At 49.2% G+C, this 57,671-nt stretch carries 50 protein-coding genes (1 of these 50 running past the window's edge); 21 read left to right on the top strand and 29 right to left on the bottom strand.

Annotated features, from left to right (window positions below):
* Window positions 1-34 precede the first annotated feature (34 nt).
* On the top strand, window positions 35-1,603 hold the full coding sequence (locus ACN4EK_RS02015; RefSeq protein ID WP_431655709.1) for a cation:proton antiporter: 1,569 nt from the start codon (window positions 35-37) through the stop codon (window positions 1,601-1,603).
* 29 nt (window positions 1,604-1,632) lie between these two features.
* On the opposite strand, the gene petC is transcribed toward ACN4EK_RS02015, so the two are convergent.
* Both petC and ACN4EK_RS02005 read right to left on the bottom strand, forming a co-directional pair.
* The gene (petC, locus tag ACN4EK_RS02010) at window positions 1,633-2,169 is read right to left on the bottom strand and encodes a cytochrome b6-f complex iron-sulfur subunit (protein WP_431655708.1); all 537 of its coding nucleotides are present in this window, start codon (window positions 2,167-2,169) and stop codon (window positions 1,633-1,635) included.
* 36 nt (window positions 2,170-2,205) lie between these two features.
* Window positions 2,206-2,412 (bottom strand): YgaP family membrane protein, encoded by a 207-nt coding sequence (locus ACN4EK_RS02005; RefSeq protein ID WP_431655707.1) that lies wholly within the window; start codon window positions 2,410-2,412, stop codon window positions 2,206-2,208.
* A 429-nt stretch (window positions 2,413-2,841) separates the two neighbouring features.
* Here ACN4EK_RS02005 and ACN4EK_RS02000 point away from each other — a divergent pair, with 429 nt between their 5' ends.
* A complete protein-coding gene (locus ACN4EK_RS02000; RefSeq protein ID WP_431655705.1) occupies window positions 2,842-3,318 on the top strand; it encodes a Dps family protein in 477 nt (158 codons plus the stop codon).
* A 903-nt stretch (window positions 3,319-4,221) separates the two neighbouring features.
* Window positions 4,222-6,381 (top strand): FG-GAP-like repeat-containing protein, encoded by a 2,160-nt coding sequence (locus tag ACN4EK_RS01995; protein WP_431655703.1) that lies wholly within the window; start codon window positions 4,222-4,224, stop codon window positions 6,379-6,381.
* Between the two features lie 80 nt (window positions 6,382-6,461).
* On the opposite strand, the gene ACN4EK_RS01990 is transcribed toward ACN4EK_RS01995, so the two are convergent.
* Window positions 6,462-7,355 (bottom strand): DNA adenine methylase, encoded by an 894-nt coding sequence (locus ACN4EK_RS01990; RefSeq protein ID WP_431655701.1) that lies wholly within the window; start codon window positions 7,353-7,355, stop codon window positions 6,462-6,464.
* A gap of 122 nt (window positions 7,356-7,477) precedes the next feature.
* Here ACN4EK_RS01990 and topA point away from each other — a divergent pair, with 122 nt between their 5' ends.
* A complete protein-coding gene (gene topA, locus ACN4EK_RS01985) occupies window positions 7,478-9,739 on the top strand; it encodes a type I DNA topoisomerase (RefSeq protein ID WP_431655700.1) in 2,262 nt (753 codons plus the stop codon).
* A 24-nt stretch (window positions 9,740-9,763) separates the two neighbouring features.
* On the opposite strand, the gene ACN4EK_RS01980 is transcribed toward topA, so the two are convergent.
* Together ACN4EK_RS01980 and ACN4EK_RS01975 are read right to left on the bottom strand one after the other, a co-directional pair.
* On the bottom strand, window positions 9,764-10,564 hold the full coding sequence (locus tag ACN4EK_RS01980; protein ID WP_431655699.1) for an endonuclease/exonuclease/phosphatase family protein: 801 nt from the start codon (window positions 10,562-10,564) through the stop codon (window positions 9,764-9,766).
* 13 nt (window positions 10,565-10,577) lie between these two features.
* Window positions 10,578-11,096 carry a hypothetical protein gene (locus ACN4EK_RS01975; protein WP_431655697.1) on the bottom strand — a complete coding sequence of 173 codons (519 nt, stop codon included), beginning with the start codon at window positions 11,094-11,096 and terminating at the stop codon, window positions 10,578-10,580.
* A gap of 346 nt (window positions 11,097-11,442) precedes the next feature.
* On the opposite strand from ACN4EK_RS01975, the gene ACN4EK_RS01970 reads away from it, so the two are divergent.
* Window positions 11,443-11,997, top strand: a complete 555-nt coding sequence (locus tag ACN4EK_RS01970) for a hypothetical protein (RefSeq protein ID WP_431655696.1) — start codon at window positions 11,443-11,445, stop codon at window positions 11,995-11,997.
* A 39-nt stretch (window positions 11,998-12,036) separates the two neighbouring features.
* On the opposite strand, the gene ACN4EK_RS01965 is transcribed toward ACN4EK_RS01970, so the two are convergent.
* On the bottom strand, window positions 12,037-12,969 hold the full coding sequence (locus ACN4EK_RS01965) for an SGNH/GDSL hydrolase family protein (protein WP_431655694.1): 933 nt from the start codon (window positions 12,967-12,969) through the stop codon (window positions 12,037-12,039).
* A 374-nt stretch (window positions 12,970-13,343) separates the two neighbouring features.
* Here ACN4EK_RS01965 and ACN4EK_RS01960 point away from each other — a divergent pair, with 374 nt between their 5' ends.
* Window positions 13,344-13,535: a hypothetical protein gene (locus ACN4EK_RS01960; protein ID WP_431655693.1), complete on the top strand. Its 192-nt coding sequence runs from the start codon at window positions 13,344-13,346 to the stop codon at window positions 13,533-13,535.
* 73 nt (window positions 13,536-13,608) lie between these two features.
* Here ACN4EK_RS01960 and ACN4EK_RS01955 read toward each other — a convergent pair whose 3' ends face one another.
* Window positions 13,609-14,070, bottom strand: coding sequence for a response regulator (locus ACN4EK_RS01955; RefSeq protein WP_431655692.1), 462 nt, complete (start codon window positions 14,068-14,070; stop codon window positions 13,609-13,611).
* Between the two features lie 159 nt (window positions 14,071-14,229).
* Here ACN4EK_RS01955 and ACN4EK_RS01950 point away from each other — a divergent pair, with 159 nt between their 5' ends.
* Both ACN4EK_RS01950 and ACN4EK_RS01945 read left to right on the top strand, forming a co-directional pair.
* Window positions 14,230-14,376, top strand: coding sequence for a hypothetical protein (locus ACN4EK_RS01950; RefSeq protein WP_431655691.1), 147 nt, complete (start codon window positions 14,230-14,232; stop codon window positions 14,374-14,376).
* 159 nt (window positions 14,377-14,535) lie between these two features.
* Complete coding sequence (locus tag ACN4EK_RS01945; RefSeq protein ID WP_431655690.1) at window positions 14,536-14,778, top strand: hypothetical protein; 243 nt, start codon at window positions 14,536-14,538, stop codon at window positions 14,776-14,778.
* A gap of 109 nt (window positions 14,779-14,887) precedes the next feature.
* Here the strand turns inward: ACN4EK_RS01945 and ACN4EK_RS01940 are convergent, their stop codons facing one another.
* Window positions 14,888-16,075 (bottom strand): phosphoserine transaminase, encoded by a 1,188-nt coding sequence (locus ACN4EK_RS01940; RefSeq protein ID WP_431655689.1) that lies wholly within the window; start codon window positions 16,073-16,075, stop codon window positions 14,888-14,890.
* Between the two features lie 321 nt (window positions 16,076-16,396).
* On the opposite strand from ACN4EK_RS01940, the gene ACN4EK_RS01935 reads away from it, so the two are divergent.
* Complete coding sequence (locus ACN4EK_RS01935) at window positions 16,397-17,113, top strand: hypothetical protein (RefSeq protein ID WP_431655688.1); 717 nt, start codon at window positions 16,397-16,399, stop codon at window positions 17,111-17,113.
* A gap of 38 nt (window positions 17,114-17,151) precedes the next feature.
* Window positions 17,152-17,823, top strand: a complete 672-nt coding sequence (locus ACN4EK_RS01930) for a hypothetical protein (RefSeq protein WP_431655687.1) — start codon at window positions 17,152-17,154, stop codon at window positions 17,821-17,823.
* On the opposite strand, the gene ACN4EK_RS01925 is transcribed toward ACN4EK_RS01930, so the two are convergent.
* Together ACN4EK_RS01925 and ACN4EK_RS01920 are read right to left on the bottom strand one after the other, a co-directional pair.
* Window positions 17,824-18,075, bottom strand: coding sequence for a hypothetical protein (locus ACN4EK_RS01925; RefSeq protein WP_431655685.1), 252 nt, complete (start codon window positions 18,073-18,075; stop codon window positions 17,824-17,826).
* 118 nt (window positions 18,076-18,193) lie between these two features.
* Complete coding sequence (locus ACN4EK_RS01920) at window positions 18,194-18,964, bottom strand: metallophosphoesterase family protein (RefSeq protein ID WP_431655684.1); 771 nt, start codon at window positions 18,962-18,964, stop codon at window positions 18,194-18,196.
* Between the two features lie 244 nt (window positions 18,965-19,208).
* Between ACN4EK_RS01920 and ACN4EK_RS01915 the strand changes: the two genes are divergently transcribed.
* The 4 genes from ACN4EK_RS01915 to nrtS all read left to right on the top strand — a co-directional run bounded on the left by ACN4EK_RS01915 (window position 19,209) and on the right by nrtS (window position 21,769).
* Window positions 19,209-20,039, top strand: a complete 831-nt coding sequence (locus ACN4EK_RS01915) for a nucleotidyltransferase family protein (RefSeq protein WP_431655683.1) — start codon at window positions 19,209-19,211, stop codon at window positions 20,037-20,039.
* A gap of 202 nt (window positions 20,040-20,241) precedes the next feature.
* Complete coding sequence (locus tag ACN4EK_RS01910; protein WP_431655682.1) at window positions 20,242-20,817, top strand: hypothetical protein; 576 nt, start codon at window positions 20,242-20,244, stop codon at window positions 20,815-20,817.
* 255 nt (window positions 20,818-21,072) lie between these two features.
* Window positions 21,073-21,342 carry a hypothetical protein gene (locus ACN4EK_RS01905; protein ID WP_431655681.1) on the top strand — a complete coding sequence of 90 codons (270 nt, stop codon included), beginning with the start codon at window positions 21,073-21,075 and terminating at the stop codon, window positions 21,340-21,342.
* A gap of 91 nt (window positions 21,343-21,433) precedes the next feature.
* Complete coding sequence (nrtS, locus tag ACN4EK_RS01900) at window positions 21,434-21,769, top strand: nitrate/nitrite transporter NrtS (RefSeq protein ID WP_431655680.1); 336 nt, start codon at window positions 21,434-21,436, stop codon at window positions 21,767-21,769.
* Between the two features lie 39 nt (window positions 21,770-21,808).
* Here the strand turns inward: nrtS and ACN4EK_RS01895 are convergent, their stop codons facing one another.
* Window positions 21,809-22,597: a hypothetical protein gene (locus ACN4EK_RS01895; RefSeq protein WP_431655679.1), complete on the bottom strand. Its 789-nt coding sequence runs from the start codon at window positions 22,595-22,597 to the stop codon at window positions 21,809-21,811.
* 157 nt (window positions 22,598-22,754) lie between these two features.
* The gene (locus ACN4EK_RS01890; RefSeq protein WP_431655678.1) at window positions 22,755-23,726 is read right to left on the bottom strand and encodes a 2-hydroxyacid dehydrogenase; all 972 of its coding nucleotides are present in this window, start codon (window positions 23,724-23,726) and stop codon (window positions 22,755-22,757) included.
* A 243-nt stretch (window positions 23,727-23,969) separates the two neighbouring features.
* Here ACN4EK_RS01890 and ACN4EK_RS01885 point away from each other — a divergent pair, with 243 nt between their 5' ends.
* Together ACN4EK_RS01885 and ACN4EK_RS01880 are read left to right on the top strand one after the other, a co-directional pair.
* Window positions 23,970-26,804, top strand: a complete 2,835-nt coding sequence (locus tag ACN4EK_RS01885) for a CHAT domain-containing protein (protein WP_431655677.1) — start codon at window positions 23,970-23,972, stop codon at window positions 26,802-26,804.
* Between the two features lie 118 nt (window positions 26,805-26,922).
* Entirely contained in the window at window positions 26,923-35,913 is an 8,991-nt protein-coding gene (locus ACN4EK_RS01880) for an amino acid adenylation domain-containing protein (protein ID WP_431655676.1), read from the top strand.
* A gap of 18 nt (window positions 35,914-35,931) precedes the next feature.
* Here ACN4EK_RS01880 and ACN4EK_RS01875 read toward each other — a convergent pair whose 3' ends face one another.
* From ACN4EK_RS01875 to bicA, 9 genes are all read right to left on the bottom strand, one after another.
* On the bottom strand, window positions 35,932-36,594 hold the full coding sequence (locus ACN4EK_RS01875) for a Na(+)/H(+) antiporter subunit B (RefSeq protein ID WP_431655675.1): 663 nt from the start codon (window positions 36,592-36,594) through the stop codon (window positions 35,932-35,934).
* Window positions 36,594-37,172, bottom strand: a complete 579-nt coding sequence (locus ACN4EK_RS01870; protein ID WP_431655674.1) for a DUF4040 domain-containing protein — start codon at window positions 37,170-37,172, stop codon at window positions 36,594-36,596. Before ACN4EK_RS01870 ends, ACN4EK_RS01875 begins: the two co-directional genes overlap by 1 nt.
* Window positions 37,162-37,443 (bottom strand): monovalent cation/H(+) antiporter subunit G, encoded by a 282-nt coding sequence (locus ACN4EK_RS01865; RefSeq protein WP_431655673.1) that lies wholly within the window; start codon window positions 37,441-37,443, stop codon window positions 37,162-37,164. Before ACN4EK_RS01865 ends, ACN4EK_RS01870 begins: the two co-directional genes overlap by 11 nt.
* On the bottom strand, window positions 37,440-37,694 hold the full coding sequence (locus tag ACN4EK_RS01860) for a hypothetical protein (RefSeq protein WP_431655672.1): 255 nt from the start codon (window positions 37,692-37,694) through the stop codon (window positions 37,440-37,442). Before ACN4EK_RS01860 ends, ACN4EK_RS01865 begins: the two co-directional genes overlap by 4 nt.
* A complete protein-coding gene (locus ACN4EK_RS01855; RefSeq protein WP_431655671.1) occupies window positions 37,691-38,113 on the bottom strand; it encodes a Na+/H+ antiporter subunit E in 423 nt (140 codons plus the stop codon). The genes ACN4EK_RS01860 and ACN4EK_RS01855 overlap by 4 nt, the downstream gene beginning before the upstream one ends.
* Window positions 38,110-39,543, bottom strand: coding sequence for a cation:proton antiporter (locus ACN4EK_RS01850; RefSeq protein WP_431655670.1), 1,434 nt, complete (start codon window positions 39,541-39,543; stop codon window positions 38,110-38,112). Before ACN4EK_RS01850 ends, ACN4EK_RS01855 begins: the two co-directional genes overlap by 4 nt.
* Complete coding sequence (locus ACN4EK_RS01845) at window positions 39,540-39,875, bottom strand: NADH-quinone oxidoreductase subunit K (protein ID WP_431655668.1); 336 nt, start codon at window positions 39,873-39,875, stop codon at window positions 39,540-39,542. The genes ACN4EK_RS01850 and ACN4EK_RS01845 overlap by 4 nt, the downstream gene beginning before the upstream one ends.
* A gap of 67 nt (window positions 39,876-39,942) precedes the next feature.
* A complete protein-coding gene (locus tag ACN4EK_RS01840) occupies window positions 39,943-41,361 on the bottom strand; it encodes a cation:proton antiporter (protein ID WP_431655667.1) in 1,419 nt (472 codons plus the stop codon).
* Window positions 41,362-41,449: 88 nt separating this feature from the next.
* The gene (gene bicA, locus ACN4EK_RS01835) at window positions 41,450-43,126 is read right to left on the bottom strand and encodes a bicarbonate transporter BicA (protein WP_431655665.1); all 1,677 of its coding nucleotides are present in this window, start codon (window positions 43,124-43,126) and stop codon (window positions 41,450-41,452) included.
* A 485-nt stretch (window positions 43,127-43,611) separates the two neighbouring features.
* On the opposite strand from bicA, the gene ACN4EK_RS01830 reads away from it, so the two are divergent.
* Both ACN4EK_RS01830 and ACN4EK_RS01825 read left to right on the top strand, forming a co-directional pair.
* A complete protein-coding gene (locus ACN4EK_RS01830; protein WP_431655663.1) occupies window positions 43,612-45,096 on the top strand; it encodes a S10 family peptidase in 1,485 nt (494 codons plus the stop codon).
* Window positions 45,097-45,253: 157 nt separating this feature from the next.
* Window positions 45,254-45,610: a rhodanese-like domain-containing protein gene (locus ACN4EK_RS01825; protein ID WP_431655662.1), complete on the top strand. Its 357-nt coding sequence runs from the start codon at window positions 45,254-45,256 to the stop codon at window positions 45,608-45,610.
* Window positions 45,611-46,009: 399 nt separating this feature from the next.
* On the opposite strand, the gene ACN4EK_RS01820 is transcribed toward ACN4EK_RS01825, so the two are convergent.
* The 4 genes from ACN4EK_RS01820 to ACN4EK_RS01805 all read right to left on the bottom strand — a co-directional run bounded on the left by ACN4EK_RS01820 (window position 46,010) and on the right by ACN4EK_RS01805 (window position 50,159).
* Window positions 46,010-46,408 (bottom strand): NifB/NifX family molybdenum-iron cluster-binding protein, encoded by a 399-nt coding sequence (locus tag ACN4EK_RS01820; RefSeq protein WP_431655661.1) that lies wholly within the window; start codon window positions 46,406-46,408, stop codon window positions 46,010-46,012.
* Window positions 46,409-46,632: 224 nt separating this feature from the next.
* On the bottom strand, window positions 46,633-47,496 hold the full coding sequence (locus ACN4EK_RS01815) for an energy-coupling factor transporter transmembrane component T family protein (protein WP_431655659.1): 864 nt from the start codon (window positions 47,494-47,496) through the stop codon (window positions 46,633-46,635).
* Window positions 47,497-47,510: 14 nt separating this feature from the next.
* The gene (locus tag ACN4EK_RS01810; protein WP_431655657.1) at window positions 47,511-49,226 is read right to left on the bottom strand and encodes an ABC transporter ATP-binding protein; all 1,716 of its coding nucleotides are present in this window, start codon (window positions 49,224-49,226) and stop codon (window positions 47,511-47,513) included.
* Between the two features lie 144 nt (window positions 49,227-49,370).
* The gene (locus ACN4EK_RS01805) at window positions 49,371-50,159 is read right to left on the bottom strand and encodes a hypothetical protein (RefSeq protein WP_431655656.1); all 789 of its coding nucleotides are present in this window, start codon (window positions 50,157-50,159) and stop codon (window positions 49,371-49,373) included.
* Between the two features lie 491 nt (window positions 50,160-50,650).
* On the opposite strand from ACN4EK_RS01805, the gene ACN4EK_RS01800 reads away from it, so the two are divergent.
* From ACN4EK_RS01800 to ACN4EK_RS01790, 3 genes are all read left to right on the top strand, one after another.
* On the top strand, window positions 50,651-51,529 hold the full coding sequence (locus ACN4EK_RS01800) for a hypothetical protein (RefSeq protein WP_431655655.1): 879 nt from the start codon (window positions 50,651-50,653) through the stop codon (window positions 51,527-51,529).
* Window positions 51,530-51,666: 137 nt separating this feature from the next.
* Window positions 51,667-52,443: a class II glutamine amidotransferase gene (locus ACN4EK_RS01795; RefSeq protein ID WP_431655653.1), complete on the top strand. Its 777-nt coding sequence runs from the start codon at window positions 51,667-51,669 to the stop codon at window positions 52,441-52,443.
* Window positions 52,436-53,278: a sulfite exporter TauE/SafE family protein gene (locus tag ACN4EK_RS01790; RefSeq protein ID WP_431655651.1), complete on the top strand. Its 843-nt coding sequence runs from the start codon at window positions 52,436-52,438 to the stop codon at window positions 53,276-53,278. Before ACN4EK_RS01795 ends, ACN4EK_RS01790 begins: the two co-directional genes overlap by 8 nt.
* A gap of 162 nt (window positions 53,279-53,440) precedes the next feature.
* Here ACN4EK_RS01790 and ACN4EK_RS01785 read toward each other — a convergent pair whose 3' ends face one another.
* From ACN4EK_RS01785 to ACN4EK_RS01770, 4 genes are all read right to left on the bottom strand, one after another.
* Window positions 53,441-53,644 carry a cytochrome P450 gene (locus tag ACN4EK_RS01785; protein ID WP_431655649.1) on the bottom strand — a complete coding sequence of 68 codons (204 nt, stop codon included), beginning with the start codon at window positions 53,642-53,644 and terminating at the stop codon, window positions 53,441-53,443.
* 217 nt (window positions 53,645-53,861) lie between these two features.
* Window positions 53,862-56,465, bottom strand: coding sequence for a PAS domain S-box protein (locus tag ACN4EK_RS01780; RefSeq protein ID WP_431655648.1), 2,604 nt, complete (start codon window positions 56,463-56,465; stop codon window positions 53,862-53,864).
* A gap of 210 nt (window positions 56,466-56,675) precedes the next feature.
* Complete coding sequence (locus ACN4EK_RS01775; protein WP_431655647.1) at window positions 56,676-57,008, bottom strand: CpeR family transcriptional regulator; 333 nt, start codon at window positions 57,006-57,008, stop codon at window positions 56,676-56,678.
* A gap of 188 nt (window positions 57,009-57,196) precedes the next feature.
* A protein-coding gene (locus ACN4EK_RS01770) for a phycobilisome rod-core linker polypeptide (protein WP_431655646.1) crosses the window boundary here: on the bottom strand, window positions 57,197-57,671 show its 3' portion. Its footprint extends 290 nt past the window's final position; 475 of the gene's 765 nt are visible here — the last part of the coding sequence; the start codon falls outside the window, past its right edge; it ends in the stop codon at window positions 57,197-57,199.

Genomic DNA, 57,671 nt, shown 5'->3' with positions numbered 1-57,671 from the left:
GTTACTCAGCCATCACCTTTTGTCTTAGCACTACATGATGTATCTGATTAGTACATTAAACGAATCGATCGGGATCGAAGAAAGTCTGAAACAGTTCTTGCTGGTGATTTCAGCCGCTCTGGGGGTCGCCACCCTCTCCCAGGTTGTTCCCTGGCTGCGGCGATTTCCCTATACGCTGATGCTGGTAATTACCGGCATGGGGTTAGCGTTACTAAATGTTCGCTTCTTTACCCCATCCCCCGAACTGATTCTGTGGATTTTCTTACCGCCCTTACTATTTGAAGCATCCTGGAACTTAAATTGGCAGGACTTAAAGCGAGATTTGCCGCCGATTTCGCTGTATGTCACTTTGGGCGTAGGGATCACGATCGCGGGGATCGCCTTACCCTTACACTGGTGGGCAGGTATTGGATTACCCGTTGCCCTCCTGATTGGAGCCTGTCTGGCCGCCACCGATCCCGTTTCTGTAAGTGCTCTGCTGCGAGAACTGGGTGCCCCTCCCCGGTTGAAGGCACTGGTGGAGGGAGAAAGCATGTTTAACGATGGAACGGCGGTCGTCGCATTCAGCCTGGTGCTGGGCATTGCCATGGGCACCGATAGTTTTGATCCCCAGCAGTTGGTCGTGCGCTTTTTGACGGTGGTCGGGGTCGGTTTGTTTGTCGGTCTGTTGTTCGGTTTCGGCATTTCCTATTTAACCGAACGGTTCGATCTGCCCTTAGTCGAGCAATCGCTGACTCTGGTTTCCGCCTATTCTGCCTATCTGATTGCCGAAAGTCTGGGAGGGTCGGGCGTGATCGGCACTGTCACCACAGGGTTAATTTTAGGCAATTTTGGCTCGCGGATTGGCATGAATCCCCGTACCCGGATTGCCGTCAGCGAGTTTTGGGAATTTGTCGCGTTTTTTGTGAACTCAATTCTGTTCCTGTTAATCGGGGATCAACTGCACTTACACAGTGGCTGGGAGGAGTTCGATCTGTTTGCGATCGTGGTCGGGGCGGTTTTACTGACTCGCCTCGTCGTCATCTACGGGCTCACCTTTATCAATAATTGGTTAACTCAATCCGACATTGATTTACCTACTCAAACGATGTTGTGGTGGAGTGGATTACGCGGGGGTGTCGCCCTAGCCCTGGCATTGAGCGTCCCGGAAGACCTTCCCCAACGGAATGAGTTACTGATCGCGGTCTTCAGTGTGGTCTTTTTTACCACTTTGGTACAGGGGGCGACGGCAAAACCGTTATTAGAAACTCTGAAATTGATTGAATCGAGCCCGTTACAGGATCGGTATTTGGAGATCATTTCTCGCCAAGCCGCGTTAAGTCGAGTATTGAGTTATTTACAACAACCCAGTTCTAATGTTGGGGTGGAACCCGTTGTGCATCAAACCCAGATCAGTGAAGTCCAGAATCTGTTAGCCGAGTTGCAATCTGAAAGCGATCAATTGTGCCAAAAAGATCCTGGATTATTGGGGGTTGGGGCACAGCAACTACGGCAAGACCTGTTTGCGATCGAGGCAGAAACCTATGTCGAATTTATGCGATCGGGGCGGTTAAACCATGAATTACCGTGTTTACTCGATCCAATTCATCACGAGGAGGCGTAACATCCTGTGACCACGCGCAGTGGTTGCGACTAAACCCACCAGGGCTGGGCTCCCGTCCGAGGATCGATCGCTGTCCAGGGTGAGAGCCAAATGCTGTGATCAATTACCGCCACCTGCACGAGCTTGAGCGGTAGGGGAGCCGGACCTCGGATTACAGTGCCATCAGGGGCATAAAGCGAACCGTGACAGGGGCATTGGAACTGCTGATCGATCGGGTTCCAGGGAAAGGTGCAACCCAGGTGGGTGCAATTATCCACAATCCCCATCGGGTCTAACGTCTGGTCGGCATTAACGGTCAGGTAGGTAGGTTCACCGGCTAACCCTGCTACCAACGCCCGAGTTCCGGGTGGTTCTGCCAGAATTTGCGCGGCGGGAATTGGGTTGCCTAAAATGTCTTTTGCTAAAATGGCACCCCCAGTTCCCGTCGTTTCAGCCGATGGAATTAAGGCTTTTCCAACCGCGTAAAGTGCTGACCCTGCGGTAGTCGCTACAGCGGCTCCGGTGAGAAAATTCAAAAGTTGCCGCCGGGAAAGAGACGGGCTATCGATCGAAAAATTACTGTCCATATTGATTTCCTGCTAAATGAAAGCATCCCTTGCCAGCTATTGATTCGTCTGACTGGTGCGAATACCCAGCAGTTGATAAAGCCCACAAAAACCGATGAGCGCCGTGGTCAGGAGGACACCCCCGATCGCCAGCGCCCCTATTCCCAGGGCAGATCCACGGTAGAGGAATAGCCCCAGGTACAACAATACAGAGGCTAACAGTAAGCGGACTAGGCGATCGAGCAAACCGACATTTGTTCTCATAGCGGTAATCTCCAAAAATCAAACAGGTTGCAATGTTCTCAGGGCCGTCATGCCAATATCATGCCCAGCCATTGCGATCGGGTGTTATCTCCAGTCTTAATATAACTAAATAGTTATACAATTGCAAAGTAATTTAATTGGACATTGTGAATGACACTATAATCTGTCGCCCTGGGAGGCTGTCACCCTTACCCGATCGTTGCCGATTCAGACATCCTGCTTCAACGACAGACCATGAAATCGCTATGTTACAAAATCTTAATAAACCTAAGAAACCACCCTATCTCGAAGTCATATCGAGTATGATTTAAACAGGCGCTGATCATAATTTAGATATATTGCGCCAGATCGGCAACCCATCGATACTGTCTAATGGGGCAACCCAACCGACGACCAGTTGATTGCCTGAACATCTAGGAGATGACCATCATGCAAACTATGCCCATCAATATCGGAATTGAGGAAAAGGAACGCCAAGAAATTGCTCAGGGTCTTTCCAAACTTCTGGCAGACACCTACACCCTGTATTTGAAAACCCATAACTTCCACTGGAATGTTACAGGTCCTATGTTTCAGACATTACATTTAATGTTTGAACAGCAATACAATGAATTGGCGTTAGCTGTAGATCTGATCGCAGAACGCATTAGAGCCTTAGGGTTTCCGGCACCAGGAACCTATAAAGAATTTGCCAATCTCTCTTCCATTAGTGAAGAAGATGGCGTTCCCAGTGCTGAGGATATGATCCGTAAGCTCGTAGAAGGTCAGGAAGCGGTAGTTCGGACGGCTCGATCGATCTTTCCGGCAGTAGAACGCTCCCAGGATGAACCCACGGCTGACCTACTTACCCAACGGATGCAGGTACATGAGAAGACCGCCTGGATGCTGAGAAGCTTGTTGGCGTAGTCGTGTACTAACCTAGTAAAAACAGCAGCAGTCTTCCAGGCGGAGGCTGCTGTTTTGTTTAGATTTCGTTGAAGATAATTAAATGATTTTTCTAATTCACCGTTAATCTCTGACTAAAATTTTTATTCATTAAATCATTGATTTTCTGGTACACAAACTGAACACTTGTACTGAATTAATTGAGTGAAAGCTGATTGTCGTAACTAATTTAAAAGCGCGGAAATTTTAGGCGATCGCAGTGTTGCCCTCAAGTCTAAGTCAGCCAGAAATCGAACTGGCTGAGTGACATTGCCATTTAATGGTGTATGAAAGGTTCCGTGAATTCGATAACTTCATGTTCTCCTCATAGAGTTGTACAAATTTAAAGAAATCATTTATTCCTTGGTAACTTTCGCTGGATTAATGGGCAGACTATTACAAGAGAAATCTACAGGGTTGTTTCAAATTATGAGTACCATGAAACCCAAAACCCCTGAGTAGAAAGAGTTTTCAAATTATTTCTACTTAGGAAAAAATTGGATCTACCGATTCGAGTTAACGGTGTATCTACAATAGCTACTAAGAAATCCCCCTCTATGTGCCCAATTAGAGTGAAATCAATTGATCATTCTTCCATCTGAATCAACTCAAACTTTCTGGAACTTATCAGTTGTAATTTCGTCTCCTAATTCAGGCTATCTGTAGCGCCTCTACCCCCGATTACTTGTCCGCATTGGACAGAACACTCTTTCAGCCCCCCTAATTTGACTACGGTTCACTTCCCTGAGAAGCGTTCCAGTCATCCATCTGCTCAGGCAAACATCCCGTTTGATGCAGTCATTTGTGCTGGCATCAAATCTGTTGTGCCCTGACCAAAATTCGATCGTCGTTCTATCCATTCACCCAACTTACAAGGAGTTTCTCATGGCAGATCCCAACACTACGCTGAATGGCACTGTAGATTTTGGCGCTGGCTCTACCAGTGTCAGCACTAGCACTGTCGTTGCCGCGTCTGGAAAAATCGTCGTTGGAGGCTATGTCACCCTCAGTGGCAGTACAACGAGCGACTTTACCTTAGTGCGGTATAACGTCGATCGCAGCATTGATACGACCTTTGGGATTGGTGGCAAGATTGTAGCTGACTTCGGTGGCGATGACAAAGGCTATAGCGTCGCCGTTGATGCCCAGGGCAGAATTTTTATTGCGGGTTCCACGATCGCCGGTGGCAAAACCTCCTTTGCCTTAATGTGCTATAAAGCTGACGGCACACTGGATACCACCTTTGGAGCAGGGGGCAAGTTAATCACTGATTTCAATAGCAGTGACGATAACAAAGGGTACAGTCTCCAGATCGATGCCAGTGGCAGACTCCTGATTGCTGGTAGCGCCTTAATTAGTGGCAAACGCGATGTTGCCGTGGTGCGGTATACCGCTACGGGGATACTCGACACCAGTTTTGGTTCGGGTGGCAAAGTCACGACCGATTGTGGGGGTGATGATGACGAAGCTAAGAGCATCACGATCGATAGCAGTGGCAGAATTGTTGTCGCTGGCACTGCCGTAATCAACGGTAAACGGGATTTCACCGTGATTCGCTATACCGCCGATGGTTCACTCGACACCAGCTTTGGCGTGGGCGGTAAGGTGACAACGGATTGCGGCGGCGATGACGATGAGGGTAAGAGCCTCAAGATTGATGTCAGTGGTAACATCCTGGTGGCTGGAACGGCGGTAATCAACGGGCAACGCGACTTTACGATCGTTCGTTACAAAGCTGATGGTAGTCTGGATACCAGCTTTGGTACAGGCGGTAAGGTGACGATCGACTGTGGCGGCGATGATGATGCCCGCACCATGACGATCGATAGTAGTGGCAAAATCTTGATTGGTGGATCGCTCAAGATTAACGGTAGCACCGATTCTGTGATTATCCGCCTGAATGCCAACGGTAGCCTCGACACCAGCTTTGGCGTGAATGGCAAGTTAATCAAAGATTACGGTGGCAACGACGAGATTAACAGTATTACGCTTGATGCCAGTGGTCAGTTGGTGTTGGCAGGGGTGACGTACAACACGGGGAATGGGGGGTTGCCCTTTGTCAACTACCAGAGCTATCAGGTCGCCGGAACAGTACGTCGCTCCACTGGTTATGATTTCAATAACGATGGTAATTCCGATCTGTTTAGCTACAACTCCAAATCGGGTGTGCTGAAAATCTGGTTGATGGATGGCAATCAGGTGGGAGACGCGATCGAGGTACGTGGTCCGAAGGGCAAGAAATGGCAGGTCTGCGGCGCAGGCGACTTCAATGGCGATGGCAAAACGGATCTGCTCTGGCACGATCGCAAGAGCGGTAAAGCAGAAGTATGGTTGATGGATGGCAGTAACAAGGTTGGCACGATCAAGCTACCGAAACTCAAGGGCAAATGGACGATCGGTGGCGTGGCTGATTTCAACCAGGATGGGACAGCCGATGTAATTTGCCATGATAGTAAGAGTGGTAAAACGCAGATCTTGCAAATGAACGGTGCCGGAGTTGCCGCAAGAATTACTCTGCCGAAGATGAAAGGCAAATGGACGATCGCTGGATTAGCGGATTTCAATCAAGATGGCAAAGCCGATGTGCTATGGCGCGATCAAAAGTCTGGCAAAACTCAAGTTTGGATTCTGGATGGTGGTCGGTATAGTAGCCGGATTGAGTTGCCCAAACTCTCTGCCAACTGGGAGTTCAAAGGAGTCACTGATCTGGATGGAGATGGCAACGTAGACATTGTTTGTCAGGACAAACGGACAGGCGCGACCCAGGTTTGGTTCTTAGACGGTGGACGGATCTCCCTACAGGCGGGAGTGGTCGGCGTGAATCAAGCGAATTGCAAAATTCAAGGCGTAGGTGATTTTGATGGCGATGGCAAAGGCGAAATCGTCTGGCAGAATCAGGTTTCTGGGGCAACTGGATTTTGGTCGCTCAAGAGTGTCACCGAAGTTGGACTGGGTGGACAGGCTTCCAGATGGCAGGAAACCAGAATCTCGGCATCGGGGAGCTACCAGTTTGCCGCAACCTCGCAAGGGTTAGGGGTGTTCTAATCTCTGACAGCCCACAGGATTGAGTGGGGCAGGTCACGCGCCTGTTCCACTCGATCGCATTGCCATAACCTGACTTTGGATTAGCCATTCGATGTTCTACAGGATTCACAAGCTAACCAGTGAGGACTAATAATTAACGCTTCTTCCATAGCATTCCGCAAGTTCTCTGTTGAGCCAACATGGTAATAATGCTGGTAGGTGACACAGGGATAATCAGAAAAATGTTGACTCAAATGGGGATTTTCTCGATACTTGTTGCTTTTCCACATTGAGTAAGCAAAGCCACAGGGCAATTGTTTCACTGCCTCTGCCAATTCATCGGCATCTGCCTCGCCCCACTGATTGAAGTAGTCTGTATGCCGACCAATATAAGGCGGATCAAGGTAAACAAAATCATCACGTGTCACACTGGCTAAGGTGGTTCGCCAATCCTGCACCACAAACTGCCAATCCTGACCCTGCAAGAGTTGAGCCGCCCAGGCAACCTGATTACAGATTTTAGTAATGTACGCCGATCGAAAGCGACTCAGCTTTTTACAAAAGGGCACGTTAAATTTGCCCCTGGCATTAAACCGAATTACCCCATTAAAGGCTGCCCGATTGAGAAAAATAAAGTCAAAGGGATTACCAGACTGGTTGAACCGTTCCCGCACCTGGTAATAGTAGGCTTCCCCCTGGGACGCTAGCTTCTCCCCTTCTACCTCCAGAAAACTCCTGAGGGAACTGGCAGATATCACACCGGACTGAATCGCTTGATAGACCGCGATAATATGTTTATTGGTATCGGCAACATAGGCACGATCGGGCTGGATATTTAACAGAACAGCCCCCGACCCCAAAAATGGCTCAATCCACCGTCCTTTGCCGTCCCAGTTAATATGGGTAAGCATCAAGGGTAGCAGTTTGGTTTTGATCCCTTGCGTTTTAATTGGTGGCGCTTTGATGTGTTGGCAATATCGAGGCAGAGGCAGCATACCAGGGATGACGATCGAGGTTCACGGTGCCTCTGCATGATAGTGCCATTTTCCCAATTGTTTCTCGGCTAACCCAGAACATTTGCACTAAAATACTCACAACTGTCTGAGTAAGTTTTAAGATGGCGACCTCCACTCTCCCCCGTTCCAGTGCTGCTAAAGGCAGTTCCAGTCGATCGCAAGGCAAGCCACTGCTGATTATTGAAGCCCCTGGCAAGCTGGCAAAATTGCGGCATATTTTGGGAGACACCTATCAAATTCAAGCCAGTGGGGGGCATATTCGAGAATTAGCGCATGATGGGGAGGCTCAATTAGGATTCGATTTGGTGGGCGATCGCATTCATTGCCGTTGGGAACCCCGAGGAACGCGAGGTAAAAAGGCGATCGCGGAATTACGAGCCGCTGCGAAGTCTGCTCCAACAGTGATTCTGGCAACCGACGAAGATCGGGAGGGCGAAACCATTGGCTGGCATATTGCCCAGGCGTTGGGATTAACCAATATTCAGCGCATTACCTACCGAGAAATTACTCCAGCGGCGGTCAGAGCCGCGATCGCTAAACCGCGTTCAATTGATTTGAATTTAGTTCATGCCGGGATTTGCCGTTCCGTTCTGGATAAGCTGGTCGGGTATCGGGGTAGCCCCCTGGTCTGGGCATTACACAATGGCGCGAAATCGATCGGGCGGGTACAATCCGCAACGTTGCATTTGGTGGTCGAACGGGAGTTACAAATTCGCGACTTCCAACCTCAGGACTACTGGAGTTGCTATGTCGATTATCAGGAAGGATTTCGTGCCTTTTATCATCGAGGGCATAGCCAGAATGCTACAGCAACCGAAGGCATCGAGGATGCTACCGATCCCAGCGAAAAACAGGCACCAGAATCCGATCGGGTACTCAGTCAAGCCGAAGCCGATCGCCTGATCCAGATTGCCCAACAATTTCCGCATCGCGTCATCAGCAGTGAAGGCAAAATCGTTTATCGCCAGCCGCCTGCACCCTTTACAACCTCTACCCTGCAACAAGCCGCTGGTTCCCGGCTGAAATTTCCTCCCGAAAAGACGATGCAACTGGCGCAGGGGCTATATGAGAAAGGGATCATTACCTATCACCGTTCTGACAGCGTTTATTTGAATCCTGAGTTTGTGCAATCGGTACGCCAGTGGTTAGCCGATCGCGATCCTGACAATCTCCCTGCCCAGATCAGGCAGCATCAACGCCGCAAAACTGCCCAGGAAGCCCACGAAGCCATTCGCCCTACGGATGTTTACCGTTCATCGGAATCCCTCAAAGCAGAACTGGATGCCGATGCCTTTGCCCTGTATGTGATGATTTGGAAGCGTACCGTCGCCTCTCTCTGCCAACCTGCCCGTGTCCGCCAAACCCGAATTATTACCCAATCCGGTGAGGTGCAATGGCAAGCCAAAGGGCAAGTAGTGGAGTTTGCCGGATTTGCTAAGTATTGGCGATCGATCGGGGCGGATACCGAACTGCCGATCGTGCAACCGGGGCAATCCCTTACTGTAAAACAGGCTGCCCATGAGCAGAAACAAACCCAACCACCGCCCCGCTACAGCGAAGCCCAATTGGTTGCCGTCATGGAACGGAAAGGGATTGGTCGTCCATCCACCTATGCCCCCACCATCCAGACCTTGAAGCAACGGGATTATGTCAGTGTGGTCAAGGGCAAACTGCAAGCGACTGAGGTGGGTGAACAGGTCGATCGCTTTCTGGTGCAAGCCTTACCGAAGCTGGTTGATATTGGGTTTACCGCCGAAATGGAGTCCTGCTTAGACCAAATTGCTCAGGGGAAGTTGAACTGGGAACAATGGCTCACGGCCTGGAACCGAGATTATTTCGCCCCTGCCCTGGAGCAAGCCAAACACCTGATTCCCCATCATCTCAGGGTGTCGCCAGCCCAACAGACCGCCAAAGCAAGTGATACCCCGTGTCCCCAATGCCAACAGAGGATGGTACAAGCGCCATCCAAAAAAGTGAAGAAAGGCTACTTTCTCAAGTGCCAGAGTTGTACCACAGTCCTGTTTTGGAACGATCGCAGTGCGACCTGGGAAGCCCCCCGTCCCCTAACCGAGAAGGCTCCCACTCAATTAACCGAATATCCCTGTCCGATCTGCCAGATGCCCCTGGAGGAATATAGCTATCAGAAAGATGGGCAAGCAAAAGTCATGCTCCGGTGCTCAGATGCTAAAGCCCGACAGCAAAAACCCCATGAAGGAGCAGTTTACTTCCAAACCGCCAATGGCTTTTGGAGTCCCCGCTTTGGCGAGCTATCCAGTGAGGCATCCAGTCAACACCCTATTGCTAAAACCCAGCGATCGACCTCTAAAAAGTCCTCTGGCAAGTCTAAAGCTCGGCGGCGCTGATGGGGAGACTAGCTCCCTCATTAGTTAAGGAGACAAGGTAAACGGGAATTTGACGTTGGCGATCGGCATGGCTTCCGAGGGCAGGGCGGGAGCAGGTTCCGCCGCAAAGGTAGCAATCACTGGATTATGGTCGCTTAACTCTTCCCATACTGGAGATGCCAATATTTCACATTTATCCAAATAGCGATACCAGGCCGCCGGGACAAACACCCCATCACAGTGATAAGGAATGGTCGTATCGCGTTGCCAGCGTAGGGTTTGGGGGAGATGCCGATTGGGATGCACCGCCTGCCAACAACTGATTAAGCCAAATTGCTTCCGTAGCCGTTCTAACAACCACAAGTCCTGATCTTGATGTTTTTCACTGGGATGACGTACCCCAATCGTCAGGTTAAAGTCACCGCCAATGATTAAATCACTGCCATCCGATAGGCGAGCAATTTGATCGAGAATCTGATTTACGGATGGCTTATAGGGAGCCGGAGCCTGAATACTAAAGATTTGCAGTTTCCGCCCCGCATTGGCTGACCAAGCAAACCCGTCCACTTCCACACCAACGACATAGCCTTCAAACCCCGGCACCACGATCGGGGTGATTTGTCCCGATCGCACAAAGATGGCACTGCCCCAGGCTTGACCGTCTACCGGTTGCCACTGCACTTGATTCCCATACATCTGCCAAAACTGAGCCGTCATATAGTGATCGGGGGCACAGCTTTCCTGCACTAGAAAAATATCTGGGTTGACCACTTCAAATAAGTGTGACCAGTGAACATATTGCTTGGCTGTACCGCCAGACTGAAGATTATAAGTCGCAATTTTCATTCGTTAATTCTATTCAGCGTGAAGTTCCCGCCCGTCTTACCATCGGATGTTCAATTAACATCGGCCCCTCTGGAATAAAGCGGGGTGGATAGTTTGTTTTCTTATTCCTGCCGCGCAAGGTTCCGATCGGGATCGGTGTTGTGAGTGGCTCCAGTTGTTGCAATTCCCAAAACACGGCCCAAACCGGACTATCGCTGAGCGTAGAGGCTGGACGAAAAATCGCTTTACCGGGATAACGTCCCCGCCGCGACCCCACATAACCAATGTAGATGCCTCGCCAAGTCACCTCTGGGTTCAGTGGCTGCTCTGCTTTAGACTGGGAGGCATAGATAAATACATCGATCGCTTTACCCGTCCGCAACTGTTCTGCCTCACCAAATAGCTCAAAATCCATACTCCCAAACGCTACCTTTGGCAATTGACCGGGTGACAGTTCATCAGAGTCTAACTGTATGGCGATCGCTTCTAACCCTGAAATTAAATGCACTTCTGGAACTGGTGCCAGCATGGCAAAGGCATGGGTTTTGTTCATGAATTCACCTCTATGGAACTTGCGATATTGAGTTTGGCACAAGTCTGCACCTTGAATAATCATGCCCACACTTTGATCATCATGGACAACCCATTTAGAGGTTCGGCTCAACAACACTGATGCAGGTGATCAAGCTTGAGAATGAGTTGATTAACTCTATAGCAACAGGAATTTGCACCAATATTAAGAGGTCGTAAATCCCTGTGTCGGTGTACGATCGCGGGAGAGTGCATCCTGTTATACAACCGATAATTTTAGCAATTCTATCTCAAGGGGGGTGAATTTAACTTAAAAAGTTGAGACAACAAAGACTTGCATCAGTAATATCTACCGCTAGGAGAATCTGATGAAAGTGCAGCGTACCATCCAGCTCCTGCTGTCAAGTCTCAATTCAGCTTTTCTAGTGATGTTAGGCGTGATCAGTGCAAAACCAGCATCCACGATGGAACTAGTACCACAGTCTTTTCAGCCATCGGTTGCCGCCGCGTTCTGTTGGGATGCTCCGATCGCATCAGCGACGGAAGGTAGCCAAAATTGCCCGGAGCATCAACCCCTGTTAAACAGCGATCACCTGTTGTTTGCCCCCCTGACTACCCAAACTCAATCCTATCCGCTCATGACCCAGGCTTTGCTGCTGAACCAGTTTAATAGCACCCAGGATCACAATAATTCATTGAACCGGCTATCGACGATCGCAGATTGGTTAGCCAGTTCTTCAAAAACCGCCCTCACTAGCTCGTCAGGTCCTCGTCGGAGTAGCGGGTACGTTATGTCTGCCAGCTCTAAATCAGCCTCCTATGCCGCCGCCCGCGATCGGCAATTCCCCTTATTCAGCATCATCGGGATTTCATTCAGTATTTTAGGGTTGCGGTATATCCTCCAATGCCTGGTGGATGACTAATACAAGCCCTTAACACCCAGCACTCAACACCGTTGACTACTAGGAAGCCTGATAGTCGATCGCAGGCGATCCAGCCAAGGGTGGATGAGCCATTCTGGCAGCTTGAATCTCGGAAAAAGCCGCTTCACCTAGAAAGCGATGGGCGGTTGTCGTGGGATGAATGCCATCCCAGAATAAAAACTGCTCTGGTTGACCGCAGGAGCGGGAATTCGTTAAACACGCATTTATGACATTCGTAAAGCCAAAGGCATCTGGATCGGTGATTGCCTCGCGATAGAGAGTATTAGCATCCAGGGTCACAATTTGGATATCACGATATTGCTGATGCAGTTGCTTTAACGATCGACGCAAACCCTGATTGTGAGCCTGAGTTAGCTGACTGAGGCGATCGGAGTTAGCGCTAGTGCGAATAGCAGGTAGTTGTCCCAAGTCAGGTAAATTAGCCACCAGGAATCTTTTGGCTCCTTTAGCCATCAGAACTTCCATTGCCCGAGTAATATTTGCTACGGGAACCGTTGCCTGACTCACTCCTTGTAAATAGTCATTCGCACCTGCCCAGATAATGGTCAAAGCCTGAGGTTCAATCTGCACCTGTGTAGGTAAAATTGATTGCACTTGGGTTAATAAACCAGGGGCAAGACTACTTTCAGATGAACCATTACTGAAGTGCGGAGCAGATTCAGCCGTAGTAGCCCCTCCATAGGCAAAATTATTGAGTTGCTTAGAGGAAATCTGGAGGCGATCGGCAAGATATTCTACCCAAACTCGACCATTGGAGTAGCGCCCCTGAAAGTAAGGCGGATTCGGCGGATAGAGTCCCCCTGTTGCCCGAAATACAGTACCCGTATCGGATAAGCTATCCCCAAACACATACAGGGCATCAATGGTAGGAGAACTCTGAATTGAATTAACCAGAACAACCATAATCAGGGTGATAAGAGCGAGTCCTGCCGCTAAAATAAATCGGTTCACAGATCGGTTCACGGACAGTAGTTGGCGACAAACTCTTCTACCCTATCAAGCAAATCCTGGTGTGTGGGGTAATTTTCCAAAAATCTTACTAGAGACGAATGGCACTGACTTACAGCCATTGGTTAAAACAGAATCCCAGTCAACAAGGCTCTCCCGCACAACCGATCTTAAAGATTAACTACGCCTGAGGGCTGTCGGAGTTATCTCTCGTGGCAGTGGTTGCTCTAACCTGAAATCAGTTAACCTGTTAAGTATAAATACTTATCAAAGAGGTAGACTGCGTGAATTCTCCCTGGCAGAACCCTCTCCCCTCCGAGGAGTACATCACTCGGCAAGTCGTGATCTACTTCTATATAGGCAGATGGGTTCCAATTATGTTTCACTCTTTTGCTGCCGCGATCGAGCTATATCACCGGGCACAAGCATCGGGACAAAATTTGTATATTTTTCCGCCTAACACCCTTCCTAACGAATTTGAACAATTACATCAATCCTTGCGACACCCGTTCAAAAAGGAGAATGAACTGGCTCGCCCTCAAGCAACTCTATACGCCAAAGCGAGCTAGGGCTGTGCTTTAAATTTAAATAGTTTGATCAAATCAATGTCTTAACAACAAATTAAAGACTTAATTCAGTCCTTTATAGACGCGGCGATCGAGATTCGACATCGTGAAATGAACGGGAATAAATGGAATGACGCGCCCGTTTTGCAGTTGAAGCGCGTTGCGCCAACAATTGTTCAACTTGTTGAATCAGGTTGCTAGAATCTACTTGCTTACTTAATACAGCATCGGCTGCCGGACAAATTTCGGCGGCTTGTTGCAAAATATCCTCAGTGAAATAGCTAGAAATTAAGACTAATACAGGAGGTTGGGATAACCGCTGCTTCACTCGGTCAATGACACCGGGACCGTCAATCTCAATCTCATACCGGCGGGGCGGCAACGAGAAATCAACCAGGGCTAAATCAAATTGCTCTGCTTGGCGCAGAAAGGTATGAGGGTCAGTAAAAGTAGACACTTCATATCCCTGTTGCTGCAACCGGAGGGCAGCGACAAAACTCCAAGATTCATTGTCATCCACAATCGCAAGACGATACATAATCAGGGGGCATCACAACTAATGATCCTCTTTGTCTCTTATAGTGAATCAATTTAACAAAAGGAACCGTCTTAGGGGGGAGTATTTTTGGGGTTAGACTACTACCGGGATTAAAGCCGAACTATGCTACTTTAAATCCTGAGAGCTAAAGGGGGGCGTGTGCTTACACCACAACAAATCGTCGAGTTACGAGACTTAATTGCAGAAAGCAAACGATTGTTAGCACAAGGTGACAAACAAGGTGCTGAGGTGATTCAACAACGGATTGAAGCCCTCAAAGCAGCATGGCGACAAGTTGGAACCTGAGGTGGGTCTAAAAGATCTGACTTTTTCCTGACTTTCTGCTGACAGCAGATTGGCAACCGGAGGTTAAGGTAGGTAGATGCAGCGATCGCGTCTAGCTATACGCCGATCAGGAATGCGTCACTGATTAGCCCTCTCCTCCATTTTCATAAGGAGCCGACTTTGAGTTCACTGTTGCAAACTGCACTAATTGAATGGATGCCCCTCCCAGAAGATCAAGACAGACTTGTTTCTATCTATCGCACGAGTCATAGCATTGAGATGCATCCCGGTTGTGAAAAACACCCAACTGCTCGGTTAATTTCTACTCACCGATCGTATGCCGATGCCTATGAGTTTGCTGAATTGTTGGCGCAGGAAACAGGATTACCTATTCGTGATTTAGCCAACGATCAACCGCTTTAAGTGTCAGTGATCGTTGACGCGATCGCTCGTCATAGTTGCCAAAGCTCCGCCATCCCTCTCCCGACGATTGCTGTCAAAGAGGGATGGCAAGTAAATCTGAGTCGGTCAATTAAGCTACCGGGGCTAATTCTGCCTTAACGGCGGCATACGCCCAGTCTAACCAGGGCAATAACGCTTTAATATCACTGGTTTCTACCGTTGCACCACCCCAAATCCGTAATCCTGGAGGAGCCGCCCGATAGGCAGCAATATCATACGCCACCTGCTCCTGCTCTAGCCGTTTTGCCAATTTCTTAGCACATTTGGCTTGATCCTCCGCACTGAGATTGGTAAACCAGGGATCAATAATCTTAAGGCAAATCGATGTACAAGAACGGGTTTCAGGCGTTTCTGCCAGAAAATCTGCCCAATCACTCGTCGTCACCCAGGCGGCGATCGCAGCGAGATTCGCTTCACTCCGCTGAATTAAGCCAGTTAAGCCGCCTATACTTTCTGCCCAGGTCAAACTATCCAAAGCATCTTCGACACATAACATGGATGGCGTGTTGATGGTATCGCCTTTAAAGATGCCTTCAATCAGCTTGCCTTTTTGGGCTAAGCGGAACAGTTTTGGCAACGGCCAGGTGGGTTGGTAGGTTTCCAGACGTTCTACTGCCCGGGGCGACAGCACAACCACCCCATGTTGAGCTTCTCCGCCTAACACCTTTTGCCAGGAGTAGGTGACAACATCCAACTTATCCCAGGGGATCTCCATGGCAAACACTGCCGAAGTGGCATCACAAATGGTTAACCCCTGCCGATCGGCGGGAATCCAGTCGCCATTGGGCACACGGACTCCAGAGGTGGTGCCATTCCACAAAAACACCACATCCTTGCTGAAATCTACCTGGCTCAAATCCGGTAAGCTACCGTACCCAGCTTTCAGCAACCGCACATCGGGCAACTGCAACTCATCCGTGACATCTTTGACCCATTCTTGACCAAAGCTTTCCCATGCCAGGATATCAACGGGACGCTGACCTAACAGTGACCATAACGCCATTTCCACGGCTCCCGTGTCAGAGGCAGGCACAATCCCCAATCGGTAGTCAGCGGGAACACCGAGGATCTGTTTAGACCGTTCGATCACATCCGCTAATTTGGCTTTGCCCGCTTCCGATCGATGCGATCGTCCCACACAGGCATTTTGCAACTGAGAAACAGACCAGCCCGGACGTTTAGCACAGGGCCCAGAGGAGAAATAGGGAGTGTTCGGCTTAGTTTGTGGAGGAGTAGGCATCTCTTGCATGGTGTTCATGGAAAAGCTGCAATAACGGCAGCCAAGTCGGGGTAGATATATTAAGCATAGACACCCTAGCATTTGGCAAGACCCGAAACAAGCCTGTCCTGAGATTTGCCAACGGCAACAGTAAATTTAAGTAACTGAATATCAGATTTGGTTCGCTCAGGATTGCAGATTGCTGAAAGTGTAATTTTGCCTAGGGGCGGATTTCGCTGACAGATATATAGTTAAAATCTGACGCACCGCCGTAAAATTTTAATCTTGAGAAAAAATTATTTACGGCAGCATTCAGATTATGCTGGGATATTAGCGACAAGAATGTAACACGAATAGGTAATGCGATCAATTCCCAGCTTGCAACAGCAGTTAGTTCAGTTAGAAGCCAAATTAGCGGCGCTGCAAGATCAGGGCGATTACTTAGTGGGCGTGCGGATTGAACGGACTCCGGCAGGCGGATCGGCTTCGATTGCCGCTAAAGCTAGCTGTCGCTATGCCCGATTACGCGCTGGACGCGGGAAGTTGTTACCGAATGGCAAGAAAAGTCTGTATATTCCAATTGAAAAGATTCCTTATTATCAAGCAGCCTGCGATCGGGGCAAGCAAGTCCAGCAATTAGAACGCCAAATTCACCAGATTAAAACTCAGATTGGGCGGTTAGAACAGACTCAATATCGGTCTTGGAGTGGTCAGCCCCGCAAACGGCGATCGTTGCCCCAAGCCGTCGAATTCCCAACAACCTCAACTAATCTTGATCATTTAGAGATTGATCTGCCAACTCCCAGTCGTCCTCCGGCGGCAATCCTGGTGCTGTATCGGCAATCAACGCTCGCCCCAGTTCATGCGGTTGCCGCTGAAATTTGGCAGGGCAACGAGAGAATTGTCCAGATTCCCGCCGTTCATTGTTTAGGGATGCGAGCGGATAAAGTAACGGACTATATTAAACAACTACTGCAATCCCTCCAGCAACAATTTGGCATCAGTCGGTTTGAAGATGTGGTCAAAGAAGTGCCCGTCCATCAATGTCCGATTGCCAACTGTCCCTTGCGGGGATGAGTCCCCACCCCATTAACCAGGTTGCCACCGGAAAGCTTATGCCAGAGCATTCAACCGATTCGGAGTTTTACTCAGCGATTCAACGGGCGATCGCCGTCCCCGCCACAGCTAATCTGCGACACCTGTTGCACCAGTTTGAATCTGTGCTGGCACAGTCACCAGAAACCGCCTGGTTGGCGATCGCTGGGAATCTACTGGCACTGTTAACCGATGTGTTAGCGGCTCGGGCACATTACTTGTTGGAGGAATGGGAGGAGAAATATCATCCGGTTGAAGGTGAACCCATTTTGACCACAGAGATGCTCCAGCCGTTTCTGCGCCAGACCATGACGCTGAATCTGGAAGGGATGGTAGACCAGTCGGGTGGGAGTCAATCTACACGCCCCATTGACTCCGTGATTGGCTCAGTTGATAAAACCAATTTGCTGGAATTTCTCGATCGATTAGAACATGAACAAACAAAACAACAGGCGCTGGCGGTTGCCCATGATGAAGATGTTTCTGCCTGGATTCAGGCGATCGCTCAGGGGATACCCGGCGATCGCGCCTCAGAAATATCACTATTAGAATTACAGCGATCGCTGCAAATGCCGTTAGTGGAAGTGTGGTTGGCGTTACTCTTAGGGGGCTATCACGTCGAGCAACGCGGTGACTTTTACCAACGAGATAGCATTTGGATACAACCGACCTGCCCTGCCCTGGTCTCTTAACTACAATTGACTGAGGGAATCCGGAGCAACTTCAACCCCCGATTCCTGACGATCGCTGGCAGGTGTGATCAAATCCTCGAAACTGGCAATCGTTACGCCAATATGTTCTCCAGCTTGCTGCAATGCCGTTTCAAAGGAGAGGGTGTCGCTGCCATAGCCGCACCGATCGGCCGCAACTTTAATGCCTTTGGAGCCGTTGGCTCGGGCACAGTCAATCAATTCCGATCCGGTTAAAGGGGTAGTTGCTGCCATAATTACTCCGATTAATAATGAGTCGATTAAATGGTTTTCAGTAGAAATTGGTGTGATTTGATTCTAAAGAGCACGATCACGGGTTGCCCTCTACCTTCAGCATTGAGCCGACTCTGTCTCAAGTTGCAAGTTGGCGATCGCTGATTGCTTGGTTCACCGGAACTTCCAGCAGCCGAAAGGGAGGTTGTGTTGGAAAATGCTGGGCTAGGAGCGGCATGGCGACGTTATAAATCGGAATTTCCTGGCTGGTACGTCCCTCCAGTTGTCCGTGGTGCGCGTGACCATGAACCGCCAGAGTCACCGCAAACCGATTTAATGGATCCTCTAACCGACTGGAACCCAGAAAGGGCAGAATCTCACAGGGTTCTCCGGCGACCGTTGCCTCGATCGGGGAGTAATGCAGCACCGCGATCCGTTGGGAGGTTTGCAATTTCGCCAATGCCGATTCTAATTTCAGGGCTTCTTCTACCGCCTCATGCACAAACTGTTTAATCAGTGGCTCTCCCCATGCTTGCAACATCCGGGAACCAAAGCCACCCGCAAATCCTTTGACTCCAGCAAATCCAATTCCGGCAATCTCACAGGCTTCTCCATCCAATACTTTGACACCAGCATCGGTCAAAATCCGTTGTACCATATCCGGCTGACCAGCCTCATAGTCATGATTGCCAAACACAGCTACTACAGGAATCGTCGCCGCCGCCAACTCATTCACCAACACATCTGCTTCTTCAGCCAGCCCATAGTCCGTTAAATCGCCACATAATAACAGCACATCTGCGGTCTGACTCGCCTGCATAAATAGTGGTTGCAACATGCCCTGTGAAGTTTTTGTACAGTGAATGTCACCGACAGCAGCAATCCGAATCACATCCTTAGTGGTTGACATTCTGCCTCTCTCCCCAATATGTCATCAATGCTTCCGAAACTCCTGTTCACAATTTTGAGTCGGATGGCTTGATCAGATCATGACCAATGAATGGGTTGTCTCCCTGTCTCATTAGGTGCATTTCCAATGCCACTGTCACTCCCGGAGATTCGCTCTTGGGAATGAGGCATTGTCGATCGCGATCGCCCATGATGAAAGGCTATTAAAGCACTGATTAAACATTGCTCCGCTGCAAATTAGATTTATGCAAGACCTTTCCCCTAAACTTGACGATCATTTAACCTGTGATTTTTACTGCCAGGCTCTCAAAGTTTTGCACCAGGCAGGCATTCCGTTTTTAATTGGTGGCACCCATGCGTTTGTGCGGTATACCGGAATTCAACGCGGCACGAAGGATTTAGACCTATTTGCCCGTCCGGCAGATGTACCTGAAATCCTGGCAGTATTTGCGGCAGCAGGCTACAACACAGAACTGGTTGTCTCCCACTGGTTAGCCAAAACTCATTACCAAAATGATTTTATTGATATTATCTTTAACTCGGCGCATGGTCGATTACCGGTCAGTGATGTTTGGTTTGACCATGCCATTGAGGAACAAATGTTTGGCATTCCCGTCAAAATTTGTGCACCAGAAGAAATTATCTGGTCAAAAGCTTATGTGATGGCCCGCGATCGCTATGATGGGGCAGACATTGCTCATTTAATTCTCACCTATGGCGATCGGCTCGACTGGCAACGCTTAGTGACTCAATTTGGTGAACACTGGCGGGTCTTATTCAGCCATCTGGTTTTGTTCGGCTTAATTTATCCGGGGCAGCGATCGCGGATTCCTACCTGGGTAATGCAGCAACTAGGGCAGCAACTGGCTCAGGAGAGTCAGCAGGGCAACCGGGATGAAAAACTCTGTCAGGGCACATTGCTTGCTCCCCTGCAATATCACATTGACATTGCAGAATGGGGATACGAAGATGCCCGCTTAGCTCCCAGAGGTAACCTCACAGCCGCCGATGTGGGGGAATGGGTTGACCATCTTCAGCAGGAACAGGGAATCGTTTCTAGCCCTATCCCTACCTGATCTCGCCGCCACAGCGACCCAGAGTTCCCAGGTACGAGATTGCTGTTCTTGCCGATGCCAATCTCAATGACAACCGACCGCATCAAATTTGGGTAATGCTTTTTCAGTAGCAATGCCATCAATGATGCAAAAAATCGTGCATGATTGAATTAGAAGCATAGAATCAAAATAGATCTTGCTATTTCTACTTGAGAACCCAATCATGACAACCAAGCCTAGAGGATCACGCGGAACTACAGTCAAACAGGCAGCGATCGACGATGCCCAATCGGCTTTGCAAGGATTGCCAGAAAAACCAAAAGAGAAGCTCTCCCTAAAGGAAGCAGTGGAAAAATTGAAAGCTCCATTGCAAGCGGCTCTGGCAAAAGGATATTCTTACCAAGAGTTGGCAATGATGTTAAAGGAGAATGACATCGTCATTAGTGCGGCTACCTTAAAAAACTATGTCCCGGTGGGCAAACGGGCAGCCAAGAGTCAATCAACGGCAACCAAACCCCGCAGAGGCACTAAAAAGGCGGAAGCGCAGGATGATGATGACGCGATCGAGGAACAATTGAATCAAGCTGCCCATGAGATTTCGACCTCGACTGACACCAACAATGGGGCAACAGCGGCAACGACTCCTACACGACGGGGAAGAAGCAGCAGTAAAGCCGAAGCACCAGCCAAAAAAGGTCGGGGCAAAACCGCCGCCACTGAGGAAGAGGCAGAAACTAAACCGACTCGACGGCGGAGCAGTGCAACCAAAGGTTCTACTAGACGGACATCAACTCGGTAACGTTTAGAGTTTCAGAGATAGATTTTGGCGATCGTTCGATTGGCAAAACGTCCTGAACAGAGCAAAAGAGGGAGGGTGAGATCTGTTTGAGTGAAAACACTTCTCACCACTCATTCAAAGTAGCCGATTTAAAGATGGGAGATGCGATCGTACTTCTCCCAAGGGCTGATCAAGTTTCTAACCTAAAACAGAGAAAATTACCCCGATCGCTTCGCTAAGGTAGTTACAAAAGTTAACTGGCGTAGTTTCTCTGTTATGGTGCCTAATTTATTAGCAGCAACGAATCACTATTGGCGACAATTGAATCAACTGGATACCGCCTATCGTCGAGGCGAAGTTTCGTTAGAAGAAGTCGATGCCAAAGTTGAAGAATTAATCGCCGAGCTAGGTCGAGAGCGCCGCGCGACGCTCCGTTATTTTTGGTATGGGATGCAGCAACTCTGGAACCAGCAAAAGGAACTCATACTGGGAACCAGCTTACTCCTAACTTTGACGTATATCTGGTTAGCAATATTAGGAATTTAAGTCGTTCGGTAAATTACATATCAACTTTAATGCCCAGCTTCTGCTTTACTCTCGCATAGACGCAAACGTAGAGTTCAGGAGCATTGGCATCGTGAAGGGTTTCAAGGCGTATGTTGCCAGCCTCATAGATCCAGAATTTATTCCGTCCGGAATTAAAACAGCGATGCTAGTCGGTTCCTTGCTGTTTGTGATTAATCACGGTCCAGCTCTCTATCGCCGCCAAATGACCCAGGAGCGCTGGATTTCTGTGATCCTGACCTATGTAATGCCCTATTTAGTCAATGTCTATGGTCAATACAGCTATCGAAGACGATTGACAAATGGTGCGCCTTCGCTCATTAATGTTTATCCTCCATCCTGTTCAACTCAACTTCAGCCGACCTTACCTCGATCGGACATGCCAACCGTGAAGGGGCAACAGCCGTAGTTACCCAACTTCACTGCACCACTGATCAAGCTCAAGCAGTTATCTCAAGCCAGTAATTTCTCGTAGAATGCGATCGTTTTGTCGCACTGTTAAGGTACTGGTCGATGGGCTGCTGCCGTCGGTAATCGCGCTGGCTAAGGTATAGCTGTATTCACCGTTGCGCCAGATGGTGGCACAGGTGCCATTCCGGCAGGTGACCGTACCGCCCGTCAAATCAATACAGGCTTGCTGACGATTACAACCGCGATAGCTCAAATTTCCAGTGTTATTGACCCCAGACCAGGAATTGCGATTACCGATCGTCACCATCCATTCGTCATTTTGTAAAACGATCGTATCGGCATCCAGTTCCCGTCCCGCTTGATCGATCGGGGTAATTCGGACAACTACCTGGGCTTGGCGGGTTTTGCCACAGGGTTCGGCACTGGGACAATCACTAACATTGCGAATGCCATAAATCAGACGCACTCGTTTTTGTAAATACTGGTCTGGCTGTTCACACAGTTCAAAAATGCTGCCAGCCTGCCGTTGCTTCCCGGTTTCATCGGTAAAGGTGATGTAACACATCAAATCACCCGACTGGATTTGTTGAATTATCCCTACTTCCGGTTCTAGATCAGACAACGGTTCTGATTTTGAGATGGCAGGAGTCGTAGGAGATGGGGTTACAGCACTGGGGGCAGGAGTGGACGATCGTGCATCTGGGGCGGAAGAACTTACTGGTGCAGGCGATGCCGTAGGTTGGGCTGTGGTGGTCGAATTATTGCTACAACCGATGACACTGATAGCGCCAATCAGCAAGACGATCGCGGGAATGACAGGTTTCATGGGGCAAGTGTCCTGAAAAACATCTGAGAGCGCGTTGTTCAATCACCCTTCCAAGTAGAGTGATGGTGGGGAATTTAATCCACTGCTACAGGCATCAGTTCAGCTAGTGGCAATTCCCGAAACCTGCTTACCCAAGTTAAGCGAACCGCAGATGGACTCAGGCATAAACTTCTGGATTGACACAATCAGGTAATCGTTCTCCCTTTAGCCCAGCGATCAGATTGGCGATCGCCATTGATGCCATCTTTTGCCGGGTCTGGACACTGGCACTACCGATATGCGGCGTAATGATCAGATTTTCTAACTGAAGCAGAGGGCTAGTCATGGGAATTGGTTCAGGATCGGTAACATCGATCGCGGCGGCGGCAATTTGGTGATTTTTTAGCGCTCGATAGAGTGCATCCGGATCAACAATGGAGCCTCGCGCTGTATTAATCAAAATTGCTGTAGATTGCATTTGCTCAAATTGGCGATCGCTGAATAAATGATGCGTTTCGGTAGACAACGGGGTGTGAATGGTAACGAAGTCCGAGGTGGCTAGTAGGCGATCGAAGTCCACAAATTCGGCTCCCAATGCTTGCTCTAGCAAGGGATTACTGCGATGCCGTCCGGTATAAAGAATCTGCATCTCAAACCCTCGGGCACGACGAGCAACCGCCTGACCAATCCGCCCTAACCCGACAATTCCCAGTGTCGAGCCAGCCAGATCCGCCCCCAAGAGTAGGTTCGGTTCCCAGGTTTGCCACTGTCCAGAACGGGTAAAGCGATCGCCTGCCACGACTCGGCGAGCGGCTGCCATCAGCAATGCCCAGGTTAAATCAGCAGTGGCATTCGTCAACACACCGGGAGTATGTCCGACCGGAATCCTTCTGGCGGTAGCGGCAGCAATATCAATATTGTCGTAGCCCACTGCCATTTGACTGATCACTTGCAGCGATCGTCCGGCGGCAATTAAGTCTTGATCAATGCGATCGGTCAACAAGCAAAGTAAGCCATCGATCTGGGAAATTTTCTGCTGCAAAACCTCATAGGGCGGAGGCTGGCGATCGGGCCACACCTCAACGGTTGCCAGTGCTTCTAAAGCCGACAGATCGGTGCCAAGCTGGCGGGTAATGAATAGATGAGTCATAACGATTCTGAGAATGGGATGGACACCAAAACTATGAACATCGTGGTTCGCCCCATCTCATCGAAATTTTTGTCAGTGTCAGAGTTAAATAGATAGAAGGGTGAACCAATGGGAACAATGAGTTGAACACTCCGAGAGGACGGCGAGATGTTACGTCAGATTTTAGCGACAAACCGGGTAGTTCGGAACTTGGGTACTGGCTTCACAGTTTGCCTCTTGACACATCTCTTCAGTGTCCCTGGAATGGCTACCACTCCCCACAGTCCCGCTCCGGGCGATCGCTTTGCCGATTGGTGTACCCAGCGCGATCGCCTGTCAACTGCCCAACGTCAAACTGTCACCGCTTTATTAGAACAGGCGAAGACTAGCGATTGTCAGCAAGCAGAGCAAGTGCTACTTAAGGCTCCTCGATTAAGTTTAGGCAATCGGCAACTAACTGATATCAGCCCCCTTGTCACCCTGCCCCACCTGACCGCGATCGATTTAAGTTTCAATCAAATTACCGATATTACGCCCTTAGCCAAGTTAACCAACCTCACCTTTTTACTACTGGCTGGCAATCAAATTGATGATGTCACGCCCCTTGCCCAGCTCACGAATTTGAACTACCTGGTACTAGAAAAAAATCAAATTCGCGACATTCGCCCATTAGCCAATCTGAAGCGGCTGACCGCCTTAATTGCCTTATCCAATCCCATAACCAGCAAACGTTGTCCAATCACTCCTGCCACAGTTTGCATTTTTTCTAATGATGGGGCAGACTTATTTGCTCAGGCAGAAGCCCAGTATCAGCAGGGAGAATTTTCAGCGGCATTAACTCAGTTTCAAGCGGTGCTGAAGGTGTATACCCAGGCTGACGATCGCCTGAAACAAGGAGATACCCTGAACCGGATTGGGGATACCTCAATGAATTTAGGTCAGTATGCCCAGGCATTATCAGCGTACCAAACGGCGATCGCCCTGCGGCAAGAATTAGGCGATCTGCCAGGTTTAGGAGTTTCGTTAACCAGTTTGGCAACGGCGTATGAACGGTTGGGGCAATACCAGAAAGCCCAGGATACCTTAGAACAAGCGTTACAGAATATTCAACAGCAGCAAAAGGGAGGAATTCCCCTGGAAGGTGGCATTTACGAACTCCCGAAGGACGAAGCCACGTTACGCAATCGCTTAGCCCAAATCCAGAATCAGTTAGAGCAACATCCCGCCGCCTTACGATCGGCACAAGCCGCCCTGAAACTCTATCAATTACTGCCAGATGACTATGATGGCAAGCGATTTGGCGAACGAGCCGTTTTAGACACGATCGGGCTAACTCATTGGTATTTGGGAGAGTCACAAACCGCGATTACAACCTTAAAACAAGCCGAAACCATTGCCAAAGCCATTGGCGATCGAGCCGGACTGGCGACCAGCTTAAATCATTTAGGGGAAGTGTATCTCAGCCTGAAACAGCCCACCTTAGCGCTAGACCTATTTCAGCAAGCGTTAACCATCCGGCAGGCGATCGGCGATCGACCTGGAGCCGGAGCCACCCTGAATCAGATTGGTATCACGTTGTTGCAACAGGGAGACTACGCCAAAGCAACTCAAGCCCTATTGTCTGCGATTCAAATTTGGGAATCCCTGCGTCCCGGTTTGACTGATGAAAACAAGGTGTCTTTATTTGAAACTCAAGTTGTCACCTATAGTGCTTTGCAGAATGCCTTAGTTGCCCAAAACCAACCCACCTCTGCCCTGGAAATTGCGGAACGCAGTCGCGCTAGAGCCTTTGTTGAGTTATTAGCCTCCCGGTTAGGAGGAAAGGTATCGGCACAATTTGAGTCGGCGGCTCCTCCCAGCATTGACCAGATCCGGCAGGTGGCAAAAGTCCAAAAGGCGACGCTGGTTGAATATTCCCTGAGTCAGGATAATCTATTGATTTGGGTGATTGCTCCCGATGGCACGATCACCTTGCGATCGGTGAAACTGACGGAGTTAGACACATCCCTGGAAGATGCCGCCGAACGTACACGGGTCGCCGCCGCCACGGGCAGAAACCGGGGGATCAGTCGCTCTACCCATGACTTAAATGCCTTTGTGCAAGGAACTCGATCGACGGTCGCCGCTCCTAGCTCCGGGACGATCGCGACAGCGGACGCTGACGACCCAGAAGGTTCCACCATCGATGCTGATTCCAGTCAGCCGCGACGCTTGAATCGCCGTTTGCGTAAAAGCTATGACTTACTCATTGCCCCGATCGCGGATCTATTACCGAAAGATCCCAACGATCATGTAATTTTCCTGCCGCATGGCTCTCTATTTCTGATTCCCTTTCCGGCACTTCAGGATGCCACTGGCAAGTATTTGATCGAACAACATACGATCCTGACGGCACCATCAATTCAGGTGCTGGCGTTAACACATCAGCGCCAACGTCAAACCCAAACCCAAATAGGTCAGCCGTTAGTGGTAGGCAATCCCACGATGCCCAAACTTGCTTTCCCTGTAGGGTCGCCCCCCGAAGCCTTAGCCCCCCTACCTGGAGCCGAAGCCGAAGCGATCGCCGTTGCCCGACTATTGCAGACCCAAGCCCTAACTGCCGATGCCGCCACCGAAGCTGTTGTCGTCGCCAAGATGCCCACGGCTGGAATTGTCCATTTAGCCACCCACGGACTACTGGATGATATTCCTCAGTTAGGTGTCCCTGGCGCGATCGCCCTAGCGCCTGATCCCCGAGCATCCGCTACCTCCAGCCATAACACCAGTGATGGCTTCTTGACGACCACAAATATTCTCAATTTGAATTTAACCGCAAATTTAGTTGTACTGAGTGCGTGTAATACCGGCCGAGGCAGTATTACCGGAGATGGTGTGATCGGCTTGTCACGGGCTTTTATGGCAGCAGGGACTCCCAGCGTATTGGTGTCTTTGTGGGAAGTTCCCGATGCTCCTACCTCTGATTTAATGATCGAGTTTTATCAACAGATGCAACAACAGCCGAACAAAGCCCAGGCACTACGCCAGGCCATGCTAGAAACGATGACAAAACACCCTCACCCTCGCGATTGGGCAGCCTTCACCCTGATTGGGCAACCATAGCCCCATCCAGCAGGCAGTTAACTATGATTTTGCCACTCTGGCAATTATTTAAACCCAATAAAATGCAATAAAAAGATACACCGATTTGGTGCAAGATCTATCTTAAAGCGTAATCCTTGTGTCACATTTGCCTTTACAACAGAGGGAAGTTGAACAGGCACAGGTGCGAATGATTGTAGATCAACCGAATCGGAAATTTGTTGAGGAAGAAATCTTCCTCTTTCCTGCCTCATTTGCCCAACAGCGTTTGTGGTTTGTTGAACAACTACTACCCGGAGATAGCCTGTATGTGATTCCCTTAGTCTTGCGATTAACTGGGGCATTACAGCGATCGCATCTCCAGCAAAGTCTAGAAGCGATCGTTCAACGTCATGAAAGCCTCAGAACCACCTTTGCTGTGGTAGATGGGCAATTAATACAGGTAATTAAACCGACGTTATCTGTGCCGCTGAGGGTGAATGATTTACGGTCATGCACCACTAGCATTCGCGAAAATACGGCTCTAGAAGAGATTTGGCAGGTAATTCAAGCCCCGTTTAACTTAACTCAAGACGTACTATTTCGAGTTCACCTGTGGCAACTCCAAGATACAGAACATTTGCTACTACTCACCTTACATCACATCATTTTTGATGAATGGTCGAGTGGCGTTTTAATTCGTGAGTTAGGGGAAAACTATACAGCATTAGTTGAACATCGATCGCCAACCTTAGCAGCATTACCTGTGCAATATGCTGATTTTGCTCACTGGCAACGGCAATGGCTCCAGGGAGACACTTTAAACTCGCAGATCCGGTACTGGAAGCAACAGTTACAGGATCTGCCAGGGCTAAATTTACCGGGCGCAATCTCTCGTTCCAGTGGACACCACCACCAGGGAGCCAGCCAACTCCTAGAGCTACCCCAATCCTTACTCGATGCCCTGGAAGCATTAAGTCAAACCACTGGGGTGACGCTGTTCATGACCTTACTGGCGGCTTTCCAAACATTACTGCATCGCTATACCGGACAAACGGATCTAGCGATCGGTTCCCCCATTGCCAATCGCCATCATAGTGCCCTGGAGGGATTAATTGGCTTCCTGGTCAATAGTCTGGTGTTGCGAACAGATCTCTCGGGAGATCCCACATTTGGCACTGTATTAGAGCGAGTCCGGGATGTCACATTAGCAGCATACGACCATCAAGATCTACCGTTTGAAAAATTGGTGGAAGCACTACAACCTGTGCGAAGCTTGGGGCAAAATCCGTTGTTTCAGGTAGTGTTTGCCTTACAAAACACGCCCATGACCCACCTGGAGCTACCCGGATTAGTCCTCAGTCCAGTCGCGTTAGAAACTAAGACAGCCCGGTTTGATCTGGAGTTATATGTATGGAAATCTGCCGATAATTTTCGTAGCTTGTGGGGGCAGGGTTGGCAGGCGACAGACGGCTTACGAGGTGTAATCGTTTATAACACAGAGTTATTTGAAGCTCACACGATCGCGGCATTCCGACAGCATTTTCAGACTTTATTAGAAAGTATTGTCGCTAACCCAGACGCACCGATTTCAACACTACCACTATTAACTCCTACAGAACAACAGCAATTAATTCAACGCTGGAGTAATACTCAATCTGAGTATCTAACTAATGCTTGTATTCATCAGATCTTTGAAGCTCAAGTAAAACAACGACCCACCGCGATCGCGATCAAGTTTGGCAATCAACAATTCACCTATCAAGCCCTCAATCAAGGTAGTAATCAACTAGCACGATATTTGCAACGATTAGGCGTTAAGTCTGAAACACCCGTAGGAATTTGTTTGGAACGTGGCATCGAAGCGATCGCGGCAATGCTAGCCGTTTTGAAAGCCGGAGGGGTTTATGTTCCACTCGATCCGAGCTATCCCCCAGAACGTTTACAGTTTATGCTGGAGGATGCCGGAATTACCATCGTGTTGACTCAAGCAGATTGGGCAGATACGTTGCGTACTTCAACTAATCAAGTCATTTGTCTAGAGCAGGAATGGGACGCGATCGCCCAAGAATCCGATACAAACTTGCCCATCGTCACTCATGCCGAACAGCTTGCCTACCTAATTTATACCTCTGGTTCCACCGGAATCCCGAAAGGTGTAATGGTGACGCATCGAGCCGTGAATCGCTTAGTCTGTGCGACCAATTACATCCAGATCACCTCCAGCGATCGTGTGGCTCAGGTAGCCAACCTGACCTTTGATGCGGCGACCTTTGAAGTTTGGGGCGCATTACTGAATGGGGCACAACTGGTTGGGATAGCGAGAGAGACAACACTATCACCGACTGAGTTTGTCACCACATTACAGCAGCAGGAGATTAATATTCTATTCCTGACAACGGCTCTATTAAACCAAACTGTTAGTCAAATTCCCCATGCCTTTCGTACCCTCAAATACCTGTTGTTTGGCGGTGAACTGGTCAATGTTGAGCGAGTGAGAACGATCGTGCAACAGGGTAAGCCTCAGCATCTGATCCATGTCTATGGCCCAACGGAAAATACAACCTTTTCCACCTGGTATGAAGTAGAGGAGATTCCAGTCGAGGCAACCACAATTCCCATTGGGCAGGCAATTTCTAACACGCAGGTCTACTTATTAGATGACAATTTGAATCCAGTGCCAGCCGGGGTCATCGGTGAAATTTATTTAGGTGGAGATGGATTAGCAAAGGGATATTTACATCGATCGCAATTAACAGCAGAACGATTTATTGTCAATCCCTTTGAGGTCAAAGGAGAAGCCGATAGAAACCCCCATCACAAGTATCATCTTTACAAAACTGGCGATCGCGCCCTTTATCGATCGGATAGCAACCTGGAGTTTTTGGGACGAACGGATAATCAGATTAAGCTGCGGGGATTTCGAGTCGAGTTAGGCGAAATTGAAACCGCGATCGGGCAACATCCATCCGTCCAAACGGCGGTAGTCGTTATGCGGGAGATGAATGATGCCCCTACAGCCGCCCTGGGCGATCGGAAGTTAATTGCTTATATCGTGCCTCAAACATCAACTATTCCAACCGAGCGAGAGTTACGATCGTTTCTTAAACGCACATTACCTGACTATATGCTACCTGCGGCATTTGTGGCTTTAGAAACACTGCCACTCACCGCCAATGGTAAAGTCGATCAGCCAGCTTTACCACCCCCAAACTTCAATCTTCTTCCCCCAATCCATCCCCCGATCGCCCCAAGCACCTCCCTGGAAACCTACCTAGTCGAACTCTGGATCCAACTGCTCGGACGTAAACAGATTGGCATTCACGACAACTTCTTTGAACTGGGGGGTCATTCCCTCCTAGCCACTCAACTCGTCTCTCGCCTTCGCGATCGCTTTCAGGTCGAATTGCCGCTCCGGATGGTGTTTGAAACGCCCACGATCGGTGGACTCGCTCAGAGAATTGCAGATTTACTCAAGGATAGGGGGGATGGGGGAGATGGGGAAGATAGAGAAGATCAAGTAATACCAGACTCCCTCACCTCCTCCACCTCCCTCACCTCCTCCACCTCCCTCACCTCCTCCACCTCCCTCACCTCCCTCACCTCCTCCACCTCCCTCACCTCCTCCACCTCCCTCACCTCCACATCTACCTTCCCTCTCTCCTTTGCTCAACAACGATTGTGGTTCTTATATCAACTCGCACCTGACAATCCGTTTTACAATGTGCCTGCGGCGATTCGGTTAACGGGAAGGGTAGACCAAACGGCATTAGAGCGATCGTTTAACGAGATTGTGCGTCGTCATGCGACTCTGCGGACTACATTGACAACGCTGGATGGGCAGCCTGTTCAAGTAGTTCAATCCCATATCAACGTTGAGTTGCCCGTTGTGAATTTGACAACGGTTGCCGTGAGTGACCGCGATCGCGTCAGCCAGCAATTAGCAACGGCGGAAGCGCAACGTCCGTTTAATCTCACTACCGATGCCCTGTTGCGAGTCACATTGCTGCAATTTGATCCGACTGATGCGGTGCTATTGCTGACCCTGCACCATATTGTTGCCGATGGTTGGTCATTGGGAGTGCTAATTCGAGAACTGGCTGATTGCTACACCGCATTCATCGAAGGACGATCGCCCAACTTACCGCCATTACCACTCCAATACACCGATTTCGCGCAGTGGCAGCGCAACTGGCTCCAGGGAGAAGTATTAGAGCAGCAACTCACCTATTGGCGGCAGCAGTTACAGGATTTGCCAGTGTTACAGTTACCCAGCGATCGCCCGCGTCCGGCGGTGCAAACTTATCGAGGGGCAATCTATCCATTGCAACTTTCCCCTACCCTGACTCAGGCATTAGTGACATTCAGCCAGCAGTCAGGCACGTCTTTATTTATGACCCTGTTCGCGGCGTTTCAAACATTGTTGTACCGTTATACCGGACAGGAGGATATTGCGATCGGTTCCCCCATCGCCAACCGTCATCGCAGTGAAGTAGAAGGACTGATTGGCTTCTTTGTGAATAGCCTGGTCTTGCGATCGCGGCTATCTGGGGATCTGACGTTTCGCGAGTTACTGGAGCAGGTACGCCATGTCGCACTAGAGGCTTACGAGCATCAGGACTTACCGTTTGAGCAGTTGGTCGAATCACTGGATCCCGATCGTGATTTGAGCCATAATCCCCTATTCCAAGTTGCCTTTGCCCTGCAAAATGCTCCCATGCAGGCGTTAACCCTACCCGGATTAACCCTGGAACCCGTCCCATTAGAGTCCGGCAGTACCCGGTTTGATTTAGAAGTTCATCTTTGGGAGCCTGCCCACGGACTCCGCAGCCTGTGGCAATCTGAGGCAGGTTTGAGTGGGTTTATTTCCTACAGTACCGACTTGTTCGATCGGGAGCGGATTGGTCGCCTGGTAGGACATTTCCAAACCCTACTAGCTGGAATTGTGGCAAATCCCGATGCTTGCTTATCAGAGTTACCTTTGCTCACGAATGCAGAATATCAGCAGATGTCAGTGGACTGGAATCGATTGTCCCAGAGACAGATCAACCTTAAACGCTCCCTTGCTCCAGAAGTTGTAGGACAAGCAAGCCCCGATCGCGGCTTTGATCAAATTTTTGCAGATCATGTGAGATCGACTCCCGATGCGATCGCGATCGTTGCAGAACAGGGATCGCTAACGTATCAAGCATTAAACCAGTCCGCCGATCAATTAGCTCAAACATTACGCCAGATGGGAGTACAGCCCAATCAGTTCATTGGGTTATGCGTCGATCGGTCTGCCGAGATGGTGATTGGCATTCTGGGCATTCTCAAAGCGGGGGGAGTTTATGTCCCGCTTGATCCCAACTATCCTCGCGATCGGCTGCACTTCATGTTGAGCGATACGGCGATCGCAATTCTACTGACCCAATCCTGGTTAGTGGCATCCCTCCCCACCTCCCCCGCCCAGGTACTTTGTTTAGATCAACCCTTACCCGAAGATGCTTACTCCCTGCCAGACTCAGAAGAGTTAGAGAGTCCCGTCACAACGGATCAGCTTGCCTATGTGATCTATACGTCCGGTTCTACTGGCACTCCAAAAGGTGTCCTCCTCTCCCATCGGGGGTTAGGCAATGTGGTTGCCGCTCAGCAGCAGGTATTCTCCCTCTCTGCCCAGAGCCGCGTACTGCAATTTAGTTCGCTCAGCTTCGATGCGTCGATTTTTGAGATCGCTTTGGCATTAGGGTGTGGTGGCACGTTGTATATTCCACCCCCAGCCGCCCAACTCCCTGATATGGCACTGGTGCAATTTCTGCAAACCCACGCCATTACCCATGCGCTGCTGACTCCATCGGTGTTAGCGGTTCTACCCGCCGCCGCACTCCCAGCACTGAACGTGTTAATTACTGGGGGAGAAGCTTGCTCCAGCCAGGTACTCGATCGCTGGGCAGGCGATCGGCAATTCTTCAACGCCTATGGCCCCACCGAAACCACAATCTGGGCAACGATCGCCCAACTGGTTCCGGGCGATCATCCCCTCACGATCGGGCGACCGATTCTCAACACTCAAATTTACATTTTAGATCACCACTTCAATCCTGTTCCGATCGGCATCCCAGGTGAGATTTACATTGGGGGTATAGGAGTCGCTCGGGGGTATCTGAATCGTCCCGAGTTAACCGCCGAACGATTTATTGCCAATCCATTTAGGGTGAGTGAGGGAACAGACGAAAACCGTCACCCGTCCCGGCTCTACAAAACTGGTGATCGCGCCCAATATCGTAGCGATGGTACGATCGAATTTCTCGGTCGAGTTGATCATCAAATTAAACGGCGGGGATTTCGGGTCGAATTGGGTGAAATCGAAGCCACCCTTCAACAACATCCAGCCCTGCAAGAGGCGGCGGTGATCACAACGGGAGAAACCCACGATCTACGGCTGATTGCCTATTTCAGCCTCGATCGTCACTATGAGCAACACACTATTCGCCAATCCCTCGAACCGCAACACCTGCAACATTGGCAAACTCTCTATAACCAAACCTATCACTCTTCAAATCAGCCTACAACCGACGAGGTGGTAGAGAACGATGTCATTCCAGCCAGCCCATTTGATATCACCGGATGGCACAGCAGTTACACCGGAGAACCGATTCCATTAGCGCAAATGCAAGAATGGGTTAGCGATCGAGTCCAGCAAATTCTCGCCTTACAGCCCCAACGAGTGTTAGAAATTGGCTGTGGCACTGGCTTACTCCTATTTCAAATTGCGCCGCATTGCCAAACCTATGTAGGAACAGATTTTTCTACCGTTAGTTTAGAGTCGATTCAGCATCAACTATCGGCACTTAAACTATCCCATGTCGAGCTACAACAACGGATAGCAACTGATTTCGCGGGGGTAGCTCCCGCCTCCTTCGATGTGGTGATTCTAAATTCGATCGTGCAGTATTTTCCCAGCCAGGATTACCTGATGCAGGTATTGACCGGAGCGATGAATACTCTTACTCCGGGAGGGGTTTTATTCATTGGCGATGTCCGCAGTTTACCGCTACTGACTGCCTTCCATAGTTGGGTCAAACTCAGTCAGGCAGAGGCAGGCATGGAGCGCACTCAACTTCAGCCGCAGGTTGCCCGATCGCAATTTGAGGAACCCGAACTGGCAATCGATCCCGCTTTTTTTCAGGCGCTGCGCGATCGGTTTCCGCAAATTCGGCAGGTCAAAATTCGGTTATCACGGGGTCGCAGCCAGAATGAAATGACCCAATTTCGCTATAACGTGCTGCTACAGACTGAACCTGCAACACCGGATCACTTTCTATCACCACAAACGACAACTCAGCCGACATCAGAAACTCATACAACTTACTATCACGATTGGCAACAACATCCGATCACTATACCTGAAGTCAAAAACTATCTAATCGAACAGTCACCCGATCGACTAATCATTACCCATGTCACCAATAGTCGAGTTCAGGCGGCAGTTAAGACAGCAGCCTGGTTAGATCACGAAACTACCCCTAAAACGGTTGGGCAGATGCGCGAACGCTTACAGAATCAGGCTGAATCCGCGATCGATCCGCAAGATTGGTGGGATCTGGAAACCATCCTGCCTTACACGGTGGAGATTAGCTGGTCAACGCCAACGCATACCGGGAACTATGATGTCCAGTTAATTCGACAGGAGGTAGCGGCGATCGCTGATTTGGCGATATCTCATCCCTTCGATCAACGTTGGCATCACTATACAAACAATCCATTACAAGCAGCCTGCGCTCGGCAACTGATTCCAGAACTGCGGCGATATCTCCAACAACGTTTACCGGACTATATGCTGCCCTCTACCTTTGTGCCGTTAGCAACATTACCGCTCACCGTCAGTGGCAAGATCGATCGCCTGCACCTGACCGCTCAAGCAGACCGTGACTTAACCCTGCATGAGCCAGCCTCTCACTCTGTCGCAACGCCATTAACCTCTACAGAAACCACATTAGCGGAAATTTGGCGAGACTTATTGCGATTGCCGCAAATTAATCTCCACGACAACTTTTTTGAGTTAGGCGGACACTCGTTATTAGCCACCCAAATGACTTCGCGGGTGCGGGATAGCTTTGGGCTGGAACTACCGCTAAAAGAGGTCTTTGCGGCTCCAACGATCGCCCAACTGGCTCCGATTTTAGACACCTTAATTCACACGACTTCTATTCCAACAGTGCCCCCACTGATCCAGTTAGAGCGATCGACCTACCAGCGTCAACGCTTACAGTTAGCCAACGGTGAGACTCAAATTCTTCCTGCTGAAAGCTCAGGATGGGATCAGCATCAGCCGCCATCTGAGCAATCTGTAACCGCTGCCCGATCGCCGCTGGTGCCATTAACGCTGGGCAGCCATCAACCGCCATTCTTCTGTGTTCATCCCATGTTTGGAGTTGTATTTCCTTACCTGGAATTGGCGCATCATTTAGGCGACGATCGTAGTTTCTATGGGCTGCAACCGTTGGGTTTAGATGGCAAAGCTCCTCCCCTGAACCGTATGGACGCGATCGCCGCGTACTACATTCGAGCGATTCAATCGCTGCAACCATCCGGCCCTTACCTGCTCGGCGGCTGGTCATTTGGGGGGCTAGTTGCCTTTGAAATGGCACAACAACTGACTCAGGCAGGCGAACAGGTGGCACTCCTGGCAATTCTGGATACGCCTGCACCTTGTCATCCCCGATCGTTCTGTCAAAGCCTCAAGTTTCTATTGGGCACTGCCCTCTGGTCTACGTTACCCTTTCTCTGGGACTATAGTTCGCTTGCCAGTCAGCGGCTGCGACTCCGATATCCCTGGTTGGGGCGCTGGCAGTGGTCTGCGATTGGGCGGTTGATTTCGGCAGAATCGCGATTGCAGTTATTGGATGAATCAGCCGTTCAATCCATATTGCCGATCGTGTATGCCAACAGTCAGGCAACCTATCGCTATACTCCCAAACCCTACCCCGATCGGCTGACATTATTTAAAGCGGCGGAACAGCCCGAAGCAAATGAAGCAGATTCAACTCTAGGCTGGAGTGCCCTGGCGAGTGATATCACAGTACATCAAGTTCCGGGGAATCATCTCTCATTGCTGAAACAACCCCATGTGCAAACCCTGGCACAAATCCTGGGGCACTATTTAGCCTAGTGAGCCAAATCACTCGTCCTACAGTAACCCCCGATAACGAATAAATACCAGAATTGCTGCCCATGACCCCAGGGCAACTTTAATTGCCACCAGAATATTGAGAATCGGCACAATCCCGCCACTGATCAAATCACCAACCTCACCTCGGGGTAGTTCAAACCCTGCCAGGGTAATCACCGACAGGACAATGAAGATCAGCACCGACACTTTCTCCCAGGTTGCGGCCCGCCAGCGTCGGTAAATTGCCTCCATCCACTCGGAGGATGAAGTAATTGCCACCAACCCGATCGCAGTGCCCCCTGCTACTCCCGCCGCAAATCCACCGCCCGGACTCAGATGCCCCCGAATGGCCAGTTCGACCCCAACGATCGCGGCGATCGTGGCTCCCAACTGTGCCAGGACGATCGAAGGTTGGTCAGTAAAGCGATAGACCGTGGGAAAAGGTTGCTCGTTTGCCAGCAAAAATTGGGCACCCATAATCGCGATCGTAAAGACAATCACCTCAAAAATCGTGTCATATAATCGATTTCTAAAAATAATTCCCGACACGGCATTGGGCACACCACTATCCTGCACCACTGCCTCGACGATCGAGAGATCAGCAGATTCGGCAGTCAGATTCGGCATCAGTAAGAATTTAATGAATAGAATGATGCCAGCAGCAATGTAGAGCCATTTCATTAATGTTTCTCTCCGGCAGACGAGACGGCGACATAGGTCAGGCTAGTGGCAGGTGAAGTCAGTTCAGCTTCTAGAATGTCGTACAGACGACGAACGCGAACGGCCGTGTAATAGGGTGGCTCAGAGAGAGTAGAGTCAGGAGCCAATGGCTGCGATCGCGGGATACAGGTAAGATGCACTGCTTTATCCAGTAAAGCCTCCTGTAAGGACTCCGGATCAGGATAGGGCAACAGTTCCAGGCGCAGATGGTACTTGCGGGCAACGGTGCGGAAATCAGCAATCAGTCCAGTGCAGGGATGGGCAGCATCTGCCTCACTCCAGTTATCTTTCAGCACTCCAATCCGCATCACTAAGGACGATCGCACCGCTACAGCATACAGTGTGATTGCCAGCATTGTGCCGACCAGGGCTTCAGTTAAGGCAACATCCGCCGCCCCCAACACTACATATACCAGGGCTGCCACCGCGCCCAAAATCCCACGCACCACCAGAGCGCTGTAGGGATTTGCCTGGATGATCAGCATCAATGCCGACAGAGGTAATAGGGCAACAATCACATATAGGTAGCTATCGTCCATCCTTGCCTCCCTGACTAGAGCAGTATGCCAGCACATAGCCCAACACGGTATTCCAGATGGCTAGGGAAATCAGGGCAAGCACGAGTAATGACCATTCACTAGGAATTTGTAGGAGCAGTCCCACGATAATGCTCATTGAACCGAGGGTATCGGCAACCGAAAGGCTATGCAGTTTGAATAAGACCGATCGCTGACCGAGCAGGGGCAACGTACCCCAAAACCAAAATAGGATACCCAAACCAATACAGCTATAACTGAGGATGTTGATCATACTTCATTCATGCGTCTAATCACATGCGCCAGCAACATTAATCCCGCATTACCTACACTCAGGATAATCACTCCAACCACACCAATCATCCAATCATCCCGCAGTACAGAGACAATCAAAATCATCACCGATGTCTTCGTAGCGATACTGGCAAACGCTAACATTTTCTGCCAAATATCCTCATCTTGCCACGCCTCATACATGGGAATTAGCAACGCTAAAATCATCGCAATTAGCATGACATTCATCATGATTCCATCATCCCCTGTTCATTGCCTCCTCTGAGTCGTTTCCGTCTCGTCACCCGATGCACCTCATACCACCCCGCTTCGTGGTATTTCAAGACGATCGTCTTAGGCGTAAAGGTAATCAGAAAGATATCGAGAAACACTAATCCAGGCGATCGTCGGGGCTTGACCCGTTCCATTACGATATCTTCGTGGGTATGGGGACGAACGATCAGTTCCACTGCCTCCAGATAGGCTTGGGGAATTGCCACAATAATTTCCCACAATACCCGTAACCAGTCCTTTAAAGCCCCGGGAGTGATCCGACAGCCCGGTAATAGTAGCGCCACACAAATTCCCATGATGATATTGGGTACGCTCAAATTAGCGGTTAGCAAAAACCAGATGACCAGTCGGAGGATGAGATTCAGATATCCAATCATGCCATCACCATCCCCAAGAGTAAAAGTAACATCAGGCTCATGACCCCAATTAAATGATCAAATTGCTCCAGCAGTCGGGGCAGTTTAATCATCGTATGCCGAGAGAGCAACCAGTAGACTAACCAACCCAGGGCGATCGTGGCTAACGGTTTGACAATATTCGCCAGGGTGTATGCCTCGTAATACGCCACATTTGCCAAGAATAGCCCCCCAATCAACAGCACGATCGCCGCCCAAAAACTCGGTGTGACTTCTGCTTTACCATGATGTTCATGGGGTAAGAAAATCAATTTCGCAAAGGAGATCGCTGTTCCTAGAGCAGCAATATTCATGCCAATCACCTGCCAGGGTAACAAACTCTTCATCGTCAACACCTTTGCCCCAAAGCCAGAGAGTAGGGGAAACCCAGAGATCGAGAAGCTGGCGATCACCAGGGCAATCCAGACGGGTGTATGAATCGGTTGATGTTGTAACTCCTTCAAGTTGCGGCTAGGTAACACTCCAGCCGTGAGAAATAACGCCGCTTTGACTAATCCGTGAGTCAGGGCATAGAAGCCGCCCACTTCTGGCGCTGCCAGAATAAAGCCTAACTGGGACACGGTATGAAATGCCAACATACGCTTCGTATCCTTCTCGAAGACCGCATAGGCAACCCCCAGCACCGCCGTTCCAACCCCAAAAATCCGAATCAGAGGGTCAAATTCTCCAACTAACAGGGCACAGCGAACTAGAGGCAATACTCCAGCTTTCACCACCACCCCGGACAACATTGCCGATACTGGTGTTTCTGACTCAGAGTGGGTTAAGGGCAACCACAAACCGGAGACAAAGATGCCTCCTTTCACCAAAAGCCCCAAAAAGATCAGTGCCAGGGCTTCAGGAGGGGACTGGCGGATACCCACAAACGCGAAGGAGTGATTCGCCTGATAGACCAGAACAGTACCTACCAAATAGAACAGCATGGCAACGTTGCTGACAAAGAGATAGCGCAAACCCACCCAGATCGAGCGATCGGTGCGCGGGTAGGCAATCAACAGAAACGCCGCAATACTAATCACCTCTAGTGCCACATACAGACTCATAAAATCGGTACAGGCAAAGGCAGCATTTACACTTCCATGCAAAATAATGGTTTGCATGTAAAAGAAAGCGGTCTTATTACTGCGCCAACAGTAAAGGATCACCGCCATTGTCACCAGGGCATTCGTCAGGATGAAAAAGCCACTTAAGGGATCGAGCAGTAAGGTGACACCAAATCGATCCAACAATTGTAGATGCAGTGGGGGCTGAGTAAAGAGCAACAGGGCATAACCTACTGACACCGTTGCCACACCTAACGAGAGCAGGCGAGCCAGGGAGGGCAGTAAGTAACCCAGAAAACCAGCTAGAAACGGTAGAGCAATCCAAATTAGCGTCAAGTTACTACTCATGGCGCTTGATTCCGCTCAATCTCCTGGGTCTCCAACGTTGGATTATCCCGCGCCAGTTTCATCACTCCGACTAACATTAAGGCTTGAATGGAAAAGCCAATGACGATCGCTGTTAAGATGACTGCTTGCGGCACTGGATCTGCGTAGTTCCCTTGATTCGCTTCCGAAAGAATCGGCGTGAATAGTCCATCCCGCGAGGCAATCAGCACGTAATAGGCAATCACTCCCGTACTCATTACATCCATAGAAATAATTTTCATTACCAGATTTTTTTTGAAAATAATGCCAAAAAATCCACATAATATCGTGGCAAACACACAGGCTTCTAACATAGGAATAGGTAGAGGATGGGGCAGATCAGGCGGTGGGGAACCAGCCCCCACTCACCTACTGGCGAATCTAAACTTCACTCACGGCGGCGGTTGATTCCAGCGCCGGTTCTCCACTGGCAGGTGGTTCTTCGGATTGTCCGAAGGCAACCCGCAGGAAGGGTGGAGCCAAAAAGGTGGTGAGAATCACCATGATAATAATGGCAGCTTCCAACGGCTTACTCAACACGCCACTCGCTGAACCAATGCCAGCAAACACCAAACCAACCTCGCCCCGAGGAATCATGCCCACCCCGATCGCCAGCCGATTAATGCCCGGTTGACCAAAAACTGCCCAGCCTGTCACCACTTTGCCAACGATCGCGATCGCAATCAGGAACACGGCAATCACTAAACCAGCCCGGTTTTCCGGTACTGCCGGATTCAACACACTTAAATCGGCTCTAGCTCCTACGGTGACAAAAAAGATTGGGACTAGCAGATCGGCGATCGGTTTGACTAATTCATCCAATTCATTGCGGGCATCGGTTTCATCCAAGACTAAACCAGCCGCAAACGCTCCCAAAATGGCTTCCAGATGAATGGCATTGCCTAAAAACGCCATGAAAAAGGCAAAACTAAAGGCGGGAATGACGATATTGCCCCGAGTCTTTAGTTTTTCTACAATCGCGACAAATGTTTTGTTAAAGATGCCGCCTAATAGAATCGACCCGATCAGGAAGGCTGTAGCACTAACAATCAAGTAAATGACATTCGTAACATCGATTTCACCCGTTTTGGCTAAACTGGCAACCACTGCCAACACAATAATCCCCAGGACATCATCAATCACCGCCGCCCCGACAATGATTTGACCCTCCTTCGATTTCAGCCGTCCCAGTTCAGACAGCACTTTGGAGGTAATGCCAATACTGGTAGCGGTCAGGGCGGCTCCAGCAAAAATCGCCGGAATGGCGGGCACATGAAATAGCATCATCAACCCCACTGTCCCTGCCGTGAAGGGAACAACCACCCCAACACAGGCCACGATCGTCGCTTGATAGCCGACTTGTTTGAGTTGACGTAAATCTGACTCTAAGCCAATTTCAAACAGCAGAATGATCACACCTAGCTCTGCCAGGACTGAAACCACTTCACTTTGAGATTGGAAAACACTGGTTAATGCCTCAGGGGTGAGTCCATTAATCCATTGCAATACAGTCATGATCACTGAATCAGTGGCTGGTAGTCCACTTTCAGGAAACACCACCAGATGCAACGCCGACACCCCAACAATTACCCCAGCCACCAGTTCTCCTAAAACCGGGGGAAAATCTAAGCGCCTAGAGATCTCAGCCCCGACTTTACTCGCCAGGTAAATCACGACCAGGCTCAAAAGTACGCCAGTCAGGACGATCGGAGCATTTTCTGCCTCAGCCGTTGCCAGAAGAGGGGGAGCCAGCAAGGATAGTTGAGAGAATGAATGGGTAATCGTAGATAGATCAAGCATGGATCAGGTTTTCTGTGAGAACAGGAACAAACGGGAGTGAAATTATCAGGGCACCAGACGGTATCAGTGCCCCAACTCAGAGGACAGCTTAGGCTTGAACTGGGGCAGTTTTGTCATACACATGATCTACCGCATGCCGCAGAGCGTCGGTGCGATCGTCCATCATGTGTTCAGCCGTAATCAAATCAAACAAGCCTAGCCGCTCCAACCGACTTTGGATTTTTGAACTGGCACCAACCAGATAAATTTGCAGTCCTTTGTCATACGCATCTCGAATCGCATTTTCGATCGTCAGAGAAGCCGTGACACCTAACAACGGCACATCACTTAAATCGAGTACCAGGGCATCGGCATCCTTCATGGCATTATGTTCCCGAGCGATCGCCTTCGATAGTCCAAAGATCATCGGTCCACTCAGGTAAAACAGCAACACACGCCCGTTGCCTTTATCCAGCAGGTATTTGTCTTCATCGCTTAAGCGGACATCATCATCCGTATCCGTAATCAGCTTGACTTCCTGAGCTTGCAGGTTGCTTAACCGCTCGATCGTCAGGATGTTAGCAATGAAGACTCCCACCCCTACTGCCACAATCAAATCAACAAAGACCGTCAGCAACAGCACCCCATACATAATCAGGGAACCTTTGAGCGAGACTTTGTGCGATCGCTTCAAGAAACTCCAGTCCAGAATATCAATCCCGACTTTGAGAGCAATCCCTGCCAGCACTGCCATCGGAATCGGTTGAGTATAACGGGCAGCACCCAGCACCACAACTAACAAAATGAGCGCCCGAGAGATGCCAGAAACGGCTGAGGTTGCCCCCGTTTGAATATTCACCACCGTTCCCATCGTGGCACCCGCACCCGGTAAACCACCGCAGATGCCTGAGATGATATTGCCAACACCCTGACCAATTAATTCCTTATCCGACTTATGTTCAGTCCGGGTCAGGCTATCCGCGATCACCGCCGTCAGCAGGGTATCAATGCACCCTAACATCCCCAGCATCACACCATCCACAAACATCGTGGTTAACTGACCCGCCGTAAAAGTGGGTAGACGAAACTGGGGCAGACCCACGGGAATGTCACCCAGATCCCCAATACGACGAATATCGGCATCACCGAAAAGGGTCAGAGAGATCACAGTCCCTACAATCAATGCCAGCAATTGAGGAGGAACGACGCGCTTCGCCTGCTTCGGCATCAAGAAAATGATCGCCAGGGTGACAGCGCCCAGAATCACCTCGGGTGGATTGGCTTTAGTCAGCAGATCGGGAATCGCTAACACGGTACCCAACACACCACCTTTCGGAGCCGCCTGTCCCAAAAAGGGAGCAATTTGCAGAATGATCAGAATTACGCCAATCCCCGACATAAAGCCTGAGATGACGCTATAGGGCATCAGGGTGATGTACTTGCCCAACTTGAAAATGCCGAAGATGATTTGAAATAGCCCTGCCAGCATCACCACGGTAAATGCCATTGCCAAGCCGTTTTCCGGGTTAGCAGCAGTCAGACCAGCGACGATCGCAGTCATCACTACCGTCATCGGTCCGGTTGGCTCCGAGATTAGCGTTGGGGTACCGCCAAACAGAGCCGCAAAGAAACCGACACAAACCGCCCCATACAGTCCAGCAATAGGACCTGCCCCCGAGGCAACGCCGAAGGCAAGGGCAAGCGGTAAGGAAACGATCGCGGCAGTGACTCCACCAAAGATATCGCCCCGCAGATTATTAAACCGAATCTGATTGGTAATTGCCATTAATGTGAATGAAGTAAACGACTAAAAAATGGAGCATACCCAAGCATAGAATTAGCCAGAGATTGACTGAGCCAAGGCATACAGCCAACCATCCAAATAATTCTTGTTCTCGGTAGAGATAATCCGTTAGTGCAGCCTGGAATGACTACACAACAACCTTGATACGGTGTCTAGGGAAGGTATCTGCACAACAATTGTGCGGGGTTGCACAAGCAGGGTACGCTCCCAAACAGCCTGACCATAATTCCTTAAAATGCTAAATTGTTTAAAAGCAATTGATACAGGCGGTTACTTCCTTAAGTTACTATAAAGTTATCGCCAAAACTTGCGAGAACATCATTCCTGCCATTGAAAGTTCTTTGCTATTCGATAGACGTTTTATATAGTGGGAAAATTCGCTTCATCTCCCCAACAAAATTTATTCGCATAGCGGGTGTCGTCACCCATCTCCCCTAAGATCTTAGATGACGCTCGGTTGAAGCATAATGTCCGATTCTACTCCGTCCAAACATCGTCAATCCAGCACCACTACTCACACGTTATCGCTACCCAATGGGGACGTGCAGTACACAGCGATCGCCGCATGGCAACCTTTGTATGAGCGTGAGAAAGCGATCGCGGAGATCTTTCATGTCGCGTATCTGGTGGAGCATCAAGCGTCTACGCCCCGCCCCCTCACCTTCGTGTTTAATGGGGGGCCCGGTGCCGCCTCGGCGTATTTACACATGGGTGCCCTCGGGCCCCAACGGATTGTCTTTGGTGCTCAGGGAACCTTGCCTCGCCCGCCCGTCCAACTGGTCGATAACCTGGAAAGTTGGCTGAGTTTCACCGATTTGGTGTTTGTTGATCCGGTAGGCACAGGGTTCAGTCGGGCAGTGCCAGCCGAAAAGGAGCCGACGAAAGCGGAGGAGAAACCGAAAGCGGAGCCACCAGAGGATAAGGAGACAGAATTCTGGGAAGTAGAACAGGACTTAAAGGCACTGGCTGAATTTATTCAAGCGTTTCTCTCTAAGCACAATCGCTGGTTGTCGCCAATTTTCATTGCGGGGGAGAGTTATGGTGGGTTCCGGGTCGCGAAGTTAGCGCGTCAACTCCAACAGAACTTTGGCGTCGGGCTATCGGGGGCAATCCTGATTTCACCCGCATTAGAGTTCAGTTTATTAGAAGGTACGGATTACAACCTGACTTCCTGGGCAACGGTTCTGCCCTCCATGGCGATCGCGGCAGTTCATCATCACCGGGCACAACTGGTAGGCGACTCCTGGCAAACCCATTTGGCGGCGGTAGAATTATTCGCTCGTAGAACTTTAATTCCTTTATTGGCGATGGGAGATGCTTTATCCAGTGAGGAACGGCAGCAGACCTATCAACAGCTTGCCGACTGGCTGGGTCTACCTGTAGCCTTAGTGGCTCGACAGGCGGGGCGAATTGGGATTGATGTGTTTGCCAGAGAATTGCTGCGCGACCAGCAACGGATTGTGGGATTGTATGATGCTTCGATTACCGCGATCGATCCCTTCCCCGATCGACCGCTTTACGAAGGCACTGACCCGACCTTAGATGGTTTAGATCGGTTATTCACAGGAGCGATCAATAGTCATTTACGGGGCACGTTAGCCGTTGAAACAGACTTAACTTACCATTTGATCAATTTCGATACATTCAAAGCCTGGAAATTTGAACTTAAAGGTGGGTTAAAACAAGGCTTTATTGGGGCTGTAGATGATCTCCGGATTGGCATGACGCTAAATCCCTATATGCAGGTTTATATCACCCACGGCTTATTTGATCTGGTCACACCCTACTTTGCCTCCAGTCATCTGGCGGATCTAATGAAGCTCGATTCGGAGGTTCGCCCCAATTTAACGATCACACATTTTCAGGGTGGACACATGTTCTATACCTGGGATACGTCTCGGCAAGCCTGGTTTGCTGAAATGACCCAGTTTTATCAACGCGCGATCGCCTGATATCTGTTCACCATCATGCCGCTAGTGGTGATGATGAAATGAGCATCTTGATGACAACTTATTATCACTATATGGTAATATAGTTTTATAACGAATCAAAATGTTAACTGACTCGTTCCCTCAACATACTTTTGCTGGACTACACAGGAACTCTCAGATGAATCTCTTTGGCTTCAACCAACCTCAAGCTCCGGAAACCGGCAGCCTACAAAGCATTGATGCTCATACCTTAAAGCAGTGGTTAGAGCAGGACGCGGTGACGCTCGTTGACGTGCGGGAGCCGGGTGAATACGCCAGTGGCTATATCCCTGGAGCCACGCTGGTCTCCCTGTCCAGGTTTGATGCCGACAAAATTCCTCAGACCCCTAACCGAAAAATTGTCCTGTATTGCCGTTCTGGACAGCGATCGACGATGGCAGCTTACCGGTTATTCAGTCAGGGATATCAAGAGGTCGCCCATTTAGACAATGGGATTGGAAGTTGGGTCAGAGCCGGATATCCGATTCAAGCCTGATTGGAAATGTCAGGCATCTCTACTCACTAACCATCCATCCAGCTACAGTTAGGAGCGGGGATTTATCAAAGTGTAATTCTTGGCGTAGGGGCGTGGCATTGGGTAAAAAGTCTTTGCGATCGCCTCAGAAGCCTTTGTCATAGCTGGCTTCCCGCAGGGTATGCCGCGCCCGTACAGGTAAAGGGTTAAAGTTGTTCAAGTTATTTCCTTCCCGTTCCTTAATCCTGAAGTTTAGACTAATTCAAAAAACACCCCATATTTAGGAGGGGCGAACGACCGTTCGCCCTTACATATAGCGGAAAATTGCATTTAGTCTAAAGTCGAGTTTAATCGGTTAATCGACCGATCGCACAATTACGCGATCGGTCGATTAACTTAAAATTGCCAGGTTAAACATCCCTAGCCACTACACCCACAGGGCTCTGCCTGATCGTGGTCGGCATCATGGGTATGAGTATGTCCATGCTCTTCCGGCATTCCGGTGACCAGCGAGCCAACCAAATAAGCCGCTACAGCAGCATCCGGGTCAGTTTCAGGAGTGACGATCGGTTGGATTCCTTTGGACGCTAAACGACGAGCCAATCCACTGCCCATACTGCCACTAATTAGCACCTGCACATCATCTAAGGGATGCGGATCGGTGGCAGAGGTTGCATGAAAGCTCTGATCTTTAGTCAACTGTAACAACTGCTTAGTTTGCACTTCTGGCAGGTCAAGTTCATAAACCCAGAATTGTAGGCAGTGCCCAGCATGTCCCGTGATATCTGTTTGGTTGTGACTCGAAACAGCAATTTTCATTGGCAAAATTCCCAATTCGTTAAGGAAATGGAGTCACTGAACAAGTGAGGCGACTACGTCATGGGTCAGACTCTTGATCATCTCGACACCCACCAGGATGATCCCCATATAGGGTTCCATGGTTGTTCAGCGGACTTTCTCCTTAATATAACCGAATAGCTATAAAGCGGCAAAGAGATTTTCAAGTAAGGATGTTGCTGAGTTGAGTGACTGTTTGGCATAGATTAGGTGAGGGGGGCTAATAACCAACTAAACTTGCCCACACCGAAGCTAAAATAAAGGCCGATCGCGGCAATAAACACCACCACAAATGTCACCATAATCAGATAATCAGTGCGGGTCAAAATCGACTCATGCAAGTACGTGCGCTGAGAACTACCCGAAAACGCTTTGGATTGCAAGACAACTTCTAACTTTTGTGACTTTGCCAGCGCATTGAGGATCAGTGGCACTCCGATCGTGGCGTAGATCCGTCCGCGTTTGAACCAATTTAATTTTTGAAAGTTCAATCCCCGTAAGCGTTGGGCAGCAATGATCGACTGTACCTCTTCCATCAGCAGAGGGACAAACCGTAAGGTAGACGTGAAAATAAATAGAATTTTGTAAGGAATGCGGGCTTGCACCAGGCTAACGGTAATTTGATTGACATCAGTGGTAAAGATCCCTAATGGAATCACCAGCACCATCGTTAATGTTTTAAATACAATATTCAGACCATATAAAACTCCTTCCAGCGTCATGGTTGCTCCACCAATCAGCCACCAATTCATTGGCAAAGTTAGCATCGGGGTCAACTCCGTCTTTGCCATTAACGATTGCACCTGAGTCACATTAAAAAAGCCCATACTCAGGATTAGAAACAGGTAAAACGGCAGCATAAATTTCAAAATTACTGCCAGATAGTTCAGTCTGACTCCCGCGAACACACAGGCGATCGCGACACTCATTGTTAACAGCCCCCCCGCGATCGGGCTTTCCCAAAGAAATGCAATCAGGGTAACGACGACAATGATGATAAACTTTGTCCGAAAGTCTAAGCGAGTAAAGATTGAGTCGTATTTGACCGTCTGAAACTTCAAGCTTGCCATAATCAGGTTGCCCTCTAAGGATTGGGGGTGTATAAACTAGCCACTTCCTGTGGTGTGACTAACGGATAGGCTTGGTGAACCAGGTGACCGAGATGTTGGGCAAGCAGGACAGACTGCGGCGGCACCAAATAAGTAGACTGAAGCAACTGAGTTTGATGATAAGCCTGACGCAATGGTACATCTAACAAAATTGTGCCCTGTCCCATCACAATGACTCGTTGGGCATAATTTGGCATCAAATACAGGTGATGCGTAATCACAATCACTGTTTTGCCCATTTGGTGCAACTGACGGGTAACATCCAGAATCGAGCAGGCACCCTGAAAATCCTGCCCGATCGTCGGTTCATCAAAAATGACAATATCGGGATTCATTGCCAGCAGGGCGGCGATCACAATCCGAGCCCGTTCACCTTTCGGTAAGGATAGAGGATGAGCCTCTCGGTGATGCCACAATTGCATGGCTTTGAGACTCTTCATCGTCTCTTCTTTAATCTCATTTGGAGCATAGCCCAGGTAGGGCAGCGCAAAGGCAACCTCCTGTTCAACCGTAGTGCTAAAGATTTGATTATCTGGATTTTGAGCTAGATAGCCGATCGATCGCGCTAAGTCACTGACGGATAACTCTCGGGTATCGCGATCGCGCACCCGCACAACTCCCTGAGTAGGTTGCAACAGATTCAAGAAATGTTTGACAAGGGTACTCTTACCCGCCCCATTCTGCCCAATGATTAACACATACTCGCCCGGGTGAATATCCAATGACACCTGATGGAGTGCCTGTGTACCCCCCTGATAAATGTGAGTCAGGTTTTGGACGGATAGAATGGGCGGCTGATCAGGAGGAACTGAAGGCGGAAATTGCGGCGGTGGGGCAATCTGGCTGATGGGTTGTAAATCCGGTAGGGCAGCGATGCCCGTTGCCAATGTGACTGGAATAGTTGCAGGCGTAATGCCTCGTTGGCGAATCTGCTCAAAGGTTTGGCTGACCTCGGGCGATCGCAGTTGGTAGGTTTCGAGCAATTCCACCTGGGCATAGATTTCCTGCGGAGTGCCGACAGCAATCAAGCGACCTTGAGCCATTAAGGCAATGCGATCGGCATATTCCGCTAATTCTTCGGCGGCATGGGATACCATCACAATCGTGACACCCAATGCCTGCAATTTTTGGACAGTCGCAAAGACTTCCTGAGTCCCGATCGGATCAAGTTGGGAGGTGGGTTCATCCAGAATCAGCAGATCCGGTTGGATTGCCAGGGCTGTCGCGATCGCCAGTCGTTGTTTTTGTCCCCCTGATAATTCCTCTGGACTTTTTTGCTCGAATCCTTGTAACCGAACGGCAGCTAAAACGCGGGGGATGCGATCGAGAATGGTGGCACGCGGGACACAGAGATTTTCCAACGGAAACGCAATCTCATTTTCCACCGAGGTACTGGTGAGTTGGATCTCCGGGTCTTCAAACACCGTCCCCACATGACGGGCTAATTGGCTGACCGGATGTTCCAGCGTATCCATGCCAGCTACCGTAATGCGCCCAAAAAATCGCCCGCCATAAAATTGGGGAACAATCCCATTTAAGGCCAGACAGAGGGTGGTTTTTCCGGCTCCCGTCGGCCCAATAATGCCCAAGAATTCTCCCCGTCGGATGGTCAAAGAAATATCCCTGAGCACAGGTTCAGCAGATCCTGGATAGAGATAGGACACCTGATCCAGGTTAGCAATAACATCCATAACTACTTGGGAATGGAAACTAAATAACTCGGCACTTTTCTGTACGGGCGCAGCATTTGGCAGAGATTTCTGGGTTAATAGTCAGGAATTTTTACCGGATGCCACACCCCTACGCAAAATCACACCTTAATCAATCTGCAATCCTTAGTAAAGGGCTTGCTTGGGCTTGACTAGATTAATTGCCCGTAAACCAGAAATCACTCCTGTGCCAATCACCGTACCGGCAACAGAACGGATCACATTTTCCACTGGAATGATCGGAATCAGGGTAATCCAGATTTCTTGGGGCCAGTTGAGAATCAGGTAGGCAATGCTGGCGGCACTTAAATGCCCAACGCCAGAAATCGTCCAGGTGCCCATAAATAGCCCGATCGCCACCAAACCTACATTCGTACTACCGATCCAGCGAGCAAATAATTGACGAGTGGGCAACGCAAACAACAACAGCCCCGACCAATCGACAAAGGAACCCAGGATGAAATTATTTAGGGTAATGCCATTGCGGACGATCGCTTGATAGCCATACAAACAAAACTGGAGGATAAACAAAATTGTCAGCCCCAGATACCAATATCTCCGCCCATTTCGAGCCACCATCGTCCCGGCAGCAAAGCTAATCAGCATGGCAATGCCCACGGTCAACGCTGGGATTCCGGCGGTATACGGAGCAAAGAACACCCCAATTAATGTGCCAATCCCACTCGCCAGGGCACCCGCGATCGGTCCCAACAGCCACCCCAGTAAGGGTAGGATACTCTGGCTCAGGGGCATACCGCCGCCGACTGCCAGCACCACAGAGAACGGAATAAATGACAGGGCAGTTACTACCGCTGCCAACACAATGAGATAAGCGATCGGAGCCCCGTCAACTGACGCTCCACTCACGGTTTGAAACTGGCGTTCTTCCCCGGATGGAGGTAAATTTTGTTCCATAGGTAGCCTAGCCCAATCTAAACTAAGATCATAATAAAAATAACTCTAATATTGCAGTGCAACCTAGGAAATCAGTCAGTTTTACAGTTTGACATTAACTCAGATCGATTAAATAATCATAAAATTTTAAGGACTGATCGAATAGTTAAACTTTAGTAAAGTATTTCAACTTTAGTCAGCCTCTCGGTCGCATCAAATTAAAATTACCATACATAAATGTCATTTCACTACACCATCTCTGAATCCGTTGCTGATCTGATGAAAAGGGCGATCGTAAATCTGAAAACCTGTCTCCCTGGAAAGGATCGTGAGGAAGGTATGATCATGACAGACCTTATGATATATTATCGCATGTTTATAATACCCAACTGATTATTAATCATCACCCTATATCTTTTTAGCGAAACGGTATGAGGGTGGTGGTAAGCCAATTTTTTTGCTAAACAAGCTACTGATGGCGAATAGAAACGCTGCATGTGAGAACTGACGATATGCAAAATAGAGTATTCAGTCCAGAACAAGTCTCAGAGCAGCAACTATTCATGCTTGGGCAACTGTTAGCTCACAGTACCAAGTCAAAACAAGCTATCACTTCCTTAAAGGAAGCCGAGTTTAAGGTTTTTTCTCAATGGGGTGATGATGGAATTATTCAATGGTTAGTGAATCACCTTGAGTTTCCTCATGAAACATTTATCGAATTTGGGGTTGAGAACTATAGAGAATCGAATACCCGGTTCTTAATGATGAATCATAATTGGTCAGGACTAGTGATGGATGGTTCAGAAGCGAACGTATCAGAAATCACTAATTCTGAATACTTTTGGAGATACGATTTAACCGCAAAAGCGATCTTTATCCATCGTGATAATATTAATGAGCTTTTATTAGCTTCTGGCTTCGATCAAGAGGTGGGAATTCTTCATATTGATTTGGACGGCAACGATTATTGGATCTGGCAAGAGATCACAGTGATCTCACCGATCGTTGTGATCCTGGAATACAACAGTGTTTTTGGTGTTGAAAGAGCCATAACCGTTCCCTACGATCAAAATTTCTATCGCACAACTGCCCACTATAGTAATTTATATTTCGGTGCATCTCTCCCTGCACTGCACCAACTGTCTCAGAAAAAGGGTTATGCATTCATTGGTTGTAATAGTGCAGGCAACAACGCATATTTCGTGAGGATGGACAAGTTAAATCATATTGTTCACGAAGTTCCTTTGCAGAAAGGCTACGTCGCCTCTAAGTTTAGAGAAAGTATCGATCGAAACGGTCAGCCGACCTTCTTAAGGGGAACTGACCGGATCGCTGCGATTCGAGGGTTACCTGTTTACAACATTGAGACGAAGCAAATCGAAGAATTATGATGTAATTGGCAGAGTGATCAATCACGATGAATTAATTGGCGAGACGACTAGACAAGCCTGATGTAGAGAACTTTACTCGTCGCAGATTCCCGGTACAATTTACTGGCATAGTGCCTGAGCATAGCGACTGCCGACTTATGTGCCAACTGCTAGGAATGAACTGTAATGTCCCAACAGACATTTGTTTCTCGTTTGAAGGGTTTTCGGCTAGAGGCGGAAGAACCGATGAACATCAGGACGGGTGGGGAATTGCTTTTTTTGAGGGCGTAGGCTGTCGGTTATTTCTGGACGTTAAACCCTCGATCGCGTCTCCAGTGGCAGAACTGGTACGGCAATATCCGATCAAATCGATGCAGGTGATCGCCCATATCCGCAAAGCCACCTTTGGAGCCGTGGCATTAGAAAACTGTCATCCCTTCCAGCGAGAGTTATGGGGACGATACTGGGTATTTGCCCACAATGGTGATCTGCCCAACTTTGCCCCAGCCTTGGATGGAGTCTATCGTCCAGTGGGTCAAACCGATAGCGAACGCGCCTTTTGCCTAATTCTGAATACCTGGCGGCAGCAATTTCCCAATGGCAAACCAGCGTTGAACCAGCTTTATCAAGTTCTGAAAGAGATTACCGGCAGCATTAGTCAATTCGGTAGCTTCAACTACCTGTTATCCGATGGCGAATCGTTTTTTGCCCATTGTTCCACCAAACTTTGTTACATTGTGCGGCAGGCTCCGTTTGCGGCGGCTCACTTAATTGATCAAGATATGACGGTAGATTTTCAGGAGTTGACTACTCCCCAGGATCGCGTTGCCATTATTGCCACCACCCCGCTTACGGATAATGAAATCTGGACCATGATGGCTCCTGGAGAACTGCTAGTATTCCAGGATGGTTTACCCCAACGGTATGATGACTGACAATTCAGCAAACTCTCCCAGCCAGAACCCGACTTTATCCTCCCAACAGCGTTCCCGTCTGGCATTTCTCTATGCTGTACCGATCGCAACCCTGGGGGGGCTGATGGGGTTGGGGGGTGCCGAGTTTCGCTTACCCGTATTGGTCGGGGTACTGAAGTATGGGGTGCGGCAAGCGATCCCGCTTAATTTGGTCGTCAGTTTAATCACGATCGTCACCTCACTCTTGATTCGCTGGCATTCCCTCTCCTTTACTGCCGTCCGTCCGTTTTTAGCCGCGATCGCCACCTTGATTCTGGGTGCAGTCGTGAGTGCCTTTTATGGGGCAGCGTTGTCACGACGATTGTCGAATCGGCAGTTAGGGCAAACCATCCTGGGTTTATTAGTTATAATTGGCATCGCGCTCATCATCGAAGGCTGTTTACCCCAACAGTTACCCGCATTTCTGCCCAACTCTGCTGCATGGCGAGTGCCCGCGGGCATCCTGTTTGGCTTAGTGATTGGGTTGGTTAGTAGCCTATTAGGGGTAGCGGGAGGGGAAGTGATTATTCCGACCCTGATCTTTGCCTTTGGCGCTGATATTAAGACAGCGGGGTCGGCAGCCCTTTTCGTCAGTCTGCCTACGGTATTAGTAGGAATTTTTCGCTATGCTCAACAGGGTGCATTTCCCGATCGGCAGGCAATAGAAGAAACCGTAGTGCCGATGGGCATTGGTTCAGTCATAGGTGCGATCGTAGGTGGATTATTAGTCGGAATTGTGCCAGCCTGGTTACTCAAAATTGGCTTAGGCATTATCCTCAACATCTCTGCCATTAAGGTATTTCATCACCAAAAGTAACCCGATCGTCAACAGCAGCCCAGGTGAGGCATTGCCCCAATATTTAAACCGGCGATCGTTTACCAGTCAGCACCATCTCAACGCCACCCACGGGAGCCAGGGTCAACCCGCGCTGACGGGCTGGAACCGGGTGATCACTCACCAGAGCTAACTCGTAACTCATCAGGTAGCCGTGGTTTCATGCCCCGCAAACAAAAGCGTAATCAATTCATCCCGTAGCTCGGCATCGGTCAGGGCTTGTCCGGCTTCGTCCCGCACTGCCATCATTAAGCTCAGAATATCGGTGCGTCCTGTCTCTGGCTGCGATCGGCGATCGTCAATTTCCGCCTGCAAGAGATCATGCACCTGACGCTGACGGCGTTTCATCTGTTGAGGTTCAGCGATCGCTCATTTGGCTGAATTCACGCAGGTGCGATCGCATTCAACCAAGGATTTTTGACAGGAAAAACGACGATAACTTATACCACGTTATGGGCAATCACACTGTCACCTTAATTTCAGATAGAGATAATTTCCATGCCCAGCAATCCGCAAGGAATTGCCCCAGAGAGATTGAAATCACAGATGCACAGACAAACCTGGTCTAATATAGACAGGTCAACAGTGGTAGCGTTACCAAACAGGTTGTGCCTTGACTAACCTGACTGGTGATATGAATTGATCCTTGATGTAAGTCAATACACTTTTTCACCACTACTAATCCCAAGCCAGTACCAGGGATCGTGCGGACATTCTTCCCCCGATGAAACGGCTCAAACAACTGGTTATGATCAGTTTGAGGGATGCCAATCCCTTGATCTGTCACCTTGAGAGTAACTTGGTCGGTCTGAAACGTTAGGCTAAGATCGATCGCGCCGCCTTGAGGAGAATATTTGATAGCATTGGAAAGTAAATTGGTCAAAATTGAAGTGACTAATTTTTCATCCAGATAAACAGGAACTACTGCCCCCTGACAAGAAAGGGTGAGGTTATGTTGAGGGCTAGCATTCAACTGCATCTCTTCCAGCAACTGATGGCAGAGCACTTCTAGATCAAATACAGTGGGATTAAAGGTGAGTTTACCCGCTTCGGCTCGGTTAATCGTCAAAATATCATCGAGTAACTGCACCATGTTCTTGATCGAGTCTTGAATCCGGTGTAGATTGCGTAAGCGCTTATCCGAGTTATCCCATTCATCTTGACAATTTTCTAGCACTTGAGCGGCTGCTAGTGCGGTGCTGAGTGGAGTGCGAAACTCATGGGATGCCATAGAGAAAAATCGAGTTTTCAGAACACTCAGTTCTTTTTCCCGCTCTAACGCCGATCGAATTTCATCTAGCCGCTTGCGTTCTGTGATGTCACGGGCGTTCACCATGACCCGACGTGTAGCTGTGCTGTCTACGATCGGCTGGCTGATGGCTTCTAGAATTCGCCAGGACTGATCATGATGACGCGCCCGCACCTCGATCGAACTGGTTACATTAGCATATTGAGTCGCATTAGTCAGGCGATCGTGGGCAACACTCAAATCCTCAGGATGAATGAATTCAACTAGATTTTGACCAACCAGATCCGCGACAGCATACCCTAACACCTTTTCCACAGAGGGGCTGATATACATTATCGTATTATCAGGAGCAAGAATCATAATAATGTCTAAGGCATGTTCAATCAGTGAACGAAACCGTTCTTCACTTTGGCGTAGAGCTTGTTCGGCTTGCTTGCGTTCGGTTGTATCGCGCTGAACCGCGACCCAATGCGTGTAACTCCCATGACCATCCCCAACGGGCACGAGACTGAATTCATTCCAAAATTCAGAACCATCTTTGCGGTAATTAATCACTTCTACAGTGATCGGTTGCCAACGCGCGATCGCAGTTCTGACTTTATCCAGTGCTACTAAATCTGTTTTGGAACCTTGTAAAATTTGGGGAGTTTTGCCTAAAACCTCTTCTGGTTGGTAGCCAGTAATCCGAGTGAAGGCTTGATTGACATACAGAATCCGGTGACCCTGTTTATTTGTTGATGCCGCTTCTGTAATTACAACGGCATCATTGGTGTTCACAACTACAGATTGCAGTAACCTAACTTGTTCGGCTTGCCGCTTTTGTTCAGTTACATCAGCGATGACAGCAACAATCCCATTAATTTGTCCATCACTGTCCGGTAGAGGAGCCGCTGATAACACAATGTCGATCGGAGTGCCATCTTTCTTCTGTTGGCGAAACTCCAATTGTGAATAGGTTGTTCCTTGCAACACCTGGGTTTGCAGTGTGGCATAGTCCGATCGTTGGTCATTTAAGCCAATTGGATTGGGTCGATCCAGCACTTCTGCTTCCGTCCAACCAAACATTTGTTCGGCGGCCGGATTCCAAATTTTGACTTTACCTTCGCGATCGAGCATGACAATGGCACGGGGAGAAGCCATCACCAAAGCTTGCAACGTATCGTTGGTATGACGCAAAGCGATTTCCGTCCGTTGGCGTTCAACAATTTCCACCCGTAGTGATGCGTTTGCCGTTGCCAGTTCAGCTGTGCGTTGCTGAACTCGTTGTTCCAGTTGGGCATTCAGTTGTTGCAGTTGGGAGTAGAGTTCTGATTGCTGAATGGTGATCGCGACCTGGGTGGCAAGTTGCTGCATTAACTCTACTTCCCAAGTCTCCCATTGCCGAGGATAGCGACATTGATGGGCAATCAATAGTCCCCACAAATAAGGTGTGGCAGAACTGTTTGCTGATGAGGTTACTGCGTCGCTGTCCCGATTTTCTTGAATAATCGGAACAACTAATTTTGCCTTGACTCCAAACTGTTTCACAAAATCAGCTAAACACGGTTCAACATCCATTTGTTCAATGTTTGTAATGGCGCGAGTTTTGCCTAATGAATACGCTTGATGGTACTCACTAGGAAATACTTCTTCGGGAAAAGTTTCTCCTAAAACACTGGGATAGGGCGATAATACTGTTTCATAAATTGCACTGCCTGTACCATCGTTCCACAACCGATAAATCAGCACCCGATCGACGTGCAGAAACTGCTGCACCTCTGCCACAGTCGTTGCTAACACTTCATCTAAGTCCAACGAGCGGCGAATGTACTGAGCAATTTGATTGACTAACCGCTCACGATCGGTTTGTTGCCGTAATAGGTTCTCAGCCTGACGACGGCGAATCACTTCCTGCTTGAAGTACCAATAAATGGCCGTCAAACCGAGAATGCTAAGACCAACAGCACTGGCGATGAGGTACGGTTTACTCAGTAAGAGGTGTAACATGCAGCGGCATGAACCAGGAAAATGCTAATATCCCCATGATAAACCCACCGGAAGCAATACCCGATCGCAGAGATGGAGAATCGAGCGATCGGTCAATCTCCAGAAAACTCTTACCCCAAAATGCTTTTGAATAAATCGCTGTTGCTAAACTTGTTGATCGAAGCGGGTACGAAAACTGCCGTATTTAATCCAATATTGTTTCAAGTCATGGTTTGGGGTATGCAGGCTCGCTTTCGCCCGATACAGAATGACCTGGCGATGATCGCCCATCCAAACTTTGCCGACCGAATCGACTGAAATAATACTGCCTCCTAAGGCGGCAATACATTCAGTAAATCGTTCAACCGCTGAATAATCAACCGTCTCAAAGATAAAAAAGCTGCCCGAACAAATCACATGGCGGCTGCGAATCCAACACTGCAACTTTTTATGAGCAGTTGGCAGCAGCATTCCAGGCAGAGTTGTCAGAATACTCATAATGGCTCAGCAGCGAAGTTCGACAATTGATGAAAATGTAGAGAAAAGAAACCTACCCTAACCAGTCGCTAGGGTAGAGGGCTATTACATCTTGGTAAGGCAAAATCCAACCGGGAACTACACGGTCAGTGCAGACCATGGTTGAATTTTATTCGTTACTTAAGCCAGCCACTTGACCGGAGATCTGATTACACCTCGGTAATGCTGACAATTCTGCCAGAGGTACGATTGATCCGTTGAATTTGGGGTGTCATGTTGTCACCGGAAACCAGATAAGTGGTTGTGCTGACCCGGCGTGGACTATCAAACTTGGAACCTTGCACAACAATTTTGAATTTCTTTTTGTTAGCTTCGCCGGAACTACCAAACTTAGCACCAGCAGGGACAATTTTATTACCACTGTTAGTGGCAACTGCATACACTAATTGTGAGGATTTAACCGCACTGTCAATATAAGCGGGACCTCGATCGAGGACAAACATCCGGTTATAGCCCACCTGCTTGGCATTAGCGGCACTACTCTTACCCCGATCGTAGGGCACAATATTTTCACCGAATGCCGTTTGATATTCCGCACTGTCGATGTAAGAGTCAATTTCGGCATCATAGCCCTGCTCAATACACCGCACAATATGTTCCGAAACTTCACTTTGATCCTGAGGG

Origin of the sequence: Pantanalinema rosaneae CENA516 (genome assembly GCF_050753385.1) — a bacterium.
In the GTDB taxonomy this organism is placed as follows: Bacteria; Cyanobacteriota; Cyanobacteriia; order Leptolyngbyales; family Leptolyngbyaceae; genus Pantanalinema; species Pantanalinema rosaneae.
Note: the sequence above shows the minus strand (reverse complement) of the source record. Positions and strands in the feature narration are given on the sequence as shown.

Coding starts and splice junctions, on each gene's coding strand:
- ACN4EK_RS02015 (WP_431655709.1), top strand. CDS start 35: ATGATGTATCTGATTAGTACATTAAACGAATCGATCGGGATCGAAGAA.
- ACN4EK_RS01995 (WP_431655703.1), top strand. CDS start 4,222: ATGGCAGATCCCAACACTACGCTGAATGGCACTGTAGATTTTGGCGCT.
- ACN4EK_RS01795 (WP_431655653.1), top strand. CDS start 51,667: ATGTGCCAACTGCTAGGAATGAACTGTAATGTCCCAACAGACATTTGT.
- ACN4EK_RS01825 (WP_431655662.1), top strand. CDS start 45,254: ATGAATCTCTTTGGCTTCAACCAACCTCAAGCTCCGGAAACCGGCAGC.
- ACN4EK_RS01885 (WP_431655677.1), top strand. CDS start 23,970: ATGGCTACCACTCCCCACAGTCCCGCTCCGGGCGATCGCTTTGCCGAT.
- ACN4EK_RS01870 (WP_431655674.1), bottom strand. CDS start 37,172: ATGGACGATAGCTACCTATATGTGATTGTTGCCCTATTACCTCTGTCG.
- topA (WP_431655700.1), top strand. CDS start 7,478: ATGGCGACCTCCACTCTCCCCCGTTCCAGTGCTGCTAAAGGCAGTTCC.
- ACN4EK_RS02000 (WP_431655705.1), top strand. CDS start 2,842: ATGCAAACTATGCCCATCAATATCGGAATTGAGGAAAAGGAACGCCAA.
- ACN4EK_RS01975 (WP_431655697.1), bottom strand. CDS start 11,096: ATGAACAAAACCCATGCCTTTGCCATGCTGGCACCAGTTCCAGAAGTG.
- ACN4EK_RS01905 (WP_431655681.1), top strand. CDS start 21,073: ATGGTGCCTAATTTATTAGCAGCAACGAATCACTATTGGCGACAATTG.
- ACN4EK_RS01845 (WP_431655668.1), bottom strand. CDS start 39,875: ATGTTAGAAGCCTGTGTGTTTGCCACGATATTATGTGGATTTTTTGGC.
- ACN4EK_RS02005 (WP_431655707.1), bottom strand. CDS start 2,412: ATGAGAACAAATGTCGGTTTGCTCGATCGCCTAGTCCGCTTACTGTTA.
- ACN4EK_RS01980 (WP_431655699.1), bottom strand. CDS start 10,564: ATGAAAATTGCGACTTATAATCTTCAGTCTGGCGGTACAGCCAAGCAA.
- ACN4EK_RS01960 (WP_431655693.1), top strand. CDS start 13,344: ATGTTTCACTCTTTTGCTGCCGCGATCGAGCTATATCACCGGGCACAA.
- ACN4EK_RS01800 (WP_431655655.1), top strand. CDS start 50,651: ATGCAAAATAGAGTATTCAGTCCAGAACAAGTCTCAGAGCAGCAACTA.
- ACN4EK_RS01810 (WP_431655657.1), bottom strand. CDS start 49,226: ATGGATGTTATTGCTAACCTGGATCAGGTGTCCTATCTCTATCCAGGA.
- ACN4EK_RS01970 (WP_431655696.1), top strand. CDS start 11,443: ATGAAAGTGCAGCGTACCATCCAGCTCCTGCTGTCAAGTCTCAATTCA.
- ACN4EK_RS01940 (WP_431655689.1), bottom strand. CDS start 16,075: ATGAACACCATGCAAGAGATGCCTACTCCTCCACAAACTAAGCCGAAC.
- ACN4EK_RS01850 (WP_431655670.1), bottom strand. CDS start 39,543: ATGAGTAGTAACTTGACGCTAATTTGGATTGCTCTACCGTTTCTAGCT.
- ACN4EK_RS01875 (WP_431655675.1), bottom strand. CDS start 36,594: ATGAAATGGCTCTACATTGCTGCTGGCATCATTCTATTCATTAAATTC.
- ACN4EK_RS01840 (WP_431655667.1), bottom strand. CDS start 41,361: ATGCTTGATCTATCTACGATTACCCATTCATTCTCTCAACTATCCTTG.
- ACN4EK_RS01815 (WP_431655659.1), bottom strand. CDS start 47,496: ATGGCAAGCTTGAAGTTTCAGACGGTCAAATACGACTCAATCTTTACT.
- ACN4EK_RS01930 (WP_431655687.1), top strand. CDS start 17,152: ATGCCAGAGCATTCAACCGATTCGGAGTTTTACTCAGCGATTCAACGG.
- ACN4EK_RS01805 (WP_431655656.1), bottom strand. CDS start 50,159: ATGGAACAAAATTTACCTCCATCCGGGGAAGAACGCCAGTTTCAAACC.
- ACN4EK_RS01785 (WP_431655649.1), bottom strand. CDS start 53,644: ATGAAACGCCGTCAGCGTCAGGTGCATGATCTCTTGCAGGCGGAAATT.
- bicA (WP_431655665.1), bottom strand. CDS start 43,126: ATGGCAATTACCAATCAGATTCGGTTTAATAATCTGCGGGGCGATATC.
- ACN4EK_RS01915 (WP_431655683.1), top strand. CDS start 19,209: ATGCAAGACCTTTCCCCTAAACTTGACGATCATTTAACCTGTGATTTT.
- ACN4EK_RS01820 (WP_431655661.1), bottom strand. CDS start 46,408: ATGAAAATTGCTGTTTCGAGTCACAACCAAACAGATATCACGGGACAT.
- ACN4EK_RS01955 (WP_431655692.1), bottom strand. CDS start 14,070: ATGTATCGTCTTGCGATTGTGGATGACAATGAATCTTGGAGTTTTGTC.
- ACN4EK_RS01865 (WP_431655673.1), bottom strand. CDS start 37,443: ATGATCAACATCCTCAGTTATAGCTGTATTGGTTTGGGTATCCTATTT.
- ACN4EK_RS01895 (WP_431655679.1), bottom strand. CDS start 22,597: ATGAAACCTGTCATTCCCGCGATCGTCTTGCTGATTGGCGCTATCAGT.
- ACN4EK_RS01890 (WP_431655678.1), bottom strand. CDS start 23,726: ATGACTCATCTATTCATTACCCGCCAGCTTGGCACCGATCTGTCGGCT.
- ACN4EK_RS01935 (WP_431655688.1), top strand. CDS start 16,397: ATGCGATCAATTCCCAGCTTGCAACAGCAGTTAGTTCAGTTAGAAGCC.
- ACN4EK_RS01775 (WP_431655647.1), bottom strand. CDS start 57,008: ATGAGTATTCTGACAACTCTGCCTGGAATGCTGCTGCCAACTGCTCAT.
- ACN4EK_RS01925 (WP_431655685.1), bottom strand. CDS start 18,075: ATGGCAGCAACTACCCCTTTAACCGGATCGGAATTGATTGACTGTGCC.
- ACN4EK_RS01790 (WP_431655651.1), top strand. CDS start 52,436: ATGACTGACAATTCAGCAAACTCTCCCAGCCAGAACCCGACTTTATCC.
- ACN4EK_RS01830 (WP_431655663.1), top strand. CDS start 43,612: ATGTCCGATTCTACTCCGTCCAAACATCGTCAATCCAGCACCACTACT.
- ACN4EK_RS01860 (WP_431655672.1), bottom strand. CDS start 37,694: ATGATGAATGTCATGCTAATTGCGATGATTTTAGCGTTGCTAATTCCC.
- ACN4EK_RS01910 (WP_431655682.1), top strand. CDS start 20,242: ATGACAACCAAGCCTAGAGGATCACGCGGAACTACAGTCAAACAGGCA.
- petC (WP_431655708.1), bottom strand. CDS start 2,169: ATGGACAGTAATTTTTCGATCGATAGCCCGTCTCTTTCCCGGCGGCAA.
- ACN4EK_RS01920 (WP_431655684.1), bottom strand. CDS start 18,964: ATGTCAACCACTAAGGATGTGATTCGGATTGCTGCTGTCGGTGACATT.
- ACN4EK_RS01855 (WP_431655671.1), bottom strand. CDS start 38,113: ATGATTGGATATCTGAATCTCATCCTCCGACTGGTCATCTGGTTTTTG.
- ACN4EK_RS01990 (WP_431655701.1), bottom strand. CDS start 7,355: ATGCTGCCTCTGCCTCGATATTGCCAACACATCAAAGCGCCACCAATT.